Origin of the sequence: Bacillus cereus group sp. Bce019 (assembly GCF_051781745.1) — a bacterium.
GTDB lineage: Bacteria > Bacillota > Bacilli > Bacillales > Bacillaceae_G > Bacillus_A > Bacillus_A cereus.
Genome location: NZ_JBPWJX010000005.1, coordinates 113905 through 171575 on the forward strand (window position 1 = coordinate 113905; position 57671 = coordinate 171575).

Here is a 57671-nt window from a genome sequence, read left to right on the forward strand (position 1 = left end):
CAGAAATCGAGTCTGGTAAACATGAGTACAACTTAGACGAAGTTCATGTCGTTCGTATTGAGCAATTGTACCCATTCCCTGCTGAGAAAGTTCAATCTATTATTAAACGCTTTAAAAACTTAGAAGAAATCATTTGGGTTCAAGAAGAACCTCGTAATATGGGCGCATGGCATTACATGGCTCCAATTCTGTTCGAACTTGCTGGAGATAAAGTGAAAACAGGCTACATTGGACGTCCTGATCGCTCTAGTCCATCTGGCGGCGATCCATTCGCTCACAAAGCTGAGCAAGAGCTAATTGTTGCACATGCTTTAGATGTGAAGTATAACTTCCGTCAAGATAAACAAGAAATTGAAGTTTACAGCAACTAAAAAGTAACAATGAATGTTTCTAGCTTGTTCCTTGGGCAGATATTCTGCCTAAGGCCAGGCTAACAAATGGAGATTACCGAAGACAAAAGAAGAAAAAACACACCGTTAGGCAAATAAGGGGAGGACATTTAAAATGATCGAAATTAAAGTACCTGAGCTTGCAGAATCTATTACTGAAGGAACTATTTCACAATGGCTTATCAACGTAGGCGACAAAGTTGAGAAAGGTGGCAGCGTTGTTGAGCTTGAAACTGATAAAGTCAATGTAGAAATCATTGCAGAAGATTCAGGTATTGTATCGAAGTTACTAGGCGAACCTGGGGATACAGTTGAAGTTGGCGCAACTATCGCAATTTTAGATGCTAATGGAGCACCAGTTGCAGTAAGTACACCTGCACCGGCTGCTGAGCAACCAAAACAAGAAACAGCTGAAGCACCGAAAGCTGCGGTACCAAGTGCTGAGCAAACTGCAACACTACAAGGGTTACCAAATACAAACCGTCCTATCGCATCACCAGCTGCTAGAAAGATGGCTCGTGAATTAGGAATCGACTTAAACGACGTACGTAGTACAGATCCACTTGGACGCGTGAGACCACATGATGTACAAGCTCATGCTGCAGCACCAAAAGAAGCACCAGCTGCTCCAAAGAGTCCAGCTCCTGCTCCAGTTGCAAAAACGGAATTCGAAAAACCAGTTGAGCGCGTGAAAATGTCCCGCCGCCGTCAAACAATTGCAAAACGTCTTGTAGAAGTTCAACAAACATCTGCAATGTTAACAACATTTAACGAAGTTGATATGAGTGCGATCATGGAATTACGTAAAGAACGCAAAGATGCTTTCGAGAAAAAACATGATGTACGTCTTGGCTTCATGTCATTCTTCACAAAAGCAGTTGTTGCAGCATTAAAACAATTCCCATTATTAAATGCTGAAATTCAAGGTGACGAGCTTATCATTAAAAAATTCTATGATATCGGTATTGCAGTAGCAGCTCCAGATGGATTAGTTGTTCCAGTTGTACGCGATGCTAACCAATTAAACTTCGCTGAAATCGAAAGCGAAATTCGTGAATTAGGTAAAAAAGCACGCGATAACAAACTTTCATTAAAAGAACTACAAGGTGGTACATTTACAATTACAAACGGTGGTGTATTCGGTTCTCTAATGTCAACACCGATCCTAAATAGCCCTCAAGTTGGTATTTTAGGAATGCATAAAATCCAAGTACGCCCAGTTGCAATTGATAACGAGCGTATGGAAAACCGCCCAATGATGTACATTGCTTTATCTTACGATCACCGTATTGTTGATGGTAAAGAAGCAGTTAGCTTCCTTGTTGCTGTTAAAGATATGCTTGAAGATCCAAAGTCATTATTATTAGAAGGTTGATGGATTAATAATCTAATATATAAAGGCTGTAGAATACATCATTCTACAGCCTTTTTTTGCGTTCATACGGGACAAATCGCATGACATAAGCTAATAATGTATGCCTAAACGTAAGGAGGATTAAAATGAATAACCTTCCAATTCATGCAAAACTTAAAGTAAATAAGGATACTTTCTTCCTCCCCGATTCAAACGGGGGTGTCTATTTTCGAAATAACGCCAGTTCATTTCGTATGGACGGTGATGGAATTTATGACTGGATTGAAAAATTAATGCCAATGTTTAACGGGAATTATTCTTTAGCAGAAATAACCGATGGCCTCCCTCTCCCCTATCAAAATCGAGTATTTGAAATTGGAGAGATTTTATATGAAAATGGTTTCGTTCGCGATGCAAATCAAGATGCCCCTCATGAATTAAACAGTACATTACTCGACAGATATGCTTCACAAATTGAATTTTTAGAAGCTGATTCTCATTCAGGTGCTTTAAAATTTGAAACATACCGCGGAGCAAATGTCCTTGTACTTGGCTCTGGGGATATGCTTACTTCTTTAGTTTCTTCTTTATTAGAATCTGGTTTACCTACATTTCATTACCTCGTTACAGATCGGGATGAAACAAACTATGACAGAATACATGAGCTAATAGAACGTGCATATGAAGTTGATAACAGTGTACTCCTTCAAGAAATCGATACTACAATTGACCGTCCCTTACATGAAGTATTCGAACCTTTTGATTGGATTTTATATGTTTCTCAAAATGGAGACATTGACGGTTTAAAAACAATTCACACTATTTGTAGAGAAACGAAAAAGAATTTTATACCAGCTATTTGTTTATCAACACTCGGTATAGCTGGACCTGTCGTAACGGAAAATCGTGATGAATGCTGGGAATCCGCATGGCATCGGCTACATGAAACGACTTTGCAAAATGAAAATTCATCGGATTCCTTCTCGCAAATTACATCTGCCATGTTAGCAAATGTAATCGCTTTTGAATTGTTTAAACATGTCGCGGATGATTCATATCGTGAAAAAGAATCGCAATTCTTTTTATTAAACTATGAAACACTTGAAGGAACGTGGCATTCTTTTATAAAACATCCTCTTGCAACTGATGAAAGTTTTACAATTGATACGATAGAAAACCTTTCTGAAAAACTCGAGCATCGGTATGGCCAACATACCTCGACTGATTTATTCCGTTTTTTCGATTCATTAACTTCTAAAGAAGCCGGTATATTCCATGTATGGGATGAACAAGATTCATATCAATTACCGTTATCACAATGCTATATTCAAGTAGCCACTCCACTATCAGATGGCCCAGCTCCCCTTCTCCCTCTTATGACTCGCAGTGGATTGACTCATAATGAAGCACGCCGAGAAGCTGGTTTAACAGGGATTGAAACATATGTAGCAGAAATCATTCACCGCCTTATTCCTGAACATAACGATATCGGTATCGGTGCTGGAGAAACGATGACAGAAGGATTTTACCGGGCACTACAACAACATTTAAACAATAAATTGTATGAGCGGCAATCACATATGCTAGAAGAACTTACAACGATTGATTTAACTGATATTCACGATAAACATTGTAGATTTTATTACGATGCTCTTGCTACAATTCATGAAACACCTAAAATCGCAATGAGTGAAGAGATTCTCAGTTTTCCAGTCATTTGGGTTGGTATAAATGATAGATGGTACGGTGCATCTAATATTAATATGACGTTAGCCTTACGGAACGCACTACAACTATCACTGCTCCACATTCAAAGTGAAGAGACTCCTTACAGAGCTAATATCTTGCCTGAATCATCTATTATTTTATATGACACGGATTCTTTTAGAGTGGAAATACAAGCGGAAGAAGAAATTCCAAGTGTGCAATCTTTACAGCTTGCCTTACAGCATTTAGAAGAACATAATTTTTATCCATTCGTATTTGATTTGGCAATTGAATCATTTTTGAAAGAAAACTTAGATGGTGTGTACGGAGTATTAATTGCAAAGGAGGACGGTCTATGACTCAAAATATATTGCTTATAGGAGATGGCCTTCTTGCAGACTATGTACATGATCAATTATGCAAACAATATTCCATCATTCGTCAGCATACCCTTACAGAAGAACTTCCTGAAAATATTCATCTCGCTCTCGTATTACATGATGGATCTCCTTCTACTATTCATCATGATGCTGAGCTAATTTTTCAGTCAAATCATATTCCGTGGCTACGTGGTTTTACTTCATTTGGCGAAGGTATTATCGGTCCTTACATTCATCCTCTTACGCCCGGATGTTCCCATTGTTCTGATGGACGCCGTTTTATCGCTGGCTTTGATCAAAAAGAAATGTGGGAACTACAGCGGAAATATGCCTTTAAAGCAGATAATGTAACGAGGCGTGATGTACGTGCCACCCAAAATGGAATGTTACAAATGTGCCATCTTATTTGCGCAGAAACAGAAAAAATATTAACTCATAACCATTCTTCTTTAGAAAATAAACTTATTTTACTAAACTTACAAACATTACAATGTACGCGGCATTCTTTTCTTCCAGATCCTCTCTGTCCTGTATGTAGTAATTTACCTGATGATACTGCGGATGCGGCGGAAGTTTCTTTACAACCGAGTTTAAAAGTAAGCACCGAAACGTATCGCTGCCGTTCCATTCATGAATTAAACACATTTTTAACGAGAGACTATTTAGATTATCGGGTCGGTATGTTGAACGGCAAAATGCAGCATTCTGTATTACCATTCGCTGATGTCATTATAAACATGCCATTAATGTTTGGAAATGAAGGTGTTGCAGGCCGAACTCATTCATTTGCAGTGAGTGAAGCAACTGCCATTTTAGAAGGTTTAGAACGATATTGCGGTATGTCGCCTCGTGGAAAAAAAACAAATGTGCATGGTAGTTTTCATGATTTAGAGGAACATGCACTAAATCCCCTCACACTCGGTGTACATGCAAATGAACATTACAATCGTGATAATTTTCCATTTAAACCGTTTGATCCTGATTATGAGCAAAACTGGGTATGGGGATATTCTTTATCACAAAACAGACCGCTTTTAGTTCCTGAATCAATTGCTTATTATAGCCTCGGTCATCGAGATGCTTTCGTGTATGAAACATCAAATGGATGTGCAATTGGCGGTAGTTTAGAAGAAGCGATTTTTCACGGCATTTTAGAAATTGTAGAGCGTGATGCCTTCTTACTCACTTGGTATGCCGAATTACCTCTTCCCCGCCTTGATCTTAATTCAGCAAATGATACGGAATTACAATTAATGATCCAGCGGTTACGTACGATTACCGGATATGAATTATACACTTTTAATGCGACGATGGAACACGGCATCCCGAGCTTATGGGTAATTGCAAAAAATACGCGTGAAAATGGAATGAACGTTGTTTGTGCGGGAGGCGCTCATTTAGATCCTATTCGAGCCTTAAAAAGCGCCATTCAAGAAATAGCAGGAATGTTACTTATAACAGACGATGAGCTCGAGCACAAAAGAGAATACTACGAAAAATGCTTACAAGATCCTTATTTCGTTAATAAAATGGAAGACCATAGTATGCTGTATGGATTGAAAGAAACGGAAGAACGTCTTCACTTCCTTTTACGAGAAGATGCACCGGTGCAAACGTTCCAAGAAATGAATGTATCACAATCATTTAATATGGATTTAACATCCGATCTCCACCAACTTTTAAATCGTTTGCATCAATCTGACCTTGAAGTAATCGTTGTAGATCAAACCGTTCCCCTTATAGAAAAGAACGGACTACACTGTGTAAAAGTTATTATTCCAGGCATGTTACCGATGACGTTCGGACACCATCTTACTCGGGTTACAGGATTGGACCGGGTATATACCGTACCGATGACACTTGGATATACAGACGAACCTTTAACAAATGAAAGATTAAATCCACATCCACATCCGTTTCCATAGTAAAGGAGGGATTTCATGCAGCTAGATACTTTTTTACATCATCTCCATTTCTCTATTGATGAAATTATGCCGAATCATGAGGTGGACTGGAAAGACGCACCGCTTCCTTATAAATTATATCGAAATGTACCTACCATCCCGCTTTCCTTAGAAATCCCGTTATCTTTATCGAGCTCTTCTACTACACCTACTCTAAATGAGATTGGTCACTACCTTTGGTATTCATTTGGTGTAACACAATTATGTCAGCTAAATAGCGAGAGAAATGTATTACGTAGATCCATTCCTTCAGGCGGTGCTTTATATCCGAATGAATTGTATATCTATTTAAAGATTGATGATTATCCAGACGGCATTTACCATTATGACGCCGCGCATCACCGACTTATTTTACTTCGCGAAGGAAATTTCGATTCTTATTTAGCAGACACACTCGGTAATTGCTGTAACATACATGATTGTTTCGGTGTTGCATTTGTATCCACTATGTTTTGGAAAAACTTCTTTAAATACAATAACTTTTCATATCGACTTCAAGGATTAGATAGCGGGGTTCTCATTGGACAATTACTAGAATGTGCAAAACAGTTCGGTTATACGAACGGCGTATACTTTCAATTTCTAGACCGTGCACTGAATCATTTACTCGGATTGTCAGAAGGTGAAGAAAGTGTGTATGCCGTTATTCCTTTAAGTACAGAGCCAGAAACTAATTGGTTTCACAATGATTACCGTGAAAATAAAACAGTTACTTCTCATGAGTTGTTGCAACAAATTCCGCCGCTCGCACATGAACATTTCGTTCGCTCAAAGCATGTAAATGAGTATCCGATGATAACAAAAATAAATGAGGCTTCTATGATCGAATCGACAGCACAGTTCCAAACACTAGCTCATGAAGAGCACTATCAACATCATGCGCACGCTGTACAACTGCCGAAAGTAGAGCGTTTATCTTATGATTTCTTACAACTTTGCAGAAAACGGTATTCCCCTGATGCTGACTTTATTTTAACGAAATGGGATGCAGCTGAGCTCGCTACTTTACTACAAGAAGCGAGTCTCTCCTTCCCCTATTACAACGATCTTGACGGTAAGTATACAAATGAAAATACACGCGTCTCCTTATATGGATGTTTTTATAACGTGAAAAATATTAAAAACGGGGCTTACGCTTATAACAGTAAAACACATTCCATACAACCAATTCGATATGGAGACCTTCGCTACCCACTTCAGTCTAGTATGACGATGGATAACGTGAACCTTTTTCAAGTACCACTTTGCTTACATGTAGTCGGAAAGAAAGATTACTATACAAATGCATTAGGCTATAGAGGATACCGCATTCACCAAATGGAAGCTGGTATACTCGTTCATAAACTCGTTTTTGCTGCAACTGCTATGGGGATGGGCGGGCATCCGTTACTAAGTTTTGATACAAATTCATGTGATCAATTGTACGGTATTGATGCTGGGAATGAAACATCTCTTATTCAAGTTCCAGTTGGGGCATATCGGGCGCGGAATTGGTTAAAAGGGGCTTTGCATAGTTAAAAGCACGCCGATGGACGGCGTGCTTTCTTACTAGATTAACTTAAAAATACTCTTAATTTGTCTAGCAAATAACCAATTTTTCGTACCGTAGTTATCATTTAAACTATCTAAATTAATAGATTGTCCGTTAGCAAACTTTAATTCTAACGTTGTATTTTTGTCATTTGTTTTTAAGTTACTATTTGTAATGGCATCATACTTTAATTTTTCAATCTCAACATATTCGTCTTTTTCTTGTCCAATCACGACATGGTCTTGGAAGAAGAAAAATACTTCTACTTTTTTACCGAAACAAAATACATTTTTCGTATAAATTAATGTCGCGTTATCAAGTCCGACACATACTTCTTTCATTTCTTCCACAACGTGTCCAAAGTCTTCTTCATGTCTTGCATTTGATTCAGCAATCCATTCTTCGATTGTTTTCATGTTAATTGCCATACTGCGCCCCCTGGTTCGTTCATTGCTTCGTTTAAAAAATAAATACTATATGAAAATATAAGCGATACGTACGATGTTTTCAAGGGGGCACGGTATATTCAAAATAAAGTGAAACTTTATTTACTCCCTCATTGTAAAAAAAATAGCACTTTAAAAAGTGCTATTCCGCTCTCCTTGCCGCTTGCTGAATTGGATCCCAAACGCTGTTATATGGTGGGGCATAACTTAAGTCGACATCTTCTAAATCGTGAATGCTCATTTTATTGAAGAGTGCCATTGCGATTACATCAATCCGTTTATCTACACCTTCTTCTCCAATTACTTGTCCGCCTAATAATTGTTTCGTGTCGGAACGGTATAGTAATTTCAAGTAAAGTGGTTTCGCATTTGGATAATAGCCCGCCATATTAGTCGAATCTATTTTGACTGTTTTATACGGGATGTGTAGCCCTTTCGCTTCTTTTTCATTTAATCCTGTTCTTGCAAGCGTCAAATTCATAAATTTAATAATGCCTGTACCTAACGTTCCTTTAAAAGCTCTTCGTTTATCCAGCATATTCAGCCCGGCAAGTCGCCCTTGTTTATTTGCAGTTGTTCCAATTGGAATATGGTCATGAATTTCTTTTATCACGTGATAATGTGTCGCACAATCACCAGCTGCATATACGTCTTGCACATTCGTCTGCATATATGCATTTACCTCGATTGCCCCTTTATGATTTGTATGTATATTCGTTCCTTCAAGAAAATCAGTATTCGGCTTCACTCCGACAGATACTAAAACAAGATCCGCTTTATACGTACCTTTATCCGTTTCAACTGCTTCTACTCGTTCATTCCCTTTGAACGCTTTTACATTTTCATTCGTTAAAATTTCAATATGATGTTTATCTGCTTCTTTATGTATATACTCCGCCATATCTGCATCATAAATCGTACCGATATGATCATTTCGCTCAATCATTCTTACTTTCTTACCAAGTTCAACGAATGTTTCTGCCATCTCCAGTCCGATTGCACCACCGCCAATAATCGTTACATCTTCAACTTTATTCGTTTCTAGCGTTTTTAATATGCGCTCAGCATCAGGAATTGTTTTTAAAAGATGAACGCCTTGTAATTCCCGTCCTTCCCATTCTGGCATAACAGGACGCACTCCAGTCGCAATTAATAATCGATCATATGGAAATTCAAAGACATCCTTCGTCTTCGTATGCTCTGCGTACACCATTTTCTTTTCCGTATCTACTTTCGTTACTTCATGACGCACTTTCGCATCAATTCCATATTTCTCACGAAACGTCTTCACGTTGCGCGCGATTAACTTTTCAGTTGAAGCGATAGCACCACTAATGACATACGGTAATCCACACTGCGCGTATGAATAAATTTCACCTTTTTCTAAAGTTACAACATTTGCATTTTCATCGTTTCTAACAATTTGCATCGCTGCACTCATACCAGCTGCATCTCCGCCAATAATGACATAGTTCACTTTACCACTCCTTCTTTTTTACATACTCTTTACGTTTTCCATATTTTATAGAAATAACACCTACCTCCATTGTAAAGAAAGAGAATTTTATCTTCAAATTTGTTGCACAAACTTATACGTGAATAGGTAACTGTCGTGCCTTATAAACAACATGTTTAATATGCTATAACAGTTACTATTGAAAGTAGGTGAAATATATGTGCGCCGGCCTTCTCGCCCAGCTTCCAGATGAACCGCAAGAACCAAAAGAACCGAAACCCGCCGTCTCACTTGACCAAGAATTTTCCATTAATGCAACAATATATAGCGCTCGTGCTTGGTTATCTAACGATGATACGTTTGCGCAAGATATTTGGAAAGCTACCCAATTCGCTTCAGCATCACATGCTGGCAAGTCCATCTTTCCAGTCGGTTCTGTTAAAATTATAAACTTCTCTGATGATACAATTACTGTTACTGCTTCACCAGAATCAGATCATGCGCTCAAAATAGTCGTACCACCCCATTCCGAGGCTGCTCTAACGTCTGGTCCTTTATCACATATACAAGCTAGTACATCAGGAGGATCAAGTAAAGTCACATTTCTCTTTCATATCTTTTTCTCAAGGGATCCTGGTCCAGCTAAATAACGATAGAAAAGGTACAGCAATATACACTGTACCTTTTTCAAGTGCTCTATTCTCTTGATTTGATTAGTTCAATATTATAAGTTTCAATATCTGTTAACGTTCCTTTAAAATAAGGATTTTCTCTATACCAAGACTGTTTTGCAAAATACGCTTGCATATCTTTCGTTTGAAAAATATGTCCATGCCTTGCATATATTTCATTTCTAGCAATTTTCAACTGCTCTTTCGATAAATATGTTAAATCTGCGCTCGTTAATTTTCGAATATCACTATCAGGAAAGATGAAACCATTATATACATACCCAGTCGCGGGCGTTGGAGTAACATTATAAACAACTGTTTTTTCTGTACTTTTCTTTTGGAATGGAAGATTATAAGACGAAAGTGTCGTTATCGTCTCTACTTGTGTCGTTTCTCGTCCGCTTTCTCCATTTCGTTCTAAATAAATCGTCGCACTTCCATCAGTCGCTACAGGTCCCCATGTAATTTCTTCTCCTGCCAGCGCTGTAACCGGTTTTTGATTTACGTACAATGTTGCACCAGGCGCGTTCGTTTGAACTGTAATATATTGACCTTGCAACGTTAAATCTATCGTTACGTTATTTTGGCTTTGTTTCATAAGTACAACCTTTTCCTCACGAGATAATTTTACATAGTCATTTTTATAATCTGATTGAAACACTTGATTTCCCGGAAGAAATGGCCCATATTGCTTCTCAAACTTTTTGTCATCTGTCTTATCAATTTCTTTTCCGTTCATTTTTAACGATACGCCTTTTTCATTTGTAAGCAAAGTTGTATAGTACGTCTTCGCTTTCAATTTATATCGATCAAATATAAAGAAATACTTTCCGTCTTTCGTTAATGAAAAATCAACTCTTTCTATTCCATCCCGTTGTTTTTCACCTTGTCTCAAATATCCTTTTAATTCATTTACGTAAGATGGATTTTCTTTTATATATGAAAATAGAGGCGTTAAACTCTCTCTCGTTATCATAACCGATGGATCATCTGCCGTAACGATCTCAGCTAATTTCTCTCCGTCCCTCTCTTGTAAAATCGTAATCATCCGGTCTACTTGTGCCACCTGCGTATAATACGATGCTCCGTACAAATACAATCCAATAATCGCTATAACAAATAGTGCTAACAGTGTAATGCCAACTTTTGTACCACCGCTCATGTTCTTCTTTACTACAGGACGTCCCCTCTTCGACCCGCAGTTTTGACAAAATTGCACACCATCTTCAAACTGAGATCCGCACTTTGTACATACATTCATTCAGTCAACCACCTTTTCATTAGAAGCCAGTTATTCCCTTTGTTAAGGCTTGAATTATCGTGCTAATGTAAGACCAAAGTACAATGAACGTTGCAATTCCAATTAAAACATTTGCAATAATAAGTGTGTAAACGAGATCTAATCCGCCATTGTCTAGCTTTAATACGGCTACAGTTATACTAATCCCTATATAAGTTGCAGCTACGGATAATAATATAGGTAAGAAAAAGATTAATAAGAAACTAAAAAGAAAAGAAAGGACTAATATGACAATAGTCGGCGTCGCTATCGTTCCCCATATACCAAATACTTCAAGAAACGAAAAAGACGATTTCATCATCTTACCACTTACAAAAATAATAAATCCGACAAATAAAGTTAAAATTAATAAAAAGAAAAAGACCGTTATAGATTCTCCAAAAAACGTGGGAGTAGATATATCTGGTGCAAATGTTCTCGTAACTGCTGATGCTGCACTCATCATTCTATAAAAAATACATGCTCCTAAAAAACAAATAAGAACAAGACTTACAATTCCATTTCGCACTTCAATAGCGCCGCTTTTCATAATCGCTGTCGGTGCTTGTAATGCATGTTTAAAAAATTGAAAATAGCCGCTCGCGAACCGCTTCGCTTGCTCTACCGTTTCATTTGGCCGAGCTTCCTTTGCTTGTGCCGCACGTGCTTGTTCCGGCCCTTCTTCTTGGCCACTACTTGCCACTACTTCTTCCGTTAACGAATGTCCACAATTCCCGCAAAACTTTGCCTCCGCTGCATTTTCTGTATGACATGACGGACATTTCATTCTCTTATCCCTCCTTAAGCATATACCATATAGGGTGTTACAAATTCAATATATGAATTTGTACATAAAACATGACTACAAGAAAAAGATTCTGAAATCCTTCTTCCGAAAGAAAATATATGTGCTAGTAATCTTGAAAAAAATGCTATTATGAAACAGAATAAATAATATTTTTAACAGATTGGATGACTGGCAATGGAATTGGTAAACTCAATTTTTCAAATACTCCTTACAAGCGTAATCCAATTATTATCTTTAATTGGCGTTATCATTGTAATTGGATTTCTATTAGGCTATTTAGAATCTCTCACACGCATGTATTGGTCGAGAGCTTTTGGAAGAAAAGGATTCCTATTAACGGCTTGGATCGGTGTTCCGATTCACGAACTTGGACATGCCATTATGTGCGTACTGTTCCGTCATAAAATTGTGGCGACTCAGTTCTTCCCAACAGATACAAGTCAAGGGGCTTTAGGTTACATACAACATCAATACAATCAAAAAAGTGTGTATCAACGAATTGGGAATTTCTTTATCGGCATTGGGCCTATTATTTCTGGTATTACTGCATTAACCCTTTTAATGCGCTATTTCGTACCAGAATCATATTTTTTATTTAATACAACTCTCGAAAAAACGATTGCTTCTACTTCTATTAATGTAGAAATGATTCAAAACATGCTCTTGTCGACGTTTGTATTATTGAAAAGCTTATTTACAATCAGCAATTTATTGAATCCTTCCTTTTGGTTATTTTTATTTATCGCCATTTGCATTTCCGCGCATATCGCTTTAAGTAAACCAGACATTAAAGGATCAATAGACGGAGTTATCGTCATGTTTATCGTTTTATTTTTATTCAACATCATAGCGGGACTGTTTCAATACGACAGTAACCAGCTAATTGGACAGGTTATGAAATATAATATGTATCTCATTGCGTTTTCTAGTGTAGCACTGCTTTTCTCTTGTATTTCTACACTTGTTAGTTTTTCGTTTTATAAAATAAGAAGAGGACGTTCTTTTTGAACGCCCTCTTCTTATTAATTATTCCCCTTATAATCACAATGTTCAACCGGAACACGAGCATGCCCTTCTTCATCGGTACACCATGACTGTGATTGGAATGCAAGAAAGATACCAATCCATTCTTCTTCCTTTTCAAAGTGAATGAGTATCCCTCCATCTTGCCATATTCCATCATCACCTTGCCATTTTTCTACATTCCCTTGATTCATATGAATATCATGTATACCGTTTCCTGGTTTGAAATGAAAATAGGAATCTGGTGTATTTTCTTCTGGTCCCCATCTTTCACCAAACGCGTAAATAATTGCTTTTTCTTCTATTGCTCGTTTTATATAACGTTCTATTTTTTCATTTAAATCATTATCTTCTCCTGCTTTTTCGGGAGGCAAAGGAATCATTTGATTTGAGTCAAATAAATTTCCTCTTACATAATCTAAAGCTACTTTCGGTTCATTGTTTTTTATTTCTGTAAAACCGAATGGTAATGTCGGTAAAATATGAATCGCCTCTGACCGAATATTGTTACTCGCAAAATATAAAACTTCTGATGGATAACTTTGCGATTTTACGTTAATTGCAATACGATAATCTACTCCTGTCTCGCCCTGTAAATGAACTTGATAATGAGGTGTTTTCCCTTTTCCAATCTTTGCTTGTATAACTGTACCTTTTAACACACCGTAGTTTTTTAGGGGCATACATTTCATCTCCTATCCATTTAGTAGAAGCTATTCATATTTAAATCATTATCCACTCATAAAAAAAATCCTCCTATGTTAGGAGGATTTTTAATTTCTCAACATATACCAAACAATAACCTCTACCACTACAAGCAAAACCGCACCAAAGATCATTAACGTCGTCTTCTTTAATAGTTCATTTTCACGGTAAGGGATATTACATAAGTAAGCACCTAGTGTAATCCGTGATGGACAAGCGATTGTCGCTACTGATGATGCGGTGTTTTGAAGTGTTGTGACATATTGCCACGGGAGTGCTACGTTTTGTGCAGTTTGCATTTGTAGTTTTATAAACATTGCATTTGATCCTGCGTTACTACCTGTTAAAAATCCACCAATAGCGCCAATAAACGGAGCAACGAAAACGAAAAACGTTCCAAATGTGTCACCAGCTGTCTTTGCGAGTAATGAATGCATGCCTGATGCACCCATTAGTTCTGAAATGGCGATAAACATTGTCGTCGTAATAGCAAAAGGAATCCATTGTTTGATCGTTTGTGAGAGTGATTGTTTAATAATATTAGACGGGATGCGGAAGAAAATAATAGTAAATAAGCAAGTCATACCGAGCCAAAATCCTGGTGAATATAGTAACTCTAGTTTGTAAGAGTATGATTTCAAATCAAGAACCGCATATGATCTAAACAAATCATGTAATGCTGGAACGAGGCGGGAAAGTAAAATACAAACTGTTAGAAATATATAAGGGCTAATAATTTTTATAATGGATATTTCTCTCTCCGTTGCAGCCGCATGTTCTGTTATAAGATTTTGCCCACTTTTTCCTTTTAATTTAATGATAAGAAAGCCAAATGTAATCGTAACGATAGAACTTAATATCCCGGCTAGTTCAACACTTACGTACGCATTAAAAAGGTAGATTCCGAGAGAAAATAATAGAAAGAATCCTACTCCTTCTTTCCACTTTTCTATAACCGCTCGCCAGCCGCCAACAACGTGTAAAGAAAGAATAACGAAGTAAGCAAACATCGGAATACTTAATAGCGCTGTATTTGTACCAAGTGTTGTAAGAGGCATATTTATTAGCTGCGAACCGATAATCGTACCCGTTGCCATTGCGCCCCATGAACTAGCTAGTAAGCCGATGAATGAGAGCAGTACAGCTTGAAATGGTTTATATCCTAGTGAAAGAAAAATAGGTGCTGCAACCATGAAGCCAATACCGAATCCACTTACTGATTCAATAAGTGGGCAAATGCCAAAGCACATAAGCAGCATTTGTAATAAACGATCCTGAGTAACTGCTTCTAGAAAACGTGCTACTTGATCGATGTACCCCATTTTGTTCATGAGGTGAAATAAAAAAATACCGAAAAATAAAACGTATCCGACAATAAAACAAATTAACCATCCTTTAATCGTTGCGTGCACAGTTTCACTTATCCCTAATTGAAACGTTGGCGAGAGTAAAACGATTCCAACAGACACAACATAAGAAATTAACGAGGATCTTAATGACGTTTGTTTAAATAAAAATAAACAAATGAATATCATCATAATTGGGATAAGTGCCAACAATATGGCCATGTTATCATCTCATTTCGTTTAAAATACAATTTTTAACTATTATATAACAGATGCTATAATTTTCAATTGTTTTTACAACAGATTCAAAAAAGGAACCAAACGGCTCCTTTTCATTCACTCCCATTTTCTATTATCCTGAAAAACTGTCTGCTTTCCGACTATTTCTTTCAACACAACAAACACAATGTAAGTACATATTGCTTGCAAGATAATATTCCAAAATTTCATTAATGTAAATGAATGAATCCGTAGAAATAATTCGTTTAATAATACAATCGAAACGATACTAAATAATTCTATACTAATCGAAAATACACATATTTCTAAAATAGACTGTTCTTGAATGCGATTTAAGTTGGAAAAGATGAATACATACCCTAAAAATAGAGCCATTAACTCTATTTTCGTCATGCTAATGAGCCAAGCGTATAGTGGTACAGTTAAAAATAGATATAATAGTTTACGTCTTAGCATGCCTTCTCACCCTCTAAATTATATGTATTTTCTGTATATTTTAACATTTATTACGCAAAACAAAAAGAAGAGACTACGCCTCTTCTTTTTGTTTTGTTGCCTGTATTAATTCACATATTTCTTCTCGTTTTTCATTTTCTAATAGCTCAATAACTTTACTTCCAACGACAACACCATCACATATTGTAACCATTTCTTCTACATGTTCTTTTGTTGAAATGCCGAATCCAGCGACTACTGGTAAGTTGACGTGTGATTTTACTTTTTCTAAGTAACTATGAATCTCTTCTTTAAAGTTTTGACGTACTCCCGTTACGCCCGCTACTGTAACAGCATAAACGAACCCTTCTGATTCACTCGTAATTTTTTCAATTCTTTCAATAGGACTTGTTACGGTAACGAGTGGAATGAGCGCAATGTTTGCCTCTCGAAGTAACGGCGCAATAATATTTTGTTCTTCATACGGTAAGTCCGGAACGATGATGCCGTCTACACCTGCTTCTATACAGTTCTCGATGAATCTCTCTTTTCCGAATGCAAGTACCGGATTTAAATATGTCATAAGAACAAATGGCATTTGTACTTCTTTTCTTACCTCTGCTAACGCTTGAAAAATGCCTTTTAATGTTACGCCGCTATCTAGCGCTCGCTTTCCTGCTCTTTGAATCGTTGGTCCATCTGCAACTGGATCTGAAAACGGAATACCAATTTCAACGATGCTTGCTCCAGCCTCATCTAGAAAACAAATTCTTTCTTTTAATTTTTCAAGGCCACCATCTCCGCCCATTACGTACGGAATAAATGCTTTCTTGCCATTTTCAAACGCTGCTTTAATTTTTTCTACTCCCATTTTTTACACCTCTTCCATATAACGTTTTATACTCTCTACATCTTTATCACCACGACCAGATAAACAAATGACAAGTCCCTCATGTTCCTTCATTTTCGGAGCTAATTTTAATGCGTATGCGACAGCATGTGAACTTTCTAGCGCCGGGATAATGCCTTCTTTTTTCGTTAATAATTGAAATGCTTCTAATGCTTCTTCGTCTGTTATCGAATGATAAGAAACGCGGCCAATATCTTTTAGCAAGCTATGTTCTGGACCAACACCTGGATAATCAAGTCCTGCTGAAATAGAGTGTGCTTCTTGAATTTGTCCTTCTTCGTTTTGCAGAAGATACATCATTGATCCGTGGAGAACGCCAACGCTTCCTTTCGTTAAAGTTGCTGCATGCTTTTCTGTATGAACGCCTTTTCCAGCTGCTTCTACGCCGTAAAGAGCAACTTCTTCATCGTGTACGAACGGATAAAACATCCCCATCGCATTACTACCACCGCCAATACAAGCAACGACTGCTTCTGGTAACTTTCCTTCTAACGCCTCATATTGTTTTTTCGTTTCATTTCCAATTACACTTTGGAAATCACGGACAATTTGCGGGAATGGATGTGGTCCGAGAACAGATCCCATAATGTAGTGCGTATCATGCACATGTGAAACCCAGTAACGAAGCGCCTCGTTTACCGCATCTTTTAATGTACCGCTACCTGCCGCTACACTTTCTACTTTCGCTCCGAGTAATTCCATTCGGAACACATTTAATTTTTGACGTCTTACATCTTCTTCTCCCATAAAAATGACGCATTCTAATCCGAGAAGAGCACATACAGTAGCTGTTGCAACTCCGTGTTGTCCAGCTCCTGTTTCAGCGACAACTTTTTTCTTGCCCATTCGCACTGCAAGTAGTGCCTGACCGATTGTATTGTTAATTTTATGAGCTCCTGTATGGTTCAAATCTTCACGTTTTAAATAAATCTTTGCACCACCGCAATACTTCGTCATATTTTCAGCATAATATAGCGGTGTTTCTCTTCCGACGTACGTTTTTAAATAATGATTTAATTCCTTTTGAAATGCTTCATCTTGCATCGCTTCTTTATATGCTTCTTCTAGTTCTAGTACAGATTGCATTAACGTTTCTGGAACATATCGTCCTCCGTATATACCGTAATGTCCTTTTTCATCTGGATATGCGTAGTTCATTTGGAACACTCCTTCGCTTTTATAATAAATTGTTTTATTTTCTCTACATCTTTCTTTCCTTCTGTCTCTACTCCGCTGCTCACATCGACCATGTATGGCCGAACAGTTTGAATTGCTTCTTCTATATTAAGAGCGTTTAATCCACCAGCTAATATCGTTTTCTTTCGCAATTCTTTTGGCATATGCCCAAGTAGTTCCCATGAAAATGTCTTTCCATTTCCTCCATGAAACTTTTCTTTCGGGCTATCAAATAATATATAATCCGTTTCATACCCTTGAGCGTTTTTCATATCACTCTCTGAAGTTACTCCTAGCGACTTTATAGACGGAATATTCAATCTTCTAATTTGATAATTGTCTTCATCCCCATGTAGTTGTACATGTGTTAACCCGCACTCATCTGCAATTTTCTGGATCACTTCTACTGATTCATTTACGAAAACACCGATTTTTAACACGTTGGCTGGAAGCTCCTGAATGATTTCTTCCGCTCTCTTTGGAGCGATTTTCCGCTTACTTTCTGCAAAAACAAATCCGAGTGCATCTGCTCCGTATTCGCAAGCACGTTTTGCTATTTCCATATCAGTGATGCCGCAAATTTTCACTTTCATATATTCACCTTACAATCTTCAAAAAAGGTACGAATAGAAGATGATGTCATAAGTGCTTCCCCAACTAATACACCTTTTGCTCCTGCTTTTTTAACACGAATAATATCCTCTTTTGAATGAATCCCGCTTTCGCTAATCCAAAGTAATTTCTCCTCATTTAATCGTTTTCCAAGCTTTTCTGTTTGGCCTAAATCGACTTCGAATGTTTTTAAATTACGATTATTAATGCCAATAACGTCCGGATTTAATACAATCGCAGTTTCTAATTCCTGTTCATCATGAACTTCAATAATCGCTTCCAATCCTTTTTCTAACACGTAGCTATACAACTCTTTTAACTTCTCTTTCGTTAACGCTGCTACAATTAGTAAAATAATATCTGCTCCCGCTTCATACGCTCTATCGATTTGAATCTTATCAATTATGAAATCTTTACATAAAAGCGGAATGTTACTTTCTTCTCTTGCTGTTTGTAAATCGTGAAACGATCCTTTAAAAAATTGACCATCTGTTAAAACAGATACTGCTCCTGCACCACATTTCTCATATGTTCCCACTTGTTTTCGTACGTCAACGTGTAAATTGATATCTCCTTTTGATGGTGATGCTCGCTTTACTTCTGCAATGACAGTAAACTGCTGTAACGCTTCTACAAGTGAATGTGTCTTTCTTTTTGTTTTTACTGGTGTATATATTTCATATAACTCCGCAACTTCCTTTTTCTTCTGTTCTACAATTTTATCTAAAATCGTCCCCACTTTAGTTCACCCTTTCTAATTTTTCGTTACTTGCTGCAATTAATAAGTTTAATTTGGCTAATGCTTTTCCAGAGTCAATGCTATGTGCCGCGAGTTTAATTCCTTCTTCAATCGTTTCCGTTTTTCCATTTGCGAAAAGAGCTAGACCTGCATTTAATAAAACGGTATCGCGGTAAACACTCTTTTCTCCGCTCAATACGCCGACTGTAATCTTTGCATTTTCTTTCGAATCCCCGCCTCTAATCTCTTCATTGTTCACTATTGAGAAACCGTATTTCTCAGGTTCAATACTCGTTTCTACTATTTCATTATCTTTTAAAATGACAACGTAATTTTCCCCTTGTAATGATGCTTCATCTAAAAAACCACTTCCATTTACGACAAGCGCTTGTTTCCGGCCTAACTTTTGTAATACTTGTGCAACTGGTAATAACATATCTCGTTTATAAATACCGACAAATTGTGTTTCTAAATTCACTGGATTTGTTAAAGGGCCAATTAAATTAAAGATCGTCGGCACGTTTAATTCTTTTCTTATTTTCATAATGCGCCTTAATGCTGGGTGCATCGCTGGTGCGAATAAAAATGCGATTCCGACATGCTCTAATAAATAATCAATTTCGTTTGGCGTACTACTAATATTTACACCTAGTTCTTCTAATAAATCTGCACTTCCTGTTTTACTAGAAACAGCGCGATTACCATGTTTTGCAACCTTTACGCCAGCTCCTGCCAGTACAAATGCCGATGTTGTGCTAATATTAAACGTTTGGGCACCGTCACCACCTGTCCCGCAATTGTCCATTGCTCCTTGTATATGGTTCGAAAACGGCAATGCCTTTTCGCGAAGAGCTCGAACGAGACCGTATATTTCTTCTGCAGTTTCACCTTTCGCTTTCAGTAAGACTAAGAAAGCTGCAATTTCACTTTCTAATATGTTTTCATTTAATAAAAGTAGTCCTGCTTTATACATTTCCTCTTCTGTTAAATGTTGCCCCTCCACTAATTTACGAAGATAGTTATTCATATTCTTTCCTCCTCTTTCACTTCACCTAAAAAGGCACGTATTAACTTTCCGCCTTCTTCTGTTGCGATTGATTCCGGATGAAACTGTAATCCGAAGAGCGGATAATAATTGTGACGGACTGCCATTATTTCTCCGTCGTCCATCGCTGTCGCTAATATGTCAAAACACTCTGGCAAGCTCGTTTGCTCTGCAACAAGAGAATGATAGCGCATTGCTGTTAGCGGCTGCATCACATATGAAAAGATTGACGTTCCGTTATGTTTCACACGCGATGTTTTTCCGTGTCTAATACGTTCTGCTCTAACAATGTCTCCTCCAAATGCAGCTATGATCGCTTGGTGGCCAAGACAAATCCCTAATATGGGAACGTTCTTATAAAAATGATGGATGACGTCGATACAAATGCCAGCACCCTCTGGTTTTCCTGGTCCTGGTGAAAGTACAATTCCTCTTGGACTCATCTCTTCTAACTGTTCTATCGTTATTTCATCATTTCTTACAACTACAATTTCTTCTTCATGTTCGCCTAACAGTTGGTACAAGTTATATGTGAACGAATCGTAATTATCGATAAGTACAATCATTTCATTACCTCCAAAAGCGCTCTCGCTTTATTTAATGTTTCTTCATATTCAGCTACTGGATCTGAATCGTAAACGACTCCTGCTCCTGCCTGAACGTATGCTTTTTCATCCTTTACGACCATCGTTCGAATGGCGAGCGCCATATCAAGATTTCCTGAAAAACTAACGTATCCAACTGCACCAGCGTATACATTTCTTTTTTCATTCTCTAGTTCATTTATAATTTCCATCGCTCTAATTTTCGGAGCTCCAGAAACCGTCCCTGCTGGTAAGCAATACGCTAACGCATCAAATCCGCTCATTTGTTTTCGCAATGTTCCGTAAACTTCAGATACAATGTGCATAACGTGAGAGTATTTTTCTACTTTCATATATTTATCTATCGTAACCGAGCCGATTTCGCTCACTCTACCAATATCGTTTCGCCCAAGATCTACAAGCATCATATGCTCTGCTCGCTCTTTCTCATTGCCTAACAGTTCTTTTGCGATTTCTTCATCTTCCCTCTTCGTTTTCCCCCTCGGCCTTGTACCAGCAATTGGATTCGTCATCACTTTATCCTCCCTTACTGATAGTAAACTTTCCGGCGAAGAACCGAGTACAACATAATCTTGGAAATCGATATAGAACATATATGGTGATGGATTTGCAATTCGAAGTTTTCGATATAACGCGAATGAATCACCAATACATTCACTTTGTAAACGCTGTGACAGTACGACTTGGAATATATCTCCCGCTCTTACATATTCTTTCGCCATTTCTACCATCTCACAAAACTCTTTTTCCGTTATAGAAGAAGTGAATGATAATGTGGATGGTATTGCATTTACTTCAGCTTCTTCTCCTTGTAGCACTTCTTCTTTGTATACTCGTAGTCTTTCGTATACTTCCTCATAATTTGCTGAATCATCTTCCCTGCATACATATACAAACGAAAACTTTTGGCGTAAATGATCGTAAACGATAAACTCACGATATAGTAAAAGGTGCACTTCCGGAATATTTAATGGGTCGTGTAAATCCGCTCCAATGTTTTCATACTGCCGAATGACATCATATCCAATATAACCAACTGCTCCTCCGCAAAATGGAAATGGACTGTCTACTTGTGATTGTGCAATTACTTCTTCTAACACTTGTAGTACGTTACCTTGTAACTTTTCTGCCCGGCCGAAAATCGTTCGTTCCACTTCCGTACCAACGCTTTTCACTTCTCCATAAGGATTACATCCTAAGTAAGAATAACGCCCTTTATCTTGATGAAGCTGTGAACTTTCTAATAAGAATTTCTTCTTCCCTTTCATACGTCTATATAAAGAAATTGGCGTAATGCTATCTCCTTCTTCTTCATCGATTACTAAAAATGTCTTTCTCTCTCTTTTTTGTTTTATAAATTCTTCTTTCGTCATCATGTCCTTCACCTCGCTCTGAAAAATAAAAAAGTCCTCTACATATCGAAAATATGTAGAGGACGATAAATATACCGCGGTACCACCTCGTGTTGGATGCAAAAGCATCCCGCTTTGTTCAGGTACAAAATTTATACCTTATCCTTGTAACGGCGGAACCCGGGTTGCCTACTGAATATAATTGTTCAGCATACCTCTCGTAAGCCCATTCCGTATATGGCACCGTACCGGGCTCCCACCTATTCCCGGCTCTCTGTAACGTCTCCAATATACGTACTCTTCTTACTTAAACGATTTCATTTATTTAATTTTTTATACACAAAAAGGGAGTACTCATCCTATAGAAAGGACGGGTACTCCCGTGGTGCCACCTTAATTCGTTACAAATGTAACGCACTTTACCGTATCAAAAACAATACGTGTCTCTTGTATCGATGAGATCATGTCGCCAAAGCCTACTTCTTTCGTTTCGGTTTGGAAGCTCCGAAGCCCATTCCACATCAATTCCATACTGATTCGCACCAACCATCAGCTCTCTGACATGTTCATCATGTGTACTCTTCTTCATCAACGCTTGCATTTTTTTAAGTTGCACTCATTATAGACCTGACTTTTTTCACAAGTCAATACTTTTTTAAAAATTTTATTTTTCTTTCCTTTCAATATTATATTGACAAAACAACCTCTTTTTATGTAAATATAATAAATACTCTATTAAAAATAAGGTTTTTTGTATGAATATTATATATTAAAAAAGTAAAATGACATCAAAAAACGCTTACATTTCTGAAAATTCATATTTCTATATGGATTTTTCAGAATAATCATGATAGATTATAAATATGCATAACGCATCAAAAGACATGACAAAAGGAAGGGGAACTACATGAGTACGCAGATGTTAACTTTAACTTCGATCTCTATCTACATGCTCGGGATGTTAGTAATTGGCTATTTCGCCTACAAACGAACGTCCAACTTAACAGATTATATGCTTGGCGGGCGTACACTAGGCCCCGCAGTAACAGCATTAAGTGCTGGAGCATCCGATATGAGTGGTTGGCTTTTAATGGGATTACCCGGTGCAATGTTTAGCGTTGGATTAAGTAGTAGTTGGATTGCGATCGGCCTAACACTAGGCGCATACGCAAACTGGCTTTATGTCGCTCCTCGCTTACGTACCTACTCAGAAATTGCAAATAACTCTATTACTATCCCAGAATTTTTGGAACACCGTTTCCACGACAAATCTCATATGCTACGTTTAGTATCTGGACTTGTTATTATGATTTTCTTTACTTTCTATGTAGCTTCAGGATTAGTTTCAGGCGCTGTATTATTTGAAAATTCATTTGGCATGAACTATCATGTTGGATTATTCATTGTAGCAGGCGTTGTTGTAGCTTACACATTATTTGGTGGTTTCTTAGCAGTAAGTTGGACAGACTTCGTGCAAGGAATCATTATGGTAGTTGCTCTTATTCTTGTTCCTATCGTAACAATTATGAATTCGAACGGACTTGGACCTGCATTTGATACAATTCGATCTGTAGATCCAACACGTCTAGATATTTTTAAAGGTGCCTCTACTTTAGGAATGATTTCTCTATTCGCATGGGGCCTTGGTTATGTCGGACAACCTCATATTATCGTACGCTTTATGGCAATTTCTTCTGTAAAAGAACTTAAAAGCGCACGAAGAATTGGTATGAGCTGGATGATTTTCTCTGTTGTTGGAGCTATGTTTACTGGTCTTATTGGTATTGCTTACTATTCACAACAAGAGTTAACATTATCTAACCCAGAAACAATTTTCCTTGAACTTGGGAAAATTTTATTCCACCCACTTATTACAGGATTTTTATTAGCCGCTATTTTAGCAGCAATTATGAGTACAATCTCATCTCAGTTACTCGTTACTTCTAGTGCCGTAACGGAAGACTTATATCGTACATTCTTCAAACGTTCTGCATCTGATAAAGAACTTGTATTTGTCGGTCGTATGGCTGTACTTGTTATTGCATTAGTTGGGTGCGCTTTAGCGTTTAAACAAAATGATACGATTTTAGCTCTTGTTGGATACGCTTGGGCTGGTTTTGGTTCTTCATTCGGACCTGCTATTTTATTAAGCTTATATTGGAAACGTATGACGAAATGGGGCGCGCTTGCTGGTATGATTTCTGGTGCCGCTACTGTTATTATCTGGACTCAATTCAAATTCTTAAAAGATTTCTTATATGAAATGATTCCAGGTTTCGCTATTAGTTTACTAGCCATCGTAATTGTTAGTTTACTAACACAACCTTCAAAAGAAGTTGAAGAGCAATTTGAGGATTTCGAAAAACAACATCGTCATAATTTATAAAAAAATCTCTGCTGTTATCGTAACAGCAGAGATTTTTTTACAGTTCGACAATCTTCTTATCAAATTTAACAAATTCTTTATGTTTCGTTAAATTTAACATAACACTACTCCTTTATAGTATGAGTATCAGCACTTATACAGAAAGGGGACTCCAACATGTTAGCAGCTTTCCAGCAACAACAAACACGAAAATTTTCACCTATCACAAATACTTCTGCATCTTGTTTAAACATGCAACCTAACCCGCCTAAAATTTCAATTGCTCCTTCTGTTATTTCAGTCATCGGTGTTCATATAGAAAAACATAAATTAAAAATAAAAACGGGACAAAACATTGTGTTAGCAGCTTCCATTTTGCCAATACAAGCAACGAATAAAGAGCTTATTTGGTCAAATATGAATTCTGATATCATCACCATATATCCAAAAGGTGACACCGTGACGATTACTGGAAAAAGTGCAGGTAAAGCAGTCGTAATTGTCACAACTGCTGAAGGCAAATTCCGTGACCTATGTGTCATTCACGTACAACCTTATATGACAAACCCAAAGTAAAAGAGTGGCTTCGTAGCCACTCTTTTACTTTGTTTCAATATTTGAGTTTTTACTTTTTACAAAGTTAATAAATTGTTCTTTATTTCTTGGAGAAATAATTTCTGTTTTTATGTGTATCGTAAACAATTTCAAGTCAGTCAAATGATAATGCATGAGTTGCTATTGGATTTTTCGTATTTGAAATTTGTTTTATATCTCGTATAAATATACGTTTTGTAATGAGACCCGATCTAATCGTAATTGTTTCTTTCCCGGCAATATATTTTGCCAAAAATCAACTCCAACTAAACAACATTGCTAATGGAATTGTAAAAAGAAAATATTCTCTCCTTGCAAATATAGGAGCAAAACAGACGCCTGCAACAATAAAAAAATTGGATGTAACCATACAGCTTTTTTTGATGGAAATTCCATTTTCCTCCCCCTTCTACACCCGTATTTCCATAAAACAAAAAGAGAAGTATCACAACTTCTCTTTTCTCCCCTAACACTATAATTCCTGTGTATACACCGGCTCGTTTACGACATTTTTTGCTGTTCGCTTTTGTTGCTGCAGTAAGAAAACAGATACACCAAACAATACGAGCATGCTACCGATAATTTGCATTGCATTTAATTTTTCTCCAAGTAAGAAGAACGCAAGTATAGATGCTCCAACAGGTTCTCCTAAAATACTCATTGAAATTGTCGTTGCATTTACATAATTTAATAGCCAGTTATTAATTACATGTGACACTGTCGGCACAACCGCAAGTAAAAGAAAAACAGTCCAATCCCACTTCGTATAACCTGTAAAGGGTACTTGTAATATGACATTATAAATCCCCATAAAAAGACCTGCGAACGCAAAGACTGTAAAGCTATAAATCCAGTGCGATACTTTCTTCACTGTCGTTTGCCCGATAAATAAATAACCGACAACCGCTATTACACTTAGAAAGGATAATATGTCACCATAAATTGCTTGCTTACTTAAACCTAAATCTCCCCAACCAATGCACATTACTCCCAAAATAGCGATTCCCATCGTTGCAATGGCTGAATATGTTGTTCTTTCTTTAAATAGAAAAAAACCTCCAACTAAAGATACGATTGGTTGAAGCGCCAAAATAATTGTTGAACTAGCAACTGTTGTATGCTTTAAAGATTCAAACCATAAAAGAAAATGAAGTGCTAAAAAGAAACCAGATCCAATTAAAAAGCCCCAATCTTTCATTTGAATCCTATTAAATTCCTCTCTTTTTTTCCATACGATAGGCAGCATAATAAGCACGATAATCCATAAGCGGTACATACTTAATATTGAAGATGGTGCTGAGGACATCTTTACAAAAACTGCTGCAAAGGAAATGGCAATTATAGAAATAGCCAATGGTAGTGCGATTGATTTTTCTTGTTTCAAATCCTGTCTCCCCTCTCACCTGTCAAAAATCCCACTTCATTATATCCGTTTTCTTTCGTAACTTAAATACTAATTTTTTAGATTCTTCGTACCATTATGGTAAAATAGAAATTAAGGCACCAATTAGTGAATACTTCTTTCCTTTTCACTACAAGCGTCGCTCTTACAATCATTACAGTAAATTTTTATTTAGGGGGATCTACATGAGTCAAACAATAGGGAGAATTGAAGAAATTTCATTTTATAGCGCATCACTTCAAGAAGACGTTACACTTCTCGTTTATTTACCAGTAAATTACACACCACTGCACAAACATACAGTTGTAATTGCACAAGATGGTAGAGATTATTTTCAGCTCGGTAAAGCGCACCGTGTCATTGAGCGCCTTCGTGAAACCGAAGAAATTGACCGTACAATTATTGTCGGTATTCCATATAAAAATGTACATGATCGTAAAGAAAAATATTTCCCAAATGAAGTGAAAAATGCTGCATATATTCGTTTCCTTGCTCATGAACTGGCACCATATATTGATGAAAATTATCCAACGTACCAAATGGGAAAAGGTCGTGTTTTAATTGGTGATTCTCTTGGCGGAACAGTTTCCTTTATGACTGCACTTATGTATCCGCATACATTCGGTAAAGTCGTTATGCAATCACCATTTGTGGATGAGACAGTGATGAACTTAGCAAAAGAATTCAAAGATCCACAGGCGTTAGAACTGTATCACGTCATCGGTACAGAGGAAACGGCTGTAAAGCGTACTGATGGACAAGTATCGGATTTCGTAGGGCCGAACCGTGAGTTAAATACACTTCTTACAGATAGAAATTTCATCACGCATTACGAGGAGTTTGAAGGCAATCATACTTGGAAATATTGGCAAACCGATTTACCGAAAGCCTTCTCTCACATTCTATCAATGAAATAATAGAGAGCAGTATTCAGAATAATTTGATATAATAGATAAAGAGATTTATTTATCTCAAAATCTAACTAGACTTACAAAGGGAGGAATTGGAACATGAAATTAGGCATTGTAATTTTTCCATCTAAAATGATTCAAGATAAAGCGAACGGATTGCGTAAACGTTATGACCCGCACTACGCATTAGTTCCGCCACATATTACATTGAAAACACCCTTTGAGGCGCAAGATGAACAATTAGAGTCGATTGTAAACGAATTACATGCAATCGCAAGTAAAACGAACCCTTTCACCCTTCATGTTGGGAAAGTTGGTTCATTCGCACCTGTTAATAACGTCCTTTACTTTAAAGTAGAAAAAACACCTGAACTTACTTTCTTAAATGAAGAAATGCATAGCGGGTTATTCACGCAAGAACGCGAATATGCTTTCGTACCTCATTTAACAATCGGACAAGGCTTATCAGATGCAGAGCATGCTGATGTGTTGGGCCGATTACGTATGAAAGATTTCTATTACGAACAACCAATTGATCGTTTCCATCTTCTATATCAATTAGAAAATGGAACATGGACTGTACACGAAACATTCCGTCTTGGAAAGGGGAACAACTAATTTGCACGCACAGATTGTACAAACGGACGAACAACTAAGAGATGCATTCTCTGTACGTAAACAAGTGTTTGTAAATGAACAACGTGTCTCTGCTGAAGAAGAGTACGATGAGTTTGAAGAAACTTCAACACACGTTGTTATATATGACAATGATGTTCCAGTTGGTGCTGGACGTTTTCGCACCCTTGATGGTATAGGAAAAATGGAACGCATTTGCGTGTTAGGTTCCCATCGTAAAAAAGGGATTGGAAAAATTGTTATGGATTCTCTTGAAGCGTATGCAAAAGAAAATTCGCTACCAAAATTGAAACTTCACGCTCAAACACATGCTGAAGATTTCTATAAAAAACTTGGATATGTAACAAGTTCTGATGTATTTATGGAAGCAAATATCCCGCACGTCGTAATGATAAAAGAATTGTAATTTGAAAGCAGGAGGTGACCCCTCCTGTTTTTTTACATTGCTATTTTCTTTTTCTTCCGCTAAAGTTAAATGTTGATGCTATAGTTTTGAAGGTGAACATATGACACAAGAAAAATTTTCACAAAAATCGTTAACACACGCTGATATTCCGCGTGCGACATATCATATTCCGAAAACATCTACCCATTTAATTATGGAAGAAGATGTAGATGCGGCTTATTTCCGCGCTCTAGAACAACAAAATGTTTTTTTAAACGAAAAACAATTAGAAGCTGTGCGCACAACAGAAGGTCCTGTTCTTACACTAGCTGGTGCCGGAAGCGGGAAAACATCTGTTTTAACAACTCGCGTTGGTTATTTAGTAAATGTAAAACAAGTTCATCCACGAAATATTTTATTACTTACATTTACACAAAAAGCAGCTGAAGAAATCCGAAGTCGTGTTGCGAAGTTACCAGGTATGAGTCATGCAGCAAGTAGCTACGTTGTTGCTGGTACATTCCACTCTGTTTTCTTAAAATTGCTTCGTAGTCAAGGGTATAATCAGCAAATTTTAGCAAATGAAAAACATAAACAAATTATGATAAAGAAAATCTTGAAAGAATTGCGTTTAAAAGACGATTACGATGCTGAAACGATGCTCGCGATGATTTCACTTGAAAAAAACAAATTAAATCGTCCGAAAGATGTAAAAGCGAAAACACCAGTGGAACAAGAATTTAAAGAAGTATATGAACGTTTTGAAGAGGTAAAACAACGATACAATTATATTGATTTCGATGACATCTTATTGGAAACATATTATATGTTAGAAAATAATGCTCCTTTACTAACTCAATTACAACAACGTTTTCACTACATTGAAGTAGATGAGTTTCAAGATACATCCTATGCACAATATGAAATTGTAAAATTGTTAGCCACGCCAAGAAATAATTTGTTCATCGCAGGTGATGATGATCAAGCAATTTATGGCTGGCGAGGGGCAAGTCACCAAATTATTTTATCTTTTCCAAAAGAATTTGATAACACAACAATTATTGCACTAAATACGAATTATCGATCCAATCCCTTTATCGTCGGGCTTGGAAATGAAGTTATAAAATTAAATCAAGAACGTTTTGATAAAGAGCTATACTCCGTTCGTGAGGAAGGTGTACAACCTTTTTATGCAAGACCTGCTACGACTCTTGATGAAGCAAATCAAATTTTACAGCTCATTCAAGAAAAAGTAGATAGCGGTGAACGAAACTATAAAGATTTTTGTTTACTGTATCGCACACATTCTGTAAGTCGTTCGTTACTTGATCAGCTTACCATTCATAAAATCCCGTTTATTAAACACGGGGCGAGCCAATCATTTTATGAACATTCTTTAATTAAGCCTGTATTAGATCATTTAAGACTCGTGATTGAGCCGTTTCGACTAGAATCACTTTCAAACATATTGCCGACGATGTATATCGGACGTGATGATTGTATTTCATTTATTGAACGTGAACAATGGAAATATGGTGAGGGACGCTTCCCTTCTCTTCTTCATTTCTTACTATTAAATCCAAGCTTAAAACCTTTTCAAGTGAAAAAGGTAAATGAGCGCATCGATTTTATTAAGTTTATTAAAGAATTAGAACCGAAAAAAGCATTAAAAGAAATCATTCATGGTAAAGGAAAATATTTAGAGTACTTACAAAGTAACGATCGTTCTTCCTTTACGATGCATAAAGACATACAAGAAGAAATGTTGGAAGAATTAATGGAGTCTGCAACTCGTTTCACCGATATTCCAGCTTATTTACAATTTATCGACGAGGCGATTCAAGGTCAAAAAGAAATGGAAGCATTAAAAACAATGCCGCAAAAAGATGCCGTTTCACTTATGTCAATCCATAACGCAAAAGGCCTTGAATTTCCATGTGTCTTTTTACTTGGAGCGAGTGATGGAATCCTGCCCCATACTTCTTCTTTAAAAGATGCAAATGATCGTATTACGGAAACTTCTGAAGCGCTAGAAGAAGAACGCCGATTACTGTATGTCGCCATTACACGTGCGAAAGAAGAACTTTACATTTCTTCTCCGCAATTTTTCAGAGGAAAGAAATTAGACATATCTCGTTTTTTATATACTGTGCGAAAAGATTTACCTGAAAAGACATCCACTAAATAAGGATGTCTTTTTTTATATCACGTTATGTACATCCCTCCTATATAAATTCCTTGTTTTTATCGTGAGAATTAACGTAATATCAGCCATATCCCACTCATATTGTAATAGTGTATGTCAGAACTCACGAGAAGGAGTGAACATAATGAGCTGCAATTGTAACGAAGACCATCATGAACATGATTGTGATTTCAACTGTGTATCTAATGTCGTTCGCTTTATACATGAACTGCAAGAATGTGCAACGACAACATGTGGATCTGGTTGCGAAGTTCCATTTTTAGGAGCACATAACACTGCATCAGTAGCGAATACACGTCCTTTTATTTTATACACAAAAGCCGGAGCACCTTTTGAAGCATTTGCACCATCTTCAAGCCTTACTAGTTGCCGATCTCCAATTTTCCGCGTAGAAAGTATAGATGATGATGACTGTGCTGTATTACGTGTATTAACTGTAGTATTAGGTGATAACTCACCCGTACCACCTACTGATGACCCAATTTGTACATTTTTAGCTGTACCAAATGCAAGATTAGTATCAACCTCCACTTGCATTACTGTTGATTTAAGTTGCTTCTGTGCTATTCAATGCTTACGCGATGTTACAATTTAAAACTAAATAATGAGTTAAGCATGGATTGGGTGGCAGAGTATTCTGCCACCCAATCCATGCTTAAAGAGTATTCTTATGTAAATTTCTTAAAATTGGGAACTTGTCTAGAACATAGAACCTGTCCTTTTCATTAACTGAAAGTAGAAACAGATAAAGGAGTGAAAAACATGTTCTCTTCTGATTGCGAATTTACTAAAATTGATTGCGAGGCAAAACCAGCTAGTACACTACCTGCCTTCGGTTTTGCTTTCAACGCGTCTGCACCTCAGTTTGCTTCACTATTTACACCACTATTATTACCTAGCGTAAGTCCAAACCCAAATATTACTGTTCCTGTAATAAATGATACAGTAAGTGTTGGAGATGGCATTCGAATTCTACGAGCTGGTATTTATCAAATCAGTTATACATTAACGATTAGTCTTGATAACGCACCTGTAGCACCAGAAGCTGGTCGTTTCTTCTTATCATTAAATGCGCCAGCTAACATTATTCCTGGATCAGGTACAGCGGTTCGTTCTAACGTTATTGGTACTGGTGAAGTAGACGTATCCAGCGGTGTTATTCTTATTAACTTAAACCCTGGTGACTTAATTCAAATTGTACCAGTTGAGTTAATTGGAACTGTAGACATCCGTGCAGCAGCATTAACCGTTGCACAAATTAGCTAGTAAAAAGCGGTATTTCTAATACAGAAATACCGCTTTTTATATATAATAAAAACACTCACAGTAACATGAGTGTTTCATTCTTCATAGTGTTTTATTGTGTTCTTCTTTTTCCCACAATTACATCCCTTTTTCTTCACAAATCCTTGTTGTTGCAATTGTTCTTGATATGCCTGTTGTTGTGCATGGTGCTGTTGCTGTATTTGATACCACTGCTGCAGGTCATATGAATTTTGCCTTGGATTATTGCTCACAGCAAACATCTCCTCTACTGTCAATTCTGTCTATTTACTATATGAACAACTCTTTATTTCCGTTCCCTCATTCTTTTAAACTCCGCTTTTTCTCTTATTATGAAAATATATTATTCTCCCATAAAATATCCTGTAATCGTTTCAATGATTGCTGCTGCTCCTGCAATAGCTAATAATGCAAGTAACGGCTCCGCAACAATAGGAATCCAATTATATAAAACTAATAAAAAAGCACTAACCCATACACCTGTACACCAATAACAGCTTAATAATTCGCCAATCCACTTTCTTAATCCTTTACCTTTCACTTTTGTAAACGTTGATACACTTCCATCTGGCTCCGTAATCTCTAATTCATCAATAAATGGTCTTCGCAAAAAGGCTGTAATTTTATCATAAACAATTAAACGAGTGAGCCTAAAAGCTGCTAACGCGAAAATAAAAAATAAAAGCCAGCTTGTAAACAGCATAATTCCACCTTCCCTTATCCTCTTTCGCCTATTTAAAAAAAAAGGTCTTGAGATTGTGACCAAATCTCCTCGACTCCAATATCTTATTAATGTAAATACAAACAAGAAGATAAGGAGTGACATTAATGAGTTGTAACGAAAATAAACACCATGGCTCTTCTCATTGTGTAGTTGACGTTGTAAAATTCATCAATGAATTACAAGATTGTTCTACAACAACGTGTGGATCTGGTTGTGAAATCCCATTCTTAGGTGCACATAACACTGCATCAGTAGCAAATACACGTCCTTTTATTTTATACACAAAAACTGGAGATCCTTTTGAAGCATTTGCACCATCTGCAAGCCTTGTTGGCTGCCGATCTCCAATTTTCCGTGTGGAAAGTGTAGATGATGATAGCTGTGCTGTACTACGTGTATTAAGTGTAGTATTAGGTGATAGCTCTCCTGTACCACCTACTGATGACCCAATTTGTACGTTTTTAGCTGTACCAAATGCAAGACTAGTATCGACATCTACTTGCATTACTGTTGATTTAAGCTGTTTCTGTGCGATTCAGTGCTTACGCGACGTTACTATCTAATAAGTGAAGTAAACTAAAAAACTATTGGGGTGGTAGAAGCTTTCTACCACCTTTACATATTTAAAAGCCGGCCATACTAATCGATTGGATATCATCTATAGACAACCTAATATCTCTCATACTATTTTGCGGCATAATAGATACGATGCCATTACGATACGATATGATTGATCCAACATAAGAAACTGTAGCTGTTTTTATTCTGCACCTTACTTTCGGAATATAATGAGGGCGGTTTAATAAAAAATGAATTTTTTCATCATTATTCATATCCTTAAATGATTTATTATGTGGGACGGTTCTTACTGGCTCTTGCTCTTGCTCTTGCTCTTCTTGTTCTGCGTGTTCTTCTTTTTCCTCTTCTTCTATTTTTTCTTCCACTTGCTGCTCTTCTTGTTGTTCTTGTTCTATTACCTCTTCCACAGCACCGCTTACAATATTTTCTTGTTTATTACTTTGCTCTTTTTGATCTTCATTTTCAAAGTTTGTCAGGATAATCCTTTTTATTTTCGGTGCAGCAAGTTCTAAACTTACTTGCGCAATATATAACAACGGTTTTCCAACTGTTGAACTTTTATTTTTATTCTTCACACTCGTCCCTCCCACTTCCATACGTAGCTGAATAAATCGTGTACTATTATAGTTATATTCATCACGTGGCAAGAACTTTCGTTAAAAATCGTTCTTTCTCAGAACAAATAAAAAGGACAATCTCAACATTTAGAGATTGTCCTTTAAAAGTTAATACTATATTTATCCTAGGATATGATACCCTGAATCAACGTGAATGTTTTCTCCTGTTACACCACGTGCTAAATCACTGAATAGGAATACTGCTGTATCGCCAACTTCTTCTTGCGTTGTTGTACGACGAAGTGGTGCGCGCTCCTCAATTTCTCTTAAGATTGAGTTGAAATCGCCTACACCTTTTGCAGATAACGTACGAATTGGTCCTGCAGAAATAGCGTTAACACGAATACCGTGTTGACCTAAATCGTTCGCTAAATATTTCACGCTCGCTTCTAATGAAGCTTTCGCAACACCCATAACGTTATAATTTTTCACAACGCGCTCGCCGCCAAGATATGTTAACGTTAAAATATTTCCGCCTTCTGTCATTACTTTCTTCGCTTCTCTTGCTACAGCTGTTAAAGAGAATGCACTAATATTTTGTGCAAGTAAAAATCCATCGCGAGAAGTATCTACAAATTCACCTTTTAAGTCATCGCGATTTGCAAAAGCAATACAATGTGCTACACCGTGAATAGTACCTACTTCTTGTTTAATTGTTTCAAAGCAAGCTGTAAGTTCCTCATCATTCGTTACATCACAAGGTAATACAAGTGATTCTTGTCCTTCTAATGTGTCCGCTAATTCACGAACGTTTCTTTCTAAACGTTCTCCTGCATATGTGAATATTAATTTTGCACCTGCATTATGCAAAGAGCGAGCAATTCCCCATGCAATACTTCTTTGGTTCGCAACGCCCATAACAACAAATGTTTTCCCTTGTAATAGTTCCATGATATATCCTCCCAGAAATACTTATACTTGTTATTAGTACCTGATACTATAATTATAGTACCATAAAACCGCTTAAAGGCAAACAAAAAAGTCATTAACAGAAATTTGTTAATGACTTTTGGTTTCTATAAAAAACCGCTCTAATCCTTCTTCCCAAGACGGCATTTGTGAAAAACCATTTAATCGTAGCATGTTATGTTGAAAGATAGAATATTTGGGCCTTGCAGCCGCAGCCCCGAATTCTTCCGTTGAAACAGGTAATACATTCACTTTCATATTGGCGTACGAAAATATCTTTTGTGCAAATTCAAACCAAGAGCATGAACCTCTGTTTGATACGTGGTATGTACCGTATAAAGAAGTATGAATGAGCTTATTAATAGCCATATTTAAATCCGCCACATACGTAGGAGAGCCAATTTGATCCGCTACAACAGATATTTCATCTCTTTCTTTTCCTAATCGCATCATCGTTTTCACAAAATTATTTCCATATTTACCATATAGCCACGATGTACGAACGATAAAATATTTATTATGTAACTCTTTGACGAACTGCTCCCCCGCATACTTAGAGGCCCCATATATATTTATCGGCGCTGGACTATGAAATTCGTCGTATCCATCTGGTCTGGCGCCTTGAAATACATAATCAGTACTAATATAAACTAGCTTCGCCCCTACTAATTGTGAAGCGACTGCTACATTTCGAGCTCCGATTGCATTTATTCTATACGCAAGATCCTGTTCTTTCTCCGCATGATCTACTTTCGTATAGGCAGCACAATGAATAATTATATGTGGTTTTATTTCTTGTACCACTTGTTGTATTCGGGATATATTTGTCACATCTAATAACTTTTTATCAAATGGATATATATCATATTCTTCAGAGTTTAACTCTTCAAATAGTTGCTTTCCTAATTGGCCGTTTGCTCCTGTTATGATAACCCTCTCTTTCATTTAACATGCCCCTTACTGGTCTTTTAGTGGTTTCCACCATTCCTTATTCTTTTCATACCATTTCACCGTCTCTTGTAATCCTTGTTCAAACGTATATTTCGGTTCCCAATCAAATTCATTCTTCATTTTCTCTGCATCAATCGCATAACGACGATCGTGCCCTAAACGATCTGTAACATATTTAATTTCTTTTTTTGTTTTTCCTAAAAGATTAATAATTTGTTCCACAACTTCTACATTTGTTTTTTCATTATTTCCACCTATATTATATACTTCTCCTACACGCCCCTTATGCAGAACAATGTCAATCGCACTGCAATGATCCGTTACATGTAACCAATCTCTTACATTTAAACCATCACCATATAACGGTAATTTTTTTCCTTCCAGTGCATTCGTAATCATTAATGGAATTAATTTTTCGGGATACTGGTACGGCCCATAATTGTTAGAACAACGCGTTACTATAACCGGTAATTGATATGTTTTATAGTAAGATAGAGCTATCATGTCCGCGCTCGCCTTACTTGAAGAATATGGACTATTTGGAGCTAACGGTGTTTTCTCTGTAAACTTCCCTGTTTTTCCTAAAGAGCCATACACTTCATCTGTTGACACTTGCACAAGTTTTATATGCGAATATTTTTTAACTAGTTCTAATAAAGTGACCGTCCCAATTACATTTGTATCATAAAAAGGGATCGGATTTTCAATACTACGGTCCACATGTGATTCAGCTGCAAAATTTACAATCACTTGTACGTCTCGCTCTTTTATAACATGTTCTAATAGCTCTCCATTTTGAATTTCTCCTTTTACAAAAGAGTAATTCGGGTGATTCTGAAGAGATTTTACGTTATTTAAATTCCCGCTATATGTTAGCGCATCGTAATTAATAATTTTATATGATTCATAACTTTGTAGCATGTAATGAACGAAATTACTCCCAATAAATCCAGCCCCACCTGTTACTAATATATTCATAAACAACGCTCCTACTTAAAAACTATCTTCATATTCCTCTAATAATGGTAATATCTGATCCTTATCGGACAATATAGGATCGGTTACTGGCCAAGGAATTGCTAAATCTTTATCTTCCCAAAGTAATCCTGAGTCATGCTCTGCGCTATAATATTCATCTACTTTATACATAACGATAGTATGCGGAACAAGCGTGCAAAATCCATGCGCAAACCCTTTTGGCACTAGTAATTGCCGATGGTTATCTGCACTTAAAATATATCCTTTCCATTGTTTAAATGTTGGTGATTTTTTTCGTAAATCAACGATAACATCATAAATTGCCCCTTGCATAACTTGAATGAGTTTCGTTTGTGCTTTCGGTTTTTTTTGAAAGTGTAGTCCCCGAATCGTTCCTGCCTTAGCCGAATAAGATACGTTATCCTGTACAAATGAATACGTTATCCCTAATGTTTCTAGCACCTGCTTATTATAACTCTCTGAAAAAAAGCCACGCTCGTCTCCAAACAACCTCGGTTCTAACAATTTTGCATCGGTAAAATTTGTTTCTACAACCTTCATATTCTCACCTATTCTCCGTTAAACTGTTTCCCAAAATTAATATCACGCGCTAACGTATTCGCCTTTTGAAGCGAAGCATGAGTTCCCGCATCAGTCCACCAGCCGTTCATTTCATTATAAGTAAGTACCCCTCGTTTTAAATACCAATTATTTATATCTGTAATTTCAAGTTCTCCCCGTGCAGAAGGTTTTAATTCTTTAATATAAGAAAAGACTTTCGAATCATACAAATAAATTCCCGTAACCGCATAAGAACTTTTCGGCTCTTTCGGCTTTTCTTCAATTTCAACTATTTTTCGGTTTTGAATATGTGCTACGCCAAATCTTTCGGGATCTTCTACAGATTGCAATAGCACTTTCGCACCTTCTTCTTGATTTGCAAACTCTTCAACATACGGAAGAATATCATCTGAAAAAATATTATCCCCTAATATAACTACCATACGATCATTCCCGACGAAATCTTCACAAAGCCCTAACGCCTGTGCGATCCCGCCCGCTTTATCTTGCACACGATACGTAAAGGATACTCCAAATTCATGACCACTTCCTAAAAAGCTAACAACATCCCCCATATGCTCTTTACCTGTAATAATCATAATATCTGTAATATCACATTGTTTTAACTTATATACCGCATGATAAATCATCGGATACCGACCAACAGGAAGTAAGTGTTTATTCGTTACTTTCGTTATTGGATATAATCTCGATCCAGTACCACCTGCTAAAATAATCCCTTTCACTTTGCATCTCTCCTTTATGATGGAGATAATATATCTTTGTAATGTTCTACAAACACTTTCCGGTACTTCTCATATGTATCCGCATCAAACTCATCCCCGTTGTAATGAATACACCATAAATTTGCTTGATTTGGGATACCAATTAAATAACCAGCCCTTTGAAACTCTAAAGACTGTGACACATCATAAAAGTGAAACCCTTGAAACAAATCTTCTCGCCACGGAATATCATACTGCGTTGCCATGAATAAGCCATCAATTGCCTGAACTGACAAAAATGGTTGATTACCATAAAAAACCTGATCTAAATTTAATAATTGATAATTCCGTCTTCTATACTCAATCACTTTCCCTACTAAATTTTTTCCTTCCCACCATATCCCGTTATTCGGTAAAAACTGAGCCCCAGCGACTCCTATTAAACCAAGCTTTTCATTTTCTTTAAAAAGAGATATAAGTGTAGAAAACATGTCTCGATTAATAAGATATGTATCTTGATGTATATATACTTTGTATTTCGCTGGATATGAAAGGGCTCGGTTGTATGCACTTGCCATACTTTGTGCATCTCGTATCGGAAAAATTTGCACGACATAACCTGGGGGAACAAAAATGTTTCTTATTTGGCTCTCACATTGTTTGAAAAGCTCCTCATTATTTACACAAACAACGACTAATATTGTATGATCTTTCATTTTTGTCCCCCCTTTTATTCTTCCTTATTTACATCTGACATATAGTGTTCCACAAATATTTTCCGATACTTTTCATAGTTCGTCATATTCACATCAAAATGATAATGGATACACCAAGCATCGCGCTGTACAGGTACACCGACTGTATATCCTGCTTTTCTAAATTCAAATGATTGAGATACATCATAAAAATCAAATCCGTCAAATAAGTCTTCTCGCCACGGAACATCATATTGTGTCGCCATTAATAAACCATCAATACATTCTACAGGAATAAATGTTTTTGATTCATGATACGGTTGTTCTAAACTTGCCATATAAAACAAATCATTCATATAACCAATGACTTTTCCTACAATGCCACGCCCTTCGTTCCATACACCAGTCGGAGGAACATATTGCGCTCCAACCATCCCGATCATCCCAAGGTGTTCATGTTCCTCAAATAATTGAAGTAATCCATATAAAAAAGCCCTATTTATAATAAAAACATCTTGATGTAAATAAACTTTATACTTCGCTGGATGCGAAATGGCTTGATTGTATCCACTCGTCATACTTTTCGCATTTCGAATCGGCATGAATTGGACAATATACCCTGGCGGTACTAACAATTGCAATATATGTCGCACGCAGTTTGCATACAATTTCCGATCATTTATACATGTAACAAATAATATTGTTTTGTCTGCAGCACTCATAATTGTGATTTTTCAGCTTCAATAATATACTGAAATACAACTGTCTCAGCCATGAAGCCACTTCCAAGACGATATTTTTTACAAATTCCATATAGCTCCTCAATAAGCGGTTCATACATTTTATGATCAACATATACACGATCTACTTTACTAATAACATATCCTGCTTTTAAAAACATTCTTAGCATTTCATTAAATGTAAAGAAACGAATATGTGTTTTATCTAATAAACCATATTCTGTATACGTCCAATTTCCCGCAAGTAAAGGCGCTAATACTGAAATATGAGCAACATTCGGTATACTTGCTAAAATTACACCATTTTGTTTTATATATGGCTTAATCTTTTCAATCACAGCCCACGGATCAAATAAATGCTCTAATACATCTCCAAATATGACGCAATCAAATTGCCCCTCCTCATAAGGAAGTTCTATTTTTTCTATATCCCCTAAAATAACATGATCAAGTCTTTCTTTCGCTTGTTCTGCTGCCTCTGGAAATGCCTCAATTCCTGATACACGTGTGCCGTTTTCTTTAATAGCTGCTCCCAATGCACCGCTCGAGCAACCAATATCAAGAACTTCTTTCCATTCCTTTTTTATATGCTTCAATAAATTCGGATTTGCTGCATTATAATAATGTTCGGATTTTTCTTCATATAAAGAGCTTTTTTCACGATTCATTTCACACACTCCTTATGCAATTTGAATTTGAAATATAAATCTCATATGAATTCTATAAAGTGCAGATTTTGTTCATCCCCTACTGATTATTAGCCCACAAATAGCAGTATAAAATCTTTTATTTATATTGGTTACGTTACTGATACTCTAATATATAACCAATCTATTAGAGTTAGAATAAAGATACATCATTTCTAAAAAACGAAACCCATTACTCTTTATATGGTTTATCAAAAATCCCCCGAAAATATTTACGGTTATATTCAATTGCAGCATTATTCGGAACATAAGAAGCTGCTAATTCATTGTAATAATACGCTTTATCTTGCTCTCCTAACCTGCTATAACAAATACACATTTGTAAATAGGGTAGCCATGTGTAGCTAGCTGGACTATGGAAAGGACTTTCCGTTGCCATCGGTACTTCTGTTGCAAGTTTAAACCAAAATATCGCTTCATTATATTTTTCTTGTTCCATATATATATATCCTATTCTTGTACAATTTTCTCCTCTAGGGACGTCATACCGAAACGACTTCACACAAGATTCGATTGCCTTCTCCCACATTCCGAGCTTCGCATAGCAATCTCCTAACTTACCACATGCATAAATTTTTTCTTCATACCATCCTTCGTCTTGATTAAGAAATGTTTCATAAAGAAGAACTGCATCATCATATTTTTGGTTATCCGTAGATTCATTTGCGTAATAAAATAAATCTCTCGGACTTAATTCTTCACCTGCAGCTACAGTATTTTGAAAAATTTTCAAATTACGATCTGTTACTTTTTTTTCTTTTTTATGTGTAATAGCAACATTACTACTAAAAACCTCACCAGAAATAGCTAAATACTCATGAACCTTTCCAAACCATTGAAATTGTTTTTCACGCTTTACAAGTCGATTTCTTTTTGTACAATATAAAGGTTTCCCGTTAGAATCCATTGCAAGGTGATAAGGCATCGAAACAGCATCAATTTTAGGATCTAATTCTCTTTTTAAAAGTTTCAATGCTTCTTGAGCATCTTCTAATAATACGTCATCTGCATCTAGCCACAATATATACTCTTGCGTCGCTTTTGAAAAAGAATAATTTCTTGCTGCTGCAAAATCATCGATCCACTGGAAATCATATATGTTAGAAGTGTATTTCTCTACGATTTCTTTCGTTCGATCGACGGAACCTGTATCAACTACTATAATTTCATCCACAATTTTTTCAACTGTGTCTAAACAACGTGCTATTGTCTCCTCCTCATCTCGAACAATCATACATAAACTAATTGTAATTCCTTGCTTGTTCAACATAATCACCCTCTTCCAAATCAATCATATGTTATACACATACTAAACTTTCCATTTTTTTAAATTGTTCAAGTAGTTTTAGATTTCTTTTCAATAATTCAAATGTCCGTGTCATTTTCTTTCGGTTTTGCATCTACTATATAATGAACGCTTTATGGAGGTGAATTTATGTCAAATAATAATTATTCAAATGGATTAAATCCCGATGAATCTTTATCAGCTAGTGCATTTGACCCTAATCTTGTAGGGCCTACATTACCACCGATACCACCGTTTACCCTTCCAACTGGTCCTACCGGGCCAACTGGACCGACTGGACCTACGGGGCCGACTGTACCTACCGGGCCAACTGGACCTACGGGGCCGACTGGGCCGACTGGACCGACTGGACCAACTGGTGACACTGGGGCTACTGGACCTACGGGGCCGACTGGTGACACTGGGGCTACTGGACCTACGGGGCCGACTGGTGACACTGGGGCTACTGGACCTACGGGGCCAACTGGTGACACTGGGGCTACTGGACCTACGGGGCCAACTGGTGACACTGGGGCTACTGGACCTACGGGGCCGACTGGGCCGACTGGACCTACGGGACCGACTGGACCATCCGGACTAGGACTTCCAGCAGGACTATACGCATTTAACTCCGGTGGGATTTCTTTAGATCTAGGAATTAATGATCCAGTACCATTTAATACTGTTGGATCTCAGTTTGGTACAGCAATTTCTCAATTAGATGCTGATACTTTCGTAATTAGTGAAACTGGATTCTATAAAATCACCGTTATCGCTAACACTGCAACAGCAAGTCTATTAGGAGGTCTTACAATCCAAGTGAATGGAGTACCTGTACCAGGTACTGGATCAAGTTTAATCTCACTCGGAGCACCTATCGTTATTCAAGCAATTACGCAAATTACGACAACTCCATCATTAGTTGAAGTAATTGTTACAGGGCTTGGGCTATCATTAGCTCTTGGCACGAGTGCATCCATTATTATTGAAAAAGTTGCTTAATTTTTTACTTAGCAGTAAAACTGATATCAGTTTTACTGCTTTTTCAATTTCAAATTCAATCATGAAACATTCAGTACCTACATAATCATATTGTTGTATGACATTTTGCAGGAGGCACAAATATGGAAAGTAAATCTGCTGTTCAGCTTTATCTCGAATTGCTAAAGAAGACAATTTTATTTGAAATATGGTTAGAATATGAGGCATACTTACCCGCATCTCTACATATTTCGAAAGAACTAGAATTCGAACCAGTTACAGTCCCTCTCCCTTTATTCATTAAGCAATATGCCGAAAACCATAACTTAAAAATTGTAAAACCAAATGTCTCAAAAAGTGAACGTCATGATGGAATGGATTGGCCAAGAGCAGCACATAGCATGATTGGTCGAGAACGTATGAACCAATTACAAGAGGCGATGGAAACCGTTGTTCGTGAAAATATAGAAGGTGATTTTATTGAAACAGGTGTATGGCGCGGAGGATCATGCATTTTTATGAATGGGTTTTTACAAGCAAACAACATTACGGATCGTAATGTGTGGGTCGCAGATTCATTTGAAGGTTTGCCAGCACCGAATCTAGAACAATATCCAAAAGATTACGGTGATTATTTACACACATTCGATTACTTACGCGTCTCTTTAGAACAAGTACAAGAGAATTTCAAAAAATATGATTTACTAAATGATCAAGTGAAATTTTTAAAAGGTTGGTTTAAAGATACTTTACCAACAGCACCAATTGAAAAAATAGCAATTGCACGGCTTGATGGTGATATGTATGAATCCACCATGGATGGTCTCGTGAACTTATATGATAAAGTTTCTAAAGGTGGCTATATAATTATCGATGACTACGGGCTACCACCATGCGCTGAGGCTGTGACAGACTTTAGAAATCAACGGAATTTAAAAGCCCCTATTACTAAAATTGATGTATTTGGCGTTTATTGGAGAAAAGAATAAAAAAGATTTAATCTATAGGAGATTCCATTTTCACTCATTCTTCTCTTACTTTTAATCCAATTAAGTATTTTTTTTCGGAATCTCCTTACATATAACAATTGTTTTCCTGTGTTCTCTCACTACAAATTGAAAATTTCATTAATAGAGTTACTGCATATTCTCACATAAGAAAGGGGTATACTCATGAGCGAATTTAACAAAGAAATGACTTTACTCCCCCCTCCTGAACTCGTCCAATATGTAGGTGGCGACTTTAAAAAGGTTGGAAAAGAGTTCCTAAAGCATTTCATTCAAATTGGCGCTTTAAAATCAAATGAAAAAGTATTAGATGTAGGCTGCGGCGTCGGCCGAATGGCTGTACCATTAATGAATTACTTAAATGATGATGGAGCGTATTATGGATTTGATTTGTTTAAAGATGGAATTACTTGGTGTCAAAATAACATTTCAACTATGCGTAATAATTTTCACTTTGAACATGTTGACATATACAATCAATTCTATAATCCGGAAGGAAAAGAAGATGCCTCTCAATATCGTTTTCCCTATGAAGACGGAACATTCGATTTTATCTTTTTAACTTCTGTATTTACGCATCTTCTCCCAAAAGAATTAGAACATTACGTATCTGAAATTGTACGTGTATTAAAAAAAGACGGGAGATGTTTCATTACATTCTTTCTTATAAACCCTGAATCGTCTTATTATTTAAATGCAGGACAAAGTACATTAGGTTTTTATCATCGAATCGAAAATTGCTACGTTGTAAATAAAGATATTCCGAATTTCGCAGTTGCTTATCCTGAGACAGATATTTGCAATCTATTGAATAAGTACGGCCTAGAAATAATCAATAAGCCGCATTACGGTTTATGGTGCGGCAGACAGGAATATACAAGTTACCAAGATATTGTTCTTACAAAAAAAAGCTTCTGAAAGGAAGTTATGTATGATGAATGAAAAAAATCCACCTCTCGTTTCCATCCTTATTCCCACTTATAATCGGCCCCATTATTTCAAAATTGCTCTAGAAAGTGCATTGGCACAAACTTATTCAAATATTGAAATCATCATCGGAGATGATAGTACAAATGATGAAACAGCAACTTTAATACGCGAACAATACTTACCAAATTATAAAAATATAACATACATTCGAAATATCCCTACTCTAGGACAATTTTACAATGACCTTATGCTCATAGAAAAATCAAATGGTGAGTATATAAATTTTTTAATGGACGATGACGTGTTTTATAAGCATAAAATACAAAAAATGATGGCCTATTTTGAGCAAGATTCCAATAAAAATCTCGCTCTTGTTACTTCTTATCGAGTACGTATTGATGATCATGGAAATCTAATAGGTGATTCCCATCCAACACAAAGGTTATATAGTGAAGACACCCCATTAAACGGGATATTTTTAGGTAATTGGATGTTAAAGGGCGGGCACAACATTATCGGTGAGCCTACGACTACTTTGTTTCGAAAAGGATTGCTCACTGAGCCCTTTGGTACCCTTAAAGAGCGACATTATTCTTGTAGTGTTGATATGGCCTCATGGATTTCTTTACTTTCTAAAGGAAATGCAATATACATTTCTGAGCCTTTAAGTCAATTTCGCTACCATGCTGGACAACAAATACACAATAAGCTCCTTCAAGGTTGTGAAGATTTCACACACCTTGTTATAACAGCAAAAGAATATGGCTTTTTACAAAATCCTTTGGATTATAGAGCAGCTCTACTTAGCGCTTACCAATGGTGTAAAAGTTCCTTAAAATACTATCTTCATCAACTAGATATTTTTCCTGACGCACATGTACGTCTTTCCCATTGTTTGGATATAATTATTAAAGAGTTAAACAATTAAACTACTCTGCAAAATTAAAAGTGTATGGACTATATGTGAATCATTCGTATAGTTCATACATTCTTTCTCATACTATAAAGTGAAACTTTAATCAGCCCTCACCAATCGGGCTTTTACGGGCAGTTGATCCCCCACCTAACTTCTTCGCTTTTCCTGAATTTTGAGGTGGGGGTCTTACTGCCCATTAATGCGGGATAAAATCCATTACTATAAAGAGCAGTAGAAAGGAATACCTACATTGAAAGATCCAAATTCTCAATATCAAATAGACTACGTATTACTATTTATTTTATTTGCCATTGGGATTGTTAGTTGTTGTGCTATTGCAAGTGCACAAGCCTCTTTACCACCATTTTTACAAAACGTCAATTTTGTACTAAAGCAAATCCAATGGTATTTCATTGGATTTATAGCCATTGGTGTTATTATGATTATCGACTTCGATCGTTATCAAAAAATTGCTTGGTATTTGTACAGCTTTGCAATGGTACTACTTATTGGACTAGAACTTCAAGTACCAGGTGCCGTTACAATTAAAGGCGCTACCGCTTGGTACAGGCTCCCAGGCATCGGAAATTTTCAGCCTTCTGAAATTATGAAATTATTTTTAATTATCGTCATTGGACGAATTATAGCAAATCATAATGAGAAATATTTTTCCCAAACGATACATGACGATTTTTTACTACTTGGAAAAATATTTGCGACAAGCTTGCCCCCACTACTACTTATTGCAAAAGAACCAGATTTAGGAAACACAATGGTCATTTCAGCGATGCTTGCAGCAATGATACTAGTTTCTGGCATCCGATGGCGTTTTATTTTCGGATTAGTTTCAGGTACTTTCGTTGCTGGATTTACATTAATATATATTTTTTTTACTCACACAGATTTCTTTAAAGCACACATTTTAAAAGAATATCAATTAAATCGCTTCTACGGATGGTTAGCACCTTACAAATATGATGCACAAGGCTATCAATTAAGACAAGCATTCTTAGCGACTGGATCCGGAGAAATGCAAGGAAAAGGGTGGGAAAATGGACAAGTATATTTTCCAGAACCACATACAGATTTTATTTTCACTAATGTCGCTGAACAATTTGGATTTCTAGGCGCAAGTGTCATTATTTCTCTTTTTTTCTTACTCATTTTTCGAATGATTCATATTGCTTTAGAAAGTAATGACCCTTTCGGTAGTTACATTTGCGCTGGTACAATCGGAATGTTTACTTTCCAAGTATTTCAAAATATCGGGATGACAATTGGATTACTTCCCATTACAGGGATAACATTACCTCTTATGAGCTACGGAGGCAGTTCACTACTTACATACATGATTGCAATTGGGTTCATTTTAAATGTTCGCTCAAGAACGAAAATCTTTATGTTTAAATGAACAACACAAATCCGCTATATTTTTATCTCTATACTTTTTTAGATATACTAATGAAAAATACGATGGAGGTTTAAATATGAAATATGACATTATAGGAGATATTCATGGATGCTTCCAAGAGTTTCAAAATTTAACGGAGAAGCTAGGATATAACTGGAGTAGCGGTCTACCAGTTCACCCTGACCAACGTAAACTTGCATTCGTTGGCGATATTACAGACCGTGGTCCTCATTCATTACGTATGATTGAAATTGTATGGGAACTTGTCATACATAAAAAAGAAGCTTATTACGCTCCTGGAAATCACTGTAATAAACTATATCGATTTTTCCTTGGGCGTAATGTAACAGTCGCTCACGGACTTGAAACAACTGTTGCTGAATATGAGGCACTTCCTTCTCATAAGCAAAACATTATAAAAGAAAAGTTTATCACTCTTTATGAACAATCACCGCTCTACCACATTCTAGATGAAAAAAGAGTAATCGTATGTCACGCTGGAATTCGGCAAGATTACATAGGTAGACAAGATAAAAAAGTACAAACCTTTGTATTATATGGCGATATTACAGGAGAAAAGCATGCCGATGGCTCACCTGTCCGTCGCGATTGGGCACAAGAATACAAGGGACAAGCTTGGATTGTATATGGACATACACCAGTGGCAGAACCTCGATTTATCAATCAGACAGTCAATATTGATACTGGCGCTGTATTTGGTGGCAAATTAACCGGATTACGTTATCCTGAAATGGAGACTATCTCTGTCCCTTCTTCTTTACCTTTTGTCGCTGAGAAATTCCGTCCAATTTCATAACTACCTTACTTAGCGAAAGATTATCGTATTATTTAACCAGATTTCATATAAAACTAGGTAAAGTAATTAAAAAAAGATGCAATAAAGTGCATCTTTTTTTAATTACCCTACATATAATGTCGCAGGAGGTGACAGAATGAAGAAAAAATCTTCTAAACAAAAAAGAAAAATTCCCTCTTTATATCTGCCCATGTACGGAATTAACAACTGGTGTAGTATTCGGGCTGCAGCGATAGAAGAATTGGAAGAACAAGAGTCATCAAAAAAAAGCAAAGTAAAACCAACATATGTCTCTTTAGAAAATGCTGTGATGAGCCGCATAATCGATCGCAGAAAAATAAAGATGCAACAAAAAAATAAACAGCTTTCAAATCAAGATGAACAGATACTACATTCTAACCAAACAGAAGAAAAGACGGAAGAAAATATTTCTGTAGCAGTGAATAAAAAAGTGGAACCAGAAATTCCAGCTGCTATTATAAACAAAGTAAAAAAAATAAAAGAAGCATTAGCTTCATCGAATGATATACAAATTGAAAAACCGCTCATAATTGAGACACCTACACCTGAAAATACAAAAGTTAAAAGAGGCGGCCGATATGCATATGCGGAAGGGCTTCACTCTCATGCAGAGGGCATGGCAGCACATGCGGAAGGCTTATTAACACATGCAAAAGGTTCTTTCTCTCATGCAGAAGGATCAAACTCAAAAGCAACTGGACATAGTTCGCATAGTGAGGGAAGTGAAACGACAGCAGGCGGAGCTTATTCTCATGCAGAGGGTAAACAGACGATTGCTTTAGGCGAAGCAGCACACGCAGAAGGAACCGCAACTATCGCTAACGGATCCTCTTCTCATGCGGAAGGTCATCATACATCAACAGCTCATTTTGCAGGTAGCCATATTATGGGGCGCTTCGGCACTGCAGAAGAAGCTTATTCTTGGTTTATTGCAAATGGTTTAAACGACACCGACCATAATATCGGTGCTAAATGGCTTGCCCATAATGGAGAAATGTACATTGAGGGCGCGTCTTACAATGCAAGCGGAACAGATTTTGCACAAATGTTTGAAACAGAAGATCCTACCCCTATTGATGTCGGTTATTTCGTTACATTTAGTAGCGAAGAAAAAATTCGGATAGCTACTTCACACGATTCATTCATTTTAGGAATATCTAGTGCAACCCCTGCTCTTATAGGAAATAGCGGGGCTTTAAGTTGGCAAAAACGTTATAAAACAGATAACTTTGGAAAACGTCAATATGTATGGACGGAAACAGAAGAAATACAACCTCTTTTAAATACAGAATGGGATCCAACTTGCAAATATGTAGCAAGAAAAGATCGCGCCGAATGGCTTCCTGTCGGATTAATTGGACAAATGTTAGTACGTGATGACGGCACTTGCGAAGCACATGGGTATTGTCGTCCAAATGACAATGGCATTGCTACAAAAGCCGAAAGTGGATTTTTCGTTATAAAGCGTACGGGTGAAAACCAAATTTTAATATTATTCCGCTAAGAAAAAAGGGAACAAAATTCTTTATAATATAAGAATTTTGTTCCCTTTTTAAGTATGCCGCAACACCTCTTGCATATCGCTTGGAAGCTTTATAGTGAAAGACATCTCTTTCTCTAAAATAGGATGATAAAACATCAAAGATTTACTATGAAGTGCTTGCCGTTTCATTTCATCCCTTCTCCCTCCATATAAGCTATCACCAAGTAATGGATGTCCTATATGAGCCATATGCACACGAATTTGATGCGTTCTTCCTGTTTCAAGCTCAAGCGCTACATGTGTCTTATGATATGTACTATCAATTACTTTAAAATGAGTAACTGCCCTTTGTCCATCCTCACAAACCGTTCGCTCAATAATGCTATCAGGTTTTCGACCAATTGGTGCATCAATCATTCCTTCTCGTTCTACAATCTTTCCGTGAACAATTGCTTCATACGTTCGTTTCACAGCTTTTTGTTGATGCTGCTTCGATAAAAGATGATGCACGAAACGATTTTTTGCAATAAGCATAAGCCCCGAAGTATCACGATCTAAACGTGTTACGATGTGCACTGTACTTGCAAGATGCTGCTTATCATAATGAGATAAAAGCGCATTGGCAACACTCCCTGTCGGATGTTCTCTAGACGGAATCGTTGACATGTTCGCCTCTTTATTAATGATAAGAACCGCATCATCTTCATATATAATGCATAAAGGGATATCTTCTGCAATCATGCCTTCACTTCTTTCCTCCACTGGAAAAAAGATACGTAATTCTTCACTAGCGCGCAACTGATGACGAACACTCGCATGTTGACCATTTACTTCAATCGCCCCGCCGTGAAACTTTATATCCGTTAAAGCGGCTTTAGAAATACCTTTCGTTTTCAAAAATTCCCTAACTAAAGTTCCCTCTTCAGCCAGCCCTATATCCCATTTCAATGTAAATCTGTTCAAATATATAACCCTTTCTATTTATCTGCAACAAACGAGTCACGAACTCGTTTCCAGAACGGGAACGGGCGGAAACGAACAAATCGTACTTTCTCGTTTGCAACGCGATACTGGATTGATTTCACATCTTGATGAACCATCGTTAAATGATCCACTGTAATTTGTAAGTTCATTCCTGCAGCCGGCTTTAACACACATGTATGATGCTTCGGCAATACGAGTGGCGATCCTACAGTACGAAACACACGATTGTTAATGGACGCCATTTCTGCAATTTGAATCGCTTCAATAGATGGGTGAATAATTGCTCCGCCAAGCGCTTTATTATACGCGGTACTTCCTGAAGGAGTAGAGATACAAAGGCCGTCTCCACGGAATGTTTCAAAATATTCTCCGCGTATTTCTACTTCTGTTACTAATGTACCTTCTGCACTTTTTACAGTCGCCTCATTCATCGCTAAATACTGTGACTCTTTACTTCCATTCACATAGCGAATAATCACTTCTAAAAGCGGATATTCCACCACTTGGAATGGTGTTTTCGCAATTGCAATTACTAATTTCTCTACTTCTGTCGGTAACCAATCTGCATAGAAACCTAAATGTCCTGTATGTACACCAACAAATGCTGTTTCATCTAATCGATTATAATAACGATGAAACGCATATAAAAGCGTTCCATCTCCCCCAACAGAAATTACAATATCGGGTTCCTGTTCATCCATTATAAATCCAAAATCTAGCAAGTACTCTTTCATCGTGCTTGCCAGTGTATCTGATGATTGATCTCCCTTTGACATAATTGTAAATTTCATCGCCCAACACCCTTTAGTTTATGATTCGGAATCTTTCGTTTCTTGCTTTCTTGAAAAAGCCTTTTGCGCTTCTTGAATTTCAAGACGAATAGAAGACATTTCTTCATCTAATAAAAACGCCGCTTCAGCTGCACGTTGCAAGCGTATTTTAATATCTTCAGGAAAACGTCCACTATATTTATAATTTAAAGAATGCTCAATTGTTGCCCAAAAGTTCATTGCTAGCGTGCGTATTTGGATTTCTACCAATACTTTTTGTTCACCCTGAATCGTTTGAACAGGATAACTAATGACAACATGATAAGAACGATAACCACTATCTTTCTTTTGCGTGACATAATCACGTTCTTCCACGATTTCAAAGTCATTTCGTTTTCGAAGATATTCTACAACAGGCTTAATCTCATCAACAAATTGACACATCATTCTAAGCCCAGCAATATCCTGCATATCTTCTCTCAATCGGTCTAACGGTACATTTCTCTTCTCCGCTTTATCAATAATACTTGCAACCGACTTTACCCTTCCTGTTACAAACTCAATTGGAGAATGCTCTGTTAACATTGCAAATTGAGTACGCATTCCTTTTAGTTTCACTTTCAGCTCTGCCACCGCTTGGTGGTAAGGTGCTAAAAATTCTTCCCAATTTCGATTCATTTCAACCACCACCAAAATCAATCCATTTGCTTATAGAAATACTTTTTCTACAGCAGTTACTAGTTCTTCTCCGTAATTTGCATTACCTTCAATATTTTCAACTAAATATTCTACTTCTTCTTTTAATCCTTCTAATTCCATTTCAATGTCATTCACGCGAACGAACATAACCACATCGTTATTCATCGCTTCATGCATTGCTTCCCAGCATGTGTGCGGAATACTTACATAAATGAAAGATGATTCGTTTTCTAAGATATATAAAAATGATAAATTGTCTGAGTCTACAAGTACGTGATTACGCGCACTTAACTCCTTTACCTCTATTTCACTATTTTCCGCACAAAAAATAAGAGCATTCTCTCTCTTTTCTACGCTCTTAACTTGGATTTTATTTTGCATGCTCTAACTCCTCCATCTCAACTTCCTGTCTTACTTAACAGTATTATTGTATCATAACATGGACGCAAACAAATAAAACATTGAACCAAATTTATGAAAAAGCGATAATGTGTAAAGAATTATTTTTCAAAAGGAGATTATACAATGACACAAGAAATTGAAATTGAATTCAAAAATATCGTTACAAAAGAAGAATTCGATACATTATGTAAATCGTTTTCTATTGAAGCATTTACAAAACAAGTGAATCACTACTTTGAAACACCTGACTTCTCGTTAAAAGAAGCTGGCTCTGCACTTCGTATTCGTCATAAAGGAGCAACTTATACGTTAACGTTGAAACAACCTGCAGAAATCGGTTTATTAGAAACGCATCAAGTCGTAACAGAAGACGAAGCAAAAATGATGATGGAAACAAACACAATCATTCAAGGAGCAGTAGTAGATCAATTACACAAATTACAAATTCCTGTTTCTGCTTTAACATATATGGGTAGTTTAACAACAGAAAGAGCAGAAACATTATTTAAAGGCGGAACGCTTGTCTTTGATCATAGTTTCTATTACAATCACGATGATTATGAAATTGAATTTGAAGTACAAGATGAAGAAACAGGAAAAGCTGCATTTATTCATTTATTAACGCAACATAACATACCTGTTCGCCATACAAATAACAAAGTAAAACGCTTTTTCCTTGCCAAACAAAAAAAAGCACGCTAAAGTGAAAATTCCACTAGTGAATATGTTTCACTAGTGGATACATCTCACTAAAAAAGTTTACACCCGTAGAATAAGCAAAGAATCTTTGAGAAAGCTGTTTATTTGCCCTCTCGAACATTCCATTGCTACAATAGATATACATTTCATGGAAAAAGGAGTTTATAAAGGATGAGCAAGCAACCGATGACACCATTTGAAGGAATTGGCGGTGAACAATGCATTGCAATATTAGTAGATACATTTTATTCCTATGTCAGTAAACACCCTGACTTATCTCCCATCTTCCCGGAAGATTTAACAGAAACCGCTAGGAAGCAGAAGCAATTTTTAACACAATATTTAGGTGGTCCTAATTTGTACACTGAAGAACATGGTCATCCTATGTTAAGGGCACGCCATCTTCCGTTTGAGATTACTCCAAAACGAGCAGAGGCTTGGCTATCATGTATGGAGCAAGCAATGGATGATACTGGAGTTCATGGTCCTATAAGAGAGTTTGTTTTTGAACGTTTAGCATTAACCGCTCAGCATATGGTTAATACTCCAAACGAAACAGGTGAAGTGTAATGGATAAGCAGGAAGCAAAGCATATAAATATGCCATCTCCTTCCGCATGCGAGCATAAGTCTGTAGAAGCATATTTATTTATTGATCCACTTTGTAAAGATTGCTGGGAAATTGAGCCTTTTATTATTAAACTATGGCTTGAATACGGGAAATACTTCTCTATTCGTCATATCGTAACAGGAAAAGTGGATGGAACGAACGCTTCCTCACACAAATGGAATAAACCTGCTAATATTCGATTTGTGTGGGAAAAGACAACCAGTTTACAAGGTTTTTCATGTGATGGAAAGGTACATATGCAAGAAGCATCGTCAACACCATATTTAGTTTCGATGGCAATTAAGGCAGCGGAGTTGCAAGGCCGAAAAGCAGGTTCGAAGTTTTTGCGAAAACTCCAAGAATACATTTTCCTTGAAAATGTATCAAACCCTGACTGCGAACTATTACTTGCATGTGCGAAAGATAGCAATATTGATGTAGAAGAATTTAAAAAAGATCTACATTCTGCTAGTGCAAAAAAAGCTTTCCAATGTGACTTGAAATTCACGAATGAAATGCATATTACAGAAATACCTTCCCTCGTCTTTTTTCATGCGAATTCAGATGAAGAAGGTATTAAAATCGCTGGAAATTATTCCTACGATGTATACGTACAATTATTGAAAGAACTTGTAAAATGTGAAATTGAGCCAGAACCATTACCACCTTTAGAAGTGCTACTAGAAGCAACACAATTTATATCTTCAAAAGAAGTAGCATTTATTTATGACTGTCCGCAACAAGAAATTGAGCGCGAACTAAAAAAATTACAACTGAAACGAAAAGTACAAATGATAGAAGTAAAATGCGAACGTTATTGGAAATGGATAGCAAAAGAAGAAGACCTGGTGTAAACACCAGGTCTTCTTCTTTACGGCTTATAAAAATATTAAAGGGGATGGGAGAAATTTTCACGTTCAAACAAAGGGGTATATGTTTGTATGTGAATTCGTTCACGCTTATTATATTACAAGATTCGACGTCAGATGACAACCCCTTTTGTCGAATTTCACACTTTTGTCACATTCTAAACGTTTTCATTTTTGAATAAGCTATAAAAAAGGTCATTTAGGGGGTTTATTTATGAAAAAATCTTATATTGCCCTTCTCTTTCTAGCTGTCATCGTTTCTTTTTTCTTGTACATCCTCTCTCTACTACAAGCTTTTCCTAAAATTATTGCCTTACCTCTTTTATTCGGAATCATCGTTATCACTCTCTCTTATTTCAATTATAAAAAACGATTCAAAGGGTTTTAATTTCAAAAATCAGCCGTAAAACTATCCTTTCAGTTAAAAAAACAAAGAAATCCACCTTTCTCTCCGACAAATATCGACATTGAATCTATTCAACAAAAAGACGAGGATACAATCCCTCGTCTTTTTTCATTACTTTTCTTCAAATAATAATGCTTCTAATTCATTTAATTTCTCTTCAAATACTTGTAGCGCCTCTTTTACTGGTTCAGAAGATGCCATATCTACTCCTGCTTTTTTCAGCACTTCAATTGGATAATCAGAGCTTCCTGCTTTTAGGAACTCATTAATATAACGTTCTACTGCTGGTTGTCCTTCTTCTAAAATCTGTTTAGATAGAGCTGTCGCTGCACTAAATCCTGTTGCGTATTGATATACGTAATAGTTGTAGTAGAAGTGTGGGATACGAGACCATTCTAATCCAATCTCTTCGTCGATTACTAAAGCGTCACCGAAATATTTCTTATTTAAATCATAGTAAATTTCCGTTAACATGTCTGGCGTAACAGCATGTCCTTCTTGTACTTTCTTATGAATAATATGTTCAAACTCTGCAAACATCGTTTGACGGAATACAGTACCACGGAACCCTTCTAAATAATGATTTAATAAATATAGACGCTCTTTCTTATCTTCTGTCGTTTTTAATAAATAATCATTTAGAAGCGCTTCATTACAAGTAGATGCCACTTCTGCTACGAAGATGGAATAATCACCATATACGTGCGGTTGTGTTTTTCTTGTATAGTAACTATGCACCGAATGACCAAACTCATGAGCAAGTGTAAATAAATTATTTACATTATCATGCCAGTTCATTAAAATATACGGATTTGTTCCATATGCACCAGATGAATATGCCCCGCTTCGTTTTCCTTTATTCTCATACACATCTACCCAGCGATTTTCATATGCCTCTTTCAAAATATCAACATATTCATCACCAAGTACGTTTAAAGATTTTAATAAAAGGTCTTGCGCTTCTTCGTATTTCACATTCATTTTCACTTCTGGTACAAGTGGTGTATATAAATCATACATATGAAGCTCATCAAGTCCTAGTGCACGCTTACGAATATCGATGTAACGGTGTAATAAATGTAAGTTGTCATTTACTGTTTCAACGAGTTGATCGTATACTGCTTCCGGAATATTATTATTGCTCAGTGCAGCTTGGCGAGCAGAATCATATTTACGAACACGCGCATTGAAATTATTACGTTTTACTGCTCCGCTTAACGTACTTGCGAATGTGTTTTTAAATTTCCCGTACGTTTCATATACAGCTTTAAATGCATCTTTGCGAACACGAGGATCATCACTTTCTAAAAACTGAATGTAACGGCCATGTGTAATTTCTATTTCTTCTCCGTCTTCCCCTTTAATAGATGGGAATTTTAAATCCGCGTTATTCAACATACCGAATGTATTGCTTGATGAACTCATTACTTCAGATGCTTCCGCTAATAAAGCTTCCTCAGCTTCTGATAATACGTGCGGGCGTTGACGTGTAATTTCTTCTAATGCATGTTCATATACACTTAAATCTCTATTTTCCTTCAAGAATGTTTGCAATGTATCTTCTGAAATCGATAAAATTTCAGGCACAATATACGCTGTGCTACTAGATACTTGTGAATATAAATTTGTTGCACGATCATTTAATGCTTGATATACAGAGTTTGTTGTATCTTGATCGTAACGCATATGAGCATATGTATATAACTTACCTAATCGCATTGATATTTCATCTTCATATTGCAATGCCTCAAGTAAATTGTCCGCAGAGTCACCAAGTTTCCCTTTAAATTCAGTTAACTTCGGTAATAGCTCTTTAATAGCTTGGAATTCTTTTTCCCATTCTGCATCCGTTTGGAAAATATCTTCTAATCGCCACGTACTTGCTTCTTCAATCTCGTTGCGATCTGGTAATGCTTTCGCTTTGTTTTGTTCAGACATTCTTTAAGCCCTCCTTTAAATATCTCTACTTAAGTACAATTCGTTTTTTCTTATGTAATTCCTTCACAATCATTCTTTATTATATCCGCTTTTCCTCCTCTCATGTTAAAATTTGCCTCAAATAAAGATAGCGCATGTATTAAGCAAATCTCATCATGTTTCATAATTTCCTCCTCTGTTTTTAACATCACGGCATCCCTTATTTTTCGGTACGTATAAGTTCCCACTTTACGTAAAACACCTATATAGCATAAAAATGTCATATATTCAGTAACTGCCATTTTCCATATGTGCTGCGAAAAGTACGGAAGTATCCGCCTTTTCGTATACCTTTTTACATAACTACACACGTATTGAAGAGAAATACACTCTCCCACTGCAAGCTCCCCTATACACTTCATATATAGAAAAGCTTGCCATATAAATGGGTTTGTTTGAAAAGCAAATGCAGAAGGGAGTGGAACACCAATTTCAGAAGGAAAGCTCGCTGGGGTACATTTAAATTGATATAAGAGGCGTAATAATGACTTATAATTATAATTCCAAATCGGTAAGGCATTTTGGCGAAAGTTTTTCTTTCTCTTCTTCCACTCTTCACCCAATCTTTCTTTCCCGAAAGGAACAGGAGAAAAAAGCATTTCAAAAGTAGTCGCATCAGTTGGTAAATATATAGTATGTGAGAAAAAAACATTTGTAGAAAAGGGAGTGACAAATGCACATTTCATAAATGATTTTTGTTTCGGACAGAAGAAAATAAGAAGTGGCTGAGGATAAGATTGTAAGGAGAAAGCCATAAGTGAGGAAAATTTCATCCAATATGCAGATTGCTTTTTCAATTGATTTCCACCAACGATCCAAATGACCTGTATACCAGCTTGCCAATACGAATATGTTCTTTTGTACAGCTGCTCTATAGCGAGGTTTGCACATTGGTATTCAATTGCAATTTTTCTACCCGCCCTCTCTACAAAAACATCTGGTCGTTGCTTAATTTCTGGGAGGTAGTACTCTATATCCACCTGAAAGTTTTGACGTTTGAACCATCTATATAACAATTCTTTGCCATGCATATGATACTTTGATTCCGCTTCATAAAAGGCAAGACATGAATCCACTTTTTTATGAGCAAAATGCCAACTTTTTTGTTTCCCTAATTTCATTTGCACTTCCTTTCCGCAAGCTACACAAAAGAATCGTTCTTGTTGACGCATACGGCGCAAAAGCTCTTCATTACAATTATAGAGTAAATGAATTTTTTCACCGTTTTCTCTTTTAGCGATAAATATCGTAATCACACCCTTT

Annotated in this window: 60 protein-coding genes, 1 pseudogene and 2 other annotated features (1 of these 63 running past the window's edge); of the genes and pseudogenes, 27 read left to right on the forward strand and 34 right to left on the reverse strand. The window is 36.7% G+C overall.

Annotation, left to right across the window (positions count from 1 at the left end; translation table 11 throughout):
- The 5 genes from odhA to ACS2QP_RS10685 form a co-directional block, all read left to right on the forward strand.
- A protein-coding gene (odhA, locus tag ACS2QP_RS10665; protein ID WP_000197157.1) for a 2-oxoglutarate dehydrogenase E1 component crosses the window boundary here: on the forward strand, positions 1-371 show its 3' end. Its footprint begins 2497 nt before the window's first position; 371 of the gene's 2868 nt are visible here — the last part of the coding sequence; its start codon lies off the left edge, out of view; its stop codon occupies positions 369-371.
- Between the two features lie 133 nt (positions 372-504).
- Positions 505-1764 (forward strand): 2-oxoglutarate dehydrogenase complex dihydrolipoyllysine-residue succinyltransferase, encoded by a 1260-nt coding sequence (gene odhB, locus ACS2QP_RS10670; RefSeq protein ID WP_438882408.1) that lies wholly within the window; start codon positions 505-507, stop codon positions 1762-1764.
- 125 nt (positions 1765-1889) lie between these two features.
- Positions 1890-3809, forward strand: a complete 1920-nt coding sequence (locus ACS2QP_RS10675; RefSeq protein ID WP_153581475.1) for a putative thiazole-containing bacteriocin maturation protein — start codon at positions 1890-1892, stop codon at positions 3807-3809.
- Positions 3806-5755, forward strand: coding sequence for a TOMM precursor leader peptide-binding protein (locus ACS2QP_RS10680; RefSeq protein WP_438882409.1), 1950 nt, complete (start codon positions 3806-3808; stop codon positions 5753-5755). The genes ACS2QP_RS10675 and ACS2QP_RS10680 overlap by 4 nt, the downstream gene beginning before the upstream one ends.
- 15 nt (positions 5756-5770) lie before the next feature.
- Positions 5771-7312: a SagB family peptide dehydrogenase gene (locus tag ACS2QP_RS10685; protein WP_438882410.1), complete on the forward strand. Its 1542-nt coding sequence runs from the start codon at positions 5771-5773 to the stop codon at positions 7310-7312.
- A gap of 30 nt (positions 7313-7342) precedes the next feature.
- On the opposite strand, the gene ACS2QP_RS10690 is transcribed toward ACS2QP_RS10685, so the two are convergent.
- On the reverse strand, positions 7343-7753 hold the full coding sequence (locus ACS2QP_RS10690) for a DUF3908 family protein (RefSeq protein ID WP_000996782.1): 411 nt from the start codon (positions 7751-7753) through the stop codon (positions 7343-7345).
- 160 nt (positions 7754-7913) lie between these two features.
- A complete protein-coding gene (locus ACS2QP_RS10695) occupies positions 7914-9248 on the reverse strand; it encodes an FAD-dependent oxidoreductase (RefSeq protein WP_438882411.1) in 1335 nt (444 codons plus the stop codon).
- Between the two features lie 197 nt (positions 9249-9445).
- On the opposite strand from ACS2QP_RS10695, the gene ACS2QP_RS10700 reads away from it, so the two are divergent.
- Positions 9446-9877 carry a hypothetical protein gene (locus ACS2QP_RS10700; protein ID WP_000332407.1) on the forward strand — a complete coding sequence of 144 codons (432 nt, stop codon included), beginning with the start codon at positions 9446-9448 and terminating at the stop codon, positions 9875-9877.
- A 46-nt stretch (positions 9878-9923) separates the two neighbouring features.
- Here ACS2QP_RS10700 and ACS2QP_RS10705 read toward each other — a convergent pair whose 3' ends face one another.
- On the reverse strand, positions 9924-11159 hold the full coding sequence (locus tag ACS2QP_RS10705; protein ID WP_149215049.1) for a TcaA 3rd/4th domain-containing protein: 1236 nt from the start codon (positions 11157-11159) through the stop codon (positions 9924-9926).
- A gap of 19 nt (positions 11160-11178) precedes the next feature.
- The gene (locus ACS2QP_RS10710; RefSeq protein WP_071741043.1) at positions 11179-11964 is read right to left on the reverse strand and encodes a zinc ribbon domain-containing protein; all 786 of its coding nucleotides are present in this window, start codon (positions 11962-11964) and stop codon (positions 11179-11181) included.
- 195 nt (positions 11965-12159) lie between these two features.
- Between ACS2QP_RS10710 and ACS2QP_RS10715 the strand changes: the two genes are divergently transcribed.
- Positions 12160-12993: a hypothetical protein gene (locus ACS2QP_RS10715; RefSeq protein WP_332283630.1), complete on the forward strand. Its 834-nt coding sequence runs from the start codon at positions 12160-12162 to the stop codon at positions 12991-12993.
- Positions 12994-13007: 14 nt separating this feature from the next.
- Here ACS2QP_RS10715 and ACS2QP_RS10720 read toward each other — a convergent pair whose 3' ends face one another.
- From ACS2QP_RS10720 to trpE, 10 genes are all read right to left on the reverse strand, one after another.
- Positions 13008-13691: a DUF2278 family protein gene (locus ACS2QP_RS10720; protein ID WP_153581479.1), complete on the reverse strand. Its 684-nt coding sequence runs from the start codon at positions 13689-13691 to the stop codon at positions 13008-13010.
- A gap of 90 nt (positions 13692-13781) precedes the next feature.
- Positions 13782-15281 (reverse strand): L-lactate permease, encoded by a 1500-nt coding sequence (locus ACS2QP_RS10725; protein WP_438882412.1) that lies wholly within the window; start codon positions 15279-15281, stop codon positions 13782-13784.
- Between the two features lie 114 nt (positions 15282-15395).
- On the reverse strand, positions 15396-15755 hold the full coding sequence (locus ACS2QP_RS10730) for a DUF4029 domain-containing protein (RefSeq protein WP_063535898.1): 360 nt from the start codon (positions 15753-15755) through the stop codon (positions 15396-15398).
- Between the two features lie 73 nt (positions 15756-15828).
- Positions 15829-16605, reverse strand: a complete 777-nt coding sequence (gene trpA, locus ACS2QP_RS10735) for a tryptophan synthase subunit alpha (RefSeq protein WP_065223885.1) — start codon at positions 16603-16605, stop codon at positions 15829-15831.
- 3 nt (positions 16606-16608) lie between these two features.
- Positions 16609-17802, reverse strand: a complete 1194-nt coding sequence (gene trpB, locus ACS2QP_RS10740) for a tryptophan synthase subunit beta (RefSeq protein WP_153581481.1) — start codon at positions 17800-17802, stop codon at positions 16609-16611.
- On the reverse strand, positions 17799-18413 hold the full coding sequence (locus tag ACS2QP_RS10745) for a phosphoribosylanthranilate isomerase (RefSeq protein WP_153581482.1): 615 nt from the start codon (positions 18411-18413) through the stop codon (positions 17799-17801). The genes trpB and ACS2QP_RS10745 overlap by 4 nt, the downstream gene beginning before the upstream one ends.
- Positions 18410-19171 (reverse strand): indole-3-glycerol phosphate synthase TrpC, encoded by a 762-nt coding sequence (gene trpC, locus ACS2QP_RS10750; protein WP_438882413.1) that lies wholly within the window; start codon positions 19169-19171, stop codon positions 18410-18412. Before trpC ends, ACS2QP_RS10745 begins: the two co-directional genes overlap by 4 nt.
- A 1-nt stretch (position 19172) precedes the next feature.
- Entirely contained in the window at positions 19173-20198 is a 1026-nt protein-coding gene (gene trpD / locus ACS2QP_RS10755) for an anthranilate phosphoribosyltransferase (protein WP_061113631.1), read from the reverse strand.
- Entirely contained in the window at positions 20195-20782 is a 588-nt protein-coding gene (locus ACS2QP_RS10760; RefSeq protein WP_438882414.1) for an aminodeoxychorismate/anthranilate synthase component II, read from the reverse strand. The genes trpD and ACS2QP_RS10760 overlap by 4 nt, the downstream gene beginning before the upstream one ends.
- Positions 20779-22197, reverse strand: coding sequence for an anthranilate synthase component I (trpE, locus tag ACS2QP_RS10765; protein WP_438882415.1), 1419 nt, complete (start codon positions 22195-22197; stop codon positions 20779-20781). The genes ACS2QP_RS10760 and trpE overlap by 4 nt, the downstream gene beginning before the upstream one ends.
- 52 nt (positions 22198-22249) lie before the next feature.
- Positions 22250-22494 (reverse strand) — a binding site (T-box leader).
- Positions 22495-22536: 42 nt separating this feature from the next.
- Positions 22537-22774: a binding site (T-box leader), on the reverse strand.
- A 306-nt stretch (positions 22775-23080) separates the two neighbouring features.
- Between trpE and putP the strand changes: the two genes are divergently transcribed.
- Together putP and ACS2QP_RS10775 are read left to right on the forward strand one after the other, a co-directional pair.
- Positions 23081-24559, forward strand: coding sequence for a sodium/proline symporter PutP (gene putP / locus ACS2QP_RS10770; RefSeq protein ID WP_000107210.1), 1479 nt, complete (start codon positions 23081-23083; stop codon positions 24557-24559).
- Between the two features lie 156 nt (positions 24560-24715).
- Positions 24716-25114, forward strand: a complete 399-nt coding sequence (locus tag ACS2QP_RS10775) for an Ig-like domain-containing protein (RefSeq protein WP_065223880.1) — start codon at positions 24716-24718, stop codon at positions 25112-25114.
- Between the two features lie 24 nt (positions 25115-25138).
- On the opposite strand, the pseudogene ACS2QP_RS10780 reads toward ACS2QP_RS10775, so the two are convergent.
- A pseudogene (locus ACS2QP_RS10780) lies at positions 25139-25528 on the reverse strand (PH domain-containing protein).
- Between the two features lie 76 nt (positions 25529-25604).
- Complete coding sequence (locus ACS2QP_RS10785) at positions 25605-26516, reverse strand: DMT family transporter (RefSeq protein ID WP_000806939.1); 912 nt, start codon at positions 26514-26516, stop codon at positions 25605-25607.
- Positions 26517-26719: 203 nt separating this feature from the next.
- Here ACS2QP_RS10785 and ACS2QP_RS10790 point away from each other — a divergent pair, with 203 nt between their 5' ends.
- The 6 genes from ACS2QP_RS10790 (at position 26720) to exsF (ending at position 31938) form a co-directional block, all read left to right on the forward strand.
- The gene (locus ACS2QP_RS10790; protein WP_000084013.1) at positions 26720-27451 is read left to right on the forward strand and encodes an alpha/beta hydrolase; all 732 of its coding nucleotides are present in this window, start codon (positions 26720-26722) and stop codon (positions 27449-27451) included.
- Between the two features lie 93 nt (positions 27452-27544).
- Entirely contained in the window at positions 27545-28063 is a 519-nt protein-coding gene (locus ACS2QP_RS10795) for a YjcG family protein (protein ID WP_063535892.1), read from the forward strand.
- A 1-nt stretch (position 28064) separates the two neighbouring features.
- Positions 28065-28487, forward strand: a complete 423-nt coding sequence (locus ACS2QP_RS10800; protein ID WP_326263389.1) for a GNAT family N-acetyltransferase — start codon at positions 28065-28067, stop codon at positions 28485-28487.
- 100 nt (positions 28488-28587) lie between these two features.
- Positions 28588-30654 (forward strand): ATP-dependent helicase, encoded by a 2067-nt coding sequence (locus ACS2QP_RS10805; RefSeq protein WP_438882416.1) that lies wholly within the window; start codon positions 28588-28590, stop codon positions 30652-30654.
- A 142-nt stretch (positions 30655-30796) separates the two neighbouring features.
- The gene (gene cotY / locus ACS2QP_RS10810; RefSeq protein ID WP_001277698.1) at positions 30797-31267 is read left to right on the forward strand and encodes a spore coat protein CotY; all 471 of its coding nucleotides are present in this window, start codon (positions 30797-30799) and stop codon (positions 31265-31267) included.
- A 167-nt stretch (positions 31268-31434) separates the two neighbouring features.
- On the forward strand, positions 31435-31938 hold the full coding sequence (gene exsF, locus ACS2QP_RS10815) for an exosporium protein ExsF (protein WP_000492934.1): 504 nt from the start codon (positions 31435-31437) through the stop codon (positions 31936-31938).
- A 74-nt stretch (positions 31939-32012) separates the two neighbouring features.
- Here exsF and ACS2QP_RS10820 read toward each other — a convergent pair whose 3' ends face one another.
- Together ACS2QP_RS10820 and ACS2QP_RS10825 are read right to left on the reverse strand one after the other, a co-directional pair.
- The gene (locus ACS2QP_RS10820) at positions 32013-32198 is read right to left on the reverse strand and encodes a hypothetical protein (RefSeq protein WP_014894818.1); all 186 of its coding nucleotides are present in this window, start codon (positions 32196-32198) and stop codon (positions 32013-32015) included.
- 101 nt (positions 32199-32299) lie between these two features.
- Positions 32300-32659, reverse strand: a complete 360-nt coding sequence (locus ACS2QP_RS10825; protein ID WP_000899662.1) for a DUF1360 domain-containing protein — start codon at positions 32657-32659, stop codon at positions 32300-32302.
- A 125-nt stretch (positions 32660-32784) separates the two neighbouring features.
- Between ACS2QP_RS10825 and exsY the strand changes: the two genes are divergently transcribed.
- Positions 32785-33243, forward strand: coding sequence for an exosporium assembly protein ExsY (exsY, locus tag ACS2QP_RS10830; protein ID WP_001277737.1), 459 nt, complete (start codon positions 32785-32787; stop codon positions 33241-33243).
- Between the two features lie 60 nt (positions 33244-33303).
- On the opposite strand, the gene ACS2QP_RS10835 is transcribed toward exsY, so the two are convergent.
- The 10 genes from ACS2QP_RS10835 to ACS2QP_RS10880 form a co-directional block, all read right to left on the reverse strand.
- On the reverse strand, positions 33304-33855 hold the full coding sequence (locus ACS2QP_RS10835; protein WP_438882426.1) for a spore coat CotO family protein: 552 nt from the start codon (positions 33853-33855) through the stop codon (positions 33304-33306).
- Positions 33856-33996: 141 nt separating this feature from the next.
- Positions 33997-34767, reverse strand: coding sequence for an enoyl-ACP reductase FabI (gene fabI / locus ACS2QP_RS10840; RefSeq protein ID WP_000421886.1), 771 nt, complete (start codon positions 34765-34767; stop codon positions 33997-33999).
- A 108-nt stretch (positions 34768-34875) separates the two neighbouring features.
- Complete coding sequence (gene rfbD, locus ACS2QP_RS10845) at positions 34876-35730, reverse strand: dTDP-4-dehydrorhamnose reductase (protein ID WP_153581487.1); 855 nt, start codon at positions 35728-35730, stop codon at positions 34876-34878.
- Between the two features lie 12 nt (positions 35731-35742).
- Positions 35743-36714, reverse strand: coding sequence for a dTDP-glucose 4,6-dehydratase (gene rfbB / locus ACS2QP_RS10850; RefSeq protein WP_326263388.1), 972 nt, complete (start codon positions 36712-36714; stop codon positions 35743-35745).
- Between the two features lie 15 nt (positions 36715-36729).
- Complete coding sequence (gene rfbC, locus ACS2QP_RS10855; protein WP_000869415.1) at positions 36730-37275, reverse strand: dTDP-4-dehydrorhamnose 3,5-epimerase; 546 nt, start codon at positions 37273-37275, stop codon at positions 36730-36732.
- 8 nt (positions 37276-37283) lie between these two features.
- On the reverse strand, positions 37284-38021 hold the full coding sequence (locus ACS2QP_RS10860; RefSeq protein WP_326263387.1) for a sugar phosphate nucleotidyltransferase: 738 nt from the start codon (positions 38019-38021) through the stop codon (positions 37284-37286).
- A 14-nt stretch (positions 38022-38035) separates the two neighbouring features.
- Positions 38036-38716, reverse strand: a complete 681-nt coding sequence (locus tag ACS2QP_RS10865) for a glycosyltransferase family protein (protein ID WP_000651527.1) — start codon at positions 38714-38716, stop codon at positions 38036-38038.
- A gap of 14 nt (positions 38717-38730) precedes the next feature.
- Positions 38731-39417 carry a glycosyltransferase family protein gene (locus tag ACS2QP_RS10870; protein WP_001271184.1) on the reverse strand — a complete coding sequence of 229 codons (687 nt, stop codon included), beginning with the start codon at positions 39415-39417 and terminating at the stop codon, positions 38731-38733.
- On the reverse strand, positions 39414-40103 hold the full coding sequence (locus tag ACS2QP_RS10875; protein ID WP_326263386.1) for a class I SAM-dependent methyltransferase: 690 nt from the start codon (positions 40101-40103) through the stop codon (positions 39414-39416). The genes ACS2QP_RS10870 and ACS2QP_RS10875 overlap by 4 nt, the downstream gene beginning before the upstream one ends.
- Before the next feature lie 211 nt (positions 40104-40314).
- Entirely contained in the window at positions 40315-41412 is a 1098-nt protein-coding gene (locus ACS2QP_RS10880) for a glycosyltransferase (protein WP_438882417.1), read from the reverse strand.
- A 165-nt stretch (positions 41413-41577) separates the two neighbouring features.
- Between ACS2QP_RS10880 and ACS2QP_RS10885 the strand changes: the two genes are divergently transcribed.
- From ACS2QP_RS10885 to ACS2QP_RS10915, 7 genes are all read left to right on the forward strand, one after another.
- Positions 41578-42429: a BclA C-terminal domain-containing protein gene (locus ACS2QP_RS10885; protein WP_438882418.1), complete on the forward strand. Its 852-nt coding sequence runs from the start codon at positions 41578-41580 to the stop codon at positions 42427-42429.
- Positions 42430-42551: 122 nt separating this feature from the next.
- Positions 42552-43397 carry a TylF/MycF family methyltransferase gene (locus tag ACS2QP_RS10890; protein ID WP_000444381.1) on the forward strand — a complete coding sequence of 282 codons (846 nt, stop codon included), beginning with the start codon at positions 42552-42554 and terminating at the stop codon, positions 43395-43397.
- A 183-nt stretch (positions 43398-43580) separates the two neighbouring features.
- Positions 43581-44333 (forward strand): class I SAM-dependent methyltransferase, encoded by a 753-nt coding sequence (locus ACS2QP_RS10895; protein ID WP_001288766.1) that lies wholly within the window; start codon positions 43581-43583, stop codon positions 44331-44333.
- Positions 44334-44346: 13 nt separating this feature from the next.
- Complete coding sequence (locus tag ACS2QP_RS10900) at positions 44347-45273, forward strand: glycosyltransferase family 2 protein (protein WP_326263384.1); 927 nt, start codon at positions 44347-44349, stop codon at positions 45271-45273.
- A gap of 238 nt (positions 45274-45511) precedes the next feature.
- Complete coding sequence (locus ACS2QP_RS10905; protein ID WP_000654701.1) at positions 45512-46672, forward strand: FtsW/RodA/SpoVE family cell cycle protein; 1161 nt, start codon at positions 45512-45514, stop codon at positions 46670-46672.
- Positions 46673-46748: 76 nt separating this feature from the next.
- On the forward strand, positions 46749-47489 hold the full coding sequence (gene prpE, locus ACS2QP_RS10910; RefSeq protein WP_000872696.1) for a bis(5'-nucleosyl)-tetraphosphatase PrpE: 741 nt from the start codon (positions 46749-46751) through the stop codon (positions 47487-47489).
- 136 nt (positions 47490-47625) lie between these two features.
- Entirely contained in the window at positions 47626-49014 is a 1389-nt protein-coding gene (locus tag ACS2QP_RS10915; RefSeq protein ID WP_438882419.1) for a peptidase G2 autoproteolytic cleavage domain-containing protein, read from the forward strand.
- 48 nt (positions 49015-49062) lie between these two features.
- Here ACS2QP_RS10915 and ACS2QP_RS10920 read toward each other — a convergent pair whose 3' ends face one another.
- Genes ACS2QP_RS10920 through ACS2QP_RS10935 form a run of 4 tightly spaced genes read right to left on the reverse strand, consistent with a single transcriptional unit; the run spans position 49063 to position 51827 of the window.
- Positions 49063-49956, reverse strand: coding sequence for an RluA family pseudouridine synthase (locus tag ACS2QP_RS10920; RefSeq protein ID WP_063535882.1), 894 nt, complete (start codon positions 49954-49956; stop codon positions 49063-49065).
- 14 nt (positions 49957-49970) lie between these two features.
- On the reverse strand, positions 49971-50768 hold the full coding sequence (locus ACS2QP_RS10925; RefSeq protein ID WP_000673195.1) for an NAD kinase: 798 nt from the start codon (positions 50766-50768) through the stop codon (positions 49971-49973).
- Between the two features lie 18 nt (positions 50769-50786).
- Positions 50787-51425 carry a GTP pyrophosphokinase gene (locus tag ACS2QP_RS10930; protein WP_001081482.1) on the reverse strand — a complete coding sequence of 213 codons (639 nt, stop codon included), beginning with the start codon at positions 51423-51425 and terminating at the stop codon, positions 50787-50789.
- Positions 51426-51455: 30 nt separating this feature from the next.
- On the reverse strand, positions 51456-51827 hold the full coding sequence (locus ACS2QP_RS10935; RefSeq protein ID WP_001180003.1) for a hypothetical protein: 372 nt from the start codon (positions 51825-51827) through the stop codon (positions 51456-51458).
- Positions 51828-51971: 144 nt separating this feature from the next.
- Here ACS2QP_RS10935 and ACS2QP_RS10940 point away from each other — a divergent pair, with 144 nt between their 5' ends.
- The 4 genes from ACS2QP_RS10940 to ACS2QP_RS10955 all read left to right on the forward strand — a co-directional run bounded on the left by ACS2QP_RS10940 (position 51972) and on the right by ACS2QP_RS10955 (position 54413).
- Positions 51972-52550, forward strand: coding sequence for a CYTH domain-containing protein (locus ACS2QP_RS10940; RefSeq protein ID WP_000191116.1), 579 nt, complete (start codon positions 51972-51974; stop codon positions 52548-52550).
- Positions 52551-52718: 168 nt separating this feature from the next.
- Positions 52719-53117, forward strand: a complete 399-nt coding sequence (locus ACS2QP_RS10945; protein ID WP_000043391.1) for a globin domain-containing protein — start codon at positions 52719-52721, stop codon at positions 53115-53117.
- On the forward strand, positions 53117-54010 hold the full coding sequence (locus tag ACS2QP_RS10950; RefSeq protein ID WP_000360644.1) for a ClpXP adapter SpxH family protein: 894 nt from the start codon (positions 53117-53119) through the stop codon (positions 54008-54010). Before ACS2QP_RS10945 ends, ACS2QP_RS10950 begins: the two co-directional genes overlap by 1 nt.
- Before the next feature lie 229 nt (positions 54011-54239).
- A complete protein-coding gene (locus tag ACS2QP_RS10955) occupies positions 54240-54413 on the forward strand; it encodes a hypothetical protein (protein WP_000750355.1) in 174 nt (57 codons plus the stop codon).
- Positions 54414-54542: 129 nt separating this feature from the next.
- Here ACS2QP_RS10955 and pepF read toward each other — a convergent pair whose 3' ends face one another.
- Both pepF and ACS2QP_RS10965 read right to left on the reverse strand, forming a co-directional pair.
- Positions 54543-56369 (reverse strand): oligoendopeptidase F, encoded by a 1827-nt coding sequence (gene pepF, locus ACS2QP_RS10960; protein ID WP_017672793.1) that lies wholly within the window; start codon positions 56367-56369, stop codon positions 54543-54545.
- A 50-nt stretch (positions 56370-56419) separates the two neighbouring features.
- Complete coding sequence (locus ACS2QP_RS10965) at positions 56420-57664, reverse strand: competence protein CoiA (RefSeq protein WP_000628315.1); 1245 nt, start codon at positions 57662-57664, stop codon at positions 56420-56422.
- Between the last annotated feature and the right edge of the window lie 7 nt (positions 57665-57671).

What these genes read in the sequence shown, in the direction of transcription:
- cotY (WP_001277698.1), top strand. Translation starts at nt 30,797, where the DNA reads ATGAGCTGCAATTGTAACGAAGACCATCATGAACATGATTGTGATTTC.
- exsF (WP_000492934.1), top strand. Translation starts at nt 31,435, where the DNA reads ATGTTCTCTTCTGATTGCGAATTTACTAAAATTGATTGCGAGGCAAAA.
- ACS2QP_RS10885 (WP_438882418.1), top strand. Translation starts at nt 41,578, where the DNA reads ATGTCAAATAATAATTATTCAAATGGATTAAATCCCGATGAATCTTTA.
- ACS2QP_RS10915 (WP_438882419.1), top strand. Translation starts at nt 47,626, where the DNA reads ATGAAGAAAAAATCTTCTAAACAAAAAAGAAAAATTCCCTCTTTATAT.
- ACS2QP_RS10700 (WP_000332407.1), top strand. Translation starts at nt 9,446, where the DNA reads ATGTGCGCCGGCCTTCTCGCCCAGCTTCCAGATGAACCGCAAGAACCA.
- trpD (WP_061113631.1), bottom strand. Translation starts at nt 20,198, where the DNA reads ATGAATAACTATCTTCGTAAATTAGTGGAGGGGCAACATTTAACAGAA.
- prpE (WP_000872696.1), top strand. Translation starts at nt 46,749, where the DNA reads ATGAAATATGACATTATAGGAGATATTCATGGATGCTTCCAAGAGTTT.
- ACS2QP_RS10790 (WP_000084013.1), top strand. Translation starts at nt 26,720, where the DNA reads ATGAGTCAAACAATAGGGAGAATTGAAGAAATTTCATTTTATAGCGCA.
- ACS2QP_RS10955 (WP_000750355.1), top strand. Translation starts at nt 54,240, where the DNA reads ATGAAAAAATCTTATATTGCCCTTCTCTTTCTAGCTGTCATCGTTTCT.
- rfbD (WP_153581487.1), bottom strand. Translation starts at nt 35,730, where the DNA reads ATGAAAGAGAGGGTTATCATAACAGGAGCAAACGGCCAATTAGGAAAG.
- ACS2QP_RS10730 (WP_063535898.1), bottom strand. Translation starts at nt 15,755, where the DNA reads ATGCTAAGACGTAAACTATTATATCTATTTTTAACTGTACCACTATAC.
- ACS2QP_RS10720 (WP_153581479.1), bottom strand. Translation starts at nt 13,691, where the DNA reads ATGCCCCTAAAAAACTACGGTGTGTTAAAAGGTACAGTTATACAAGCA.
- ACS2QP_RS10710 (WP_071741043.1), bottom strand. Translation starts at nt 11,964, where the DNA reads ATGAAATGTCCGTCATGTCATACAGAAAATGCAGCGGAGGCAAAGTTT.
- ACS2QP_RS10690 (WP_000996782.1), bottom strand. Translation starts at nt 7,753, where the DNA reads ATGGCAATTAACATGAAAACAATCGAAGAATGGATTGCTGAATCAAAT.
- rfbC (WP_000869415.1), bottom strand. Translation starts at nt 37,275, where the DNA reads ATGAAGGTTGTAGAAACAAATTTTACCGATGCAAAATTGTTAGAACCG.
- ACS2QP_RS10680 (WP_438882409.1), top strand. Translation starts at nt 3,806, where the DNA reads ATGACTCAAAATATATTGCTTATAGGAGATGGCCTTCTTGCAGACTAT.
- odhB (WP_438882408.1), top strand. Translation starts at nt 505, where the DNA reads ATGATCGAAATTAAAGTACCTGAGCTTGCAGAATCTATTACTGAAGGA.
- ACS2QP_RS10895 (WP_001288766.1), top strand. Translation starts at nt 43,581, where the DNA reads ATGAGCGAATTTAACAAAGAAATGACTTTACTCCCCCCTCCTGAACTC.
- ACS2QP_RS10930 (WP_001081482.1), bottom strand. Translation starts at nt 51,425, where the DNA reads ATGAATCGAAATTGGGAAGAATTTTTAGCACCTTACCACCAAGCGGTG.
- putP (WP_000107210.1), top strand. Translation starts at nt 23,081, where the DNA reads ATGAGTACGCAGATGTTAACTTTAACTTCGATCTCTATCTACATGCTC.
- ACS2QP_RS10835 (WP_438882426.1), bottom strand. Translation starts at nt 33,855, where the DNA reads ATGGAAGTGGGAGGGACGAGTGTGAAGAATAAAAATAAAAGTTCAACA.
- trpA (WP_065223885.1), bottom strand. Translation starts at nt 16,605, where the DNA reads ATGGGAGTAGAAAAAATTAAAGCAGCGTTTGAAAATGGCAAGAAAGCA.
- ACS2QP_RS10745 (WP_153581482.1), bottom strand. Translation starts at nt 18,413, where the DNA reads ATGAAAGTGAAAATTTGCGGCATCACTGATATGGAAATAGCAAAACGT.
- trpB (WP_153581481.1), bottom strand. Translation starts at nt 17,802, where the DNA reads ATGAACTACGCATATCCAGATGAAAAAGGACATTACGGTATATACGGA.
- pepF (WP_017672793.1), bottom strand. Translation starts at nt 56,369, where the DNA reads ATGTCTGAACAAAACAAAGCGAAAGCATTACCAGATCGCAACGAGATT.
- ACS2QP_RS10795 (WP_063535892.1), top strand. Translation starts at nt 27,545, where the DNA reads ATGAAATTAGGCATTGTAATTTTTCCATCTAAAATGATTCAAGATAAA.
- ACS2QP_RS10940 (WP_000191116.1), top strand. Translation starts at nt 51,972, where the DNA reads ATGACACAAGAAATTGAAATTGAATTCAAAAATATCGTTACAAAAGAA.
- ACS2QP_RS10805 (WP_438882416.1), top strand. Translation starts at nt 28,588, where the DNA reads ATGACACAAGAAAAATTTTCACAAAAATCGTTAACACACGCTGATATT.
- ACS2QP_RS10875 (WP_326263386.1), bottom strand. Translation starts at nt 40,103, where the DNA reads ATGAATCGTGAAAAAAGCTCTTTATATGAAGAAAAATCCGAACATTAT.
- ACS2QP_RS10880 (WP_438882417.1), bottom strand. Translation starts at nt 41,412, where the DNA reads ATGTTGAACAAGCAAGGAATTACAATTAGTTTATGTATGATTGTTCGA.
- ACS2QP_RS10890 (WP_000444381.1), top strand. Translation starts at nt 42,552, where the DNA reads ATGGAAAGTAAATCTGCTGTTCAGCTTTATCTCGAATTGCTAAAGAAG.
- ACS2QP_RS10775 (WP_065223880.1), top strand. Translation starts at nt 24,716, where the DNA reads ATGTTAGCAGCTTTCCAGCAACAACAAACACGAAAATTTTCACCTATC.
- ACS2QP_RS10825 (WP_000899662.1), bottom strand. Translation starts at nt 32,659, where the DNA reads ATGCTGTTTACAAGCTGGCTTTTATTTTTTATTTTCGCGTTAGCAGCT.
- ACS2QP_RS10925 (WP_000673195.1), bottom strand. Translation starts at nt 50,768, where the DNA reads ATGAAATTTACAATTATGTCAAAGGGAGATCAATCATCAGATACACTG.
- ACS2QP_RS10725 (WP_438882412.1), bottom strand. Translation starts at nt 15,281, where the DNA reads ATGGCCATATTGTTGGCACTTATCCCAATTATGATGATATTCATTTGT.
- ACS2QP_RS10865 (WP_000651527.1), bottom strand. Translation starts at nt 38,716, where the DNA reads ATGAAAGATCATACAATATTAGTCGTTGTTTGTGTAAATAATGAGGAG.
- ACS2QP_RS10685 (WP_438882410.1), top strand. Translation starts at nt 5,771, where the DNA reads ATGCAGCTAGATACTTTTTTACATCATCTCCATTTCTCTATTGATGAA.
- fabI (WP_000421886.1), bottom strand. Translation starts at nt 34,767, where the DNA reads ATGGAACTATTACAAGGGAAAACATTTGTTGTTATGGGCGTTGCGAAC.
- trpE (WP_438882415.1), bottom strand. Translation starts at nt 22,197, where the DNA reads ATGATGACGAAAGAAGAATTTATAAAACAAAAAAGAGAGAGAAAGACA.
- rfbB (WP_326263388.1), bottom strand. Translation starts at nt 36,714, where the DNA reads ATGAATATATTAGTAACAGGTGGGGCTGGATTTATTGGGAGTAATTTC.
- ACS2QP_RS10935 (WP_001180003.1), bottom strand. Translation starts at nt 51,827, where the DNA reads ATGCAAAATAAAATCCAAGTTAAGAGCGTAGAAAAGAGAGAGAATGCT.
- ACS2QP_RS10870 (WP_001271184.1), bottom strand. Translation starts at nt 39,417, where the DNA reads ATGAGTGCTGCAGACAAAACAATATTATTTGTTACATGTATAAATGAT.
- ACS2QP_RS10705 (WP_149215049.1), bottom strand. Translation starts at nt 11,159, where the DNA reads ATGAATGTATGTACAAAGTGCGGATCTCAGTTTGAAGATGGTGTGCAA.
- ACS2QP_RS10950 (WP_000360644.1), top strand. Translation starts at nt 53,117, where the DNA reads ATGGATAAGCAGGAAGCAAAGCATATAAATATGCCATCTCCTTCCGCA.
- ACS2QP_RS10945 (WP_000043391.1), top strand. Translation starts at nt 52,719, where the DNA reads ATGAGCAAGCAACCGATGACACCATTTGAAGGAATTGGCGGTGAACAA.
- ACS2QP_RS10760 (WP_438882414.1), bottom strand. Translation starts at nt 20,782, where the DNA reads ATGATTGTACTTATCGATAATTACGATTCGTTCACATATAACTTGTAC.
- ACS2QP_RS10820 (WP_014894818.1), bottom strand. Translation starts at nt 32,198, where the DNA reads ATGTTTGCTGTGAGCAATAATCCAAGGCAAAATTCATATGACCTGCAG.
- ACS2QP_RS10675 (WP_153581475.1), top strand. Translation starts at nt 1,890, where the DNA reads ATGAATAACCTTCCAATTCATGCAAAACTTAAAGTAAATAAGGATACT.
- exsY (WP_001277737.1), top strand. Translation starts at nt 32,785, where the DNA reads ATGAGTTGTAACGAAAATAAACACCATGGCTCTTCTCATTGTGTAGTT.
- ACS2QP_RS10715 (WP_332283630.1), top strand. Translation starts at nt 12,160, where the DNA reads ATGGAATTGGTAAACTCAATTTTTCAAATACTCCTTACAAGCGTAATC.
- ACS2QP_RS10900 (WP_326263384.1), top strand. Translation starts at nt 44,347, where the DNA reads ATGATGAATGAAAAAAATCCACCTCTCGTTTCCATCCTTATTCCCACT.